The 56,065-nt window shown below is 72.9% G+C and carries 52 protein-coding genes (1 of these 52 cut by a window edge); 25 read left to right on the forward strand and 27 right to left on the reverse strand.

Annotation, left to right across the window (positions count from 1 at the left end; genetic code table 11):
- The 4 genes from ABD340_RS37800 to rimP form a co-directional block, all read right to left on the reverse strand.
- A partial coding sequence (locus ABD340_RS37800; protein ID WP_344595745.1) for a translation initiation factor IF-2 N-terminal domain-containing protein occupies positions 1-986 on the reverse strand: 986 nt, incomplete at its 3' end.
- Between the two features lie 108 nt (positions 987-1,094).
- Entirely contained in the window at positions 1,095-1,436 is a 342-nt protein-coding gene (locus tag ABD340_RS37805; RefSeq protein WP_344595853.1) for a YlxR family protein, read from the reverse strand.
- 164 nt (positions 1,437-1,600) lie between these two features.
- Positions 1,601-2,749 (reverse strand): transcription termination factor NusA, encoded by a 1,149-nt coding sequence (gene nusA, locus ABD340_RS37810; protein ID WP_344595855.1) that lies wholly within the window; start codon positions 2,747-2,749, stop codon positions 1,601-1,603.
- A gap of 25 nt (positions 2,750-2,774) precedes the next feature.
- Complete coding sequence (rimP, locus tag ABD340_RS37815) at positions 2,775-3,398, reverse strand: ribosome maturation factor RimP (protein ID WP_344595747.1); 624 nt, start codon at positions 3,396-3,398, stop codon at positions 2,775-2,777.
- 263 nt (positions 3,399-3,661) lie between these two features.
- On the opposite strand from rimP, the gene ABD340_RS37820 reads away from it, so the two are divergent.
- The gene (locus ABD340_RS37820) at positions 3,662-4,195 is read left to right on the forward strand and encodes a hypothetical protein (RefSeq protein ID WP_344595749.1); all 534 of its coding nucleotides are present in this window, start codon (positions 3,662-3,664) and stop codon (positions 4,193-4,195) included.
- A complete protein-coding gene (locus tag ABD340_RS37825) occupies positions 4,195-4,680 on the forward strand; it encodes a ferritin-like domain-containing protein (RefSeq protein ID WP_344595750.1) in 486 nt (161 codons plus the stop codon). Before ABD340_RS37820 ends, ABD340_RS37825 begins: the two co-directional genes overlap by 1 nt.
- A 27-nt stretch (positions 4,681-4,707) precedes the next feature.
- On the opposite strand, the gene ABD340_RS37830 is transcribed toward ABD340_RS37825, so the two are convergent.
- A complete protein-coding gene (locus ABD340_RS37830) occupies positions 4,708-5,394 on the reverse strand; it encodes an HAD family hydrolase (protein WP_344595752.1) in 687 nt (228 codons plus the stop codon).
- 170 nt (positions 5,395-5,564) lie between these two features.
- Here ABD340_RS37830 and ABD340_RS37835 point away from each other — a divergent pair, with 170 nt between their 5' ends.
- From ABD340_RS37835 to ABD340_RS37850, 4 genes are all read left to right on the forward strand, one after another.
- Positions 5,565-6,737, forward strand: a complete 1,173-nt coding sequence (locus tag ABD340_RS37835; RefSeq protein ID WP_344595753.1) for a lysylphosphatidylglycerol synthase transmembrane domain-containing protein — start codon at positions 5,565-5,567, stop codon at positions 6,735-6,737.
- A gap of 138 nt (positions 6,738-6,875) precedes the next feature.
- On the forward strand, positions 6,876-7,958 hold the full coding sequence (locus tag ABD340_RS37840; RefSeq protein ID WP_344595755.1) for an LLM class flavin-dependent oxidoreductase: 1,083 nt from the start codon (positions 6,876-6,878) through the stop codon (positions 7,956-7,958).
- Complete coding sequence (locus ABD340_RS37845; RefSeq protein WP_344595756.1) at positions 7,955-9,034, forward strand: hypothetical protein; 1,080 nt, start codon at positions 7,955-7,957, stop codon at positions 9,032-9,034. Before ABD340_RS37840 ends, ABD340_RS37845 begins: the two co-directional genes overlap by 4 nt.
- Before the next feature lie 22 nt (positions 9,035-9,056).
- Entirely contained in the window at positions 9,057-10,682 is a 1,626-nt protein-coding gene (locus ABD340_RS37850) for an AMP-binding protein (protein ID WP_344595758.1), read from the forward strand.
- Here ABD340_RS37850 and ABD340_RS37855 read toward each other — a convergent pair.
- Together ABD340_RS37855 and ABD340_RS37860 are read right to left on the reverse strand one after the other, a co-directional pair.
- Positions 10,633-11,040, reverse strand: coding sequence for a Zn-ribbon domain-containing OB-fold protein (locus ABD340_RS37855; protein ID WP_344595857.1), 408 nt, complete (start codon positions 11,038-11,040; stop codon positions 10,633-10,635). The genes ABD340_RS37850 and ABD340_RS37855 overlap by 50 nt on opposite strands.
- 5 nt (positions 11,041-11,045) lie before the next feature.
- Positions 11,046-12,221 carry a thiolase C-terminal domain-containing protein gene (locus ABD340_RS37860; protein WP_344595760.1) on the reverse strand — a complete coding sequence of 392 codons (1,176 nt, stop codon included), beginning with the start codon at positions 12,219-12,221 and terminating at the stop codon, positions 11,046-11,048.
- A 212-nt stretch (positions 12,222-12,433) separates the two neighbouring features.
- Here ABD340_RS37860 and ABD340_RS37865 point away from each other — a divergent pair, with 212 nt between their 5' ends.
- On the forward strand, positions 12,434-12,958 hold the full coding sequence (locus tag ABD340_RS37865; protein ID WP_344595762.1) for a flavin reductase family protein: 525 nt from the start codon (positions 12,434-12,436) through the stop codon (positions 12,956-12,958).
- Between the two features lie 24 nt (positions 12,959-12,982).
- On the opposite strand, the gene ABD340_RS37870 is transcribed toward ABD340_RS37865, so the two are convergent.
- The 5 genes from ABD340_RS37870 to ABD340_RS37890 form a co-directional block, all read right to left on the reverse strand.
- Positions 12,983-14,251 carry an ROK family protein gene (locus tag ABD340_RS37870; RefSeq protein ID WP_344595860.1) on the reverse strand — a complete coding sequence of 423 codons (1,269 nt, stop codon included), beginning with the start codon at positions 14,249-14,251 and terminating at the stop codon, positions 12,983-12,985.
- Positions 14,251-15,063 (reverse strand): ATP-binding cassette domain-containing protein, encoded by an 813-nt coding sequence (locus tag ABD340_RS37875; RefSeq protein WP_344595763.1) that lies wholly within the window; start codon positions 15,061-15,063, stop codon positions 14,251-14,253. The genes ABD340_RS37870 and ABD340_RS37875 overlap by 1 nt, the downstream gene beginning before the upstream one ends.
- A gap of 173 nt (positions 15,064-15,236) precedes the next feature.
- Complete coding sequence (locus ABD340_RS37880; RefSeq protein WP_344595765.1) at positions 15,237-16,508, reverse strand: sugar ABC transporter permease; 1,272 nt, start codon at positions 16,506-16,508, stop codon at positions 15,237-15,239.
- A 10-nt stretch (positions 16,509-16,518) separates the two neighbouring features.
- Positions 16,519-17,274 carry an ATP-binding cassette domain-containing protein gene (locus ABD340_RS37885; RefSeq protein WP_344595861.1) on the reverse strand — a complete coding sequence of 252 codons (756 nt, stop codon included), beginning with the start codon at positions 17,272-17,274 and terminating at the stop codon, positions 16,519-16,521.
- A gap of 177 nt (positions 17,275-17,451) precedes the next feature.
- A complete protein-coding gene (locus tag ABD340_RS37890) occupies positions 17,452-18,522 on the reverse strand; it encodes a sugar ABC transporter substrate-binding protein (protein WP_344595767.1) in 1,071 nt (356 codons plus the stop codon).
- 389 nt (positions 18,523-18,911) lie between these two features.
- On the opposite strand from ABD340_RS37890, the gene ABD340_RS37895 reads away from it, so the two are divergent.
- Positions 18,912-20,207 carry a hypothetical protein gene (locus tag ABD340_RS37895; protein WP_344595768.1) on the forward strand — a complete coding sequence of 432 codons (1,296 nt, stop codon included), beginning with the start codon at positions 18,912-18,914 and terminating at the stop codon, positions 20,205-20,207.
- On the opposite strand, the gene ABD340_RS37900 is transcribed toward ABD340_RS37895, so the two are convergent.
- Entirely contained in the window at positions 20,204-21,283 is a 1,080-nt protein-coding gene (locus tag ABD340_RS37900; protein WP_344595770.1) for a zinc-binding dehydrogenase, read from the reverse strand. The two genes, ABD340_RS37895 and ABD340_RS37900, sit on opposite strands and share 4 nt — an antisense overlap.
- Before the next feature lie 191 nt (positions 21,284-21,474).
- Here ABD340_RS37900 and ABD340_RS37905 point away from each other — a divergent pair, with 191 nt between their 5' ends.
- A complete protein-coding gene (locus tag ABD340_RS37905) occupies positions 21,475-24,021 on the forward strand; it encodes a M14 family zinc carboxypeptidase (RefSeq protein WP_344595772.1) in 2,547 nt (848 codons plus the stop codon).
- A 64-nt stretch (positions 24,022-24,085) separates the two neighbouring features.
- Here ABD340_RS37905 and ABD340_RS37910 read toward each other — a convergent pair whose 3' ends face one another.
- The gene (locus ABD340_RS37910; RefSeq protein WP_344595774.1) at positions 24,086-24,760 is read right to left on the reverse strand and encodes a hypothetical protein; all 675 of its coding nucleotides are present in this window, start codon (positions 24,758-24,760) and stop codon (positions 24,086-24,088) included.
- A gap of 193 nt (positions 24,761-24,953) precedes the next feature.
- Here ABD340_RS37910 and ABD340_RS37915 point away from each other — a divergent pair, with 193 nt between their 5' ends.
- The 3 genes from ABD340_RS37915 (at position 24,954) to ABD340_RS37925 (ending at position 27,475) form a co-directional block, all read left to right on the forward strand.
- A complete protein-coding gene (locus ABD340_RS37915; protein ID WP_344595776.1) occupies positions 24,954-26,075 on the forward strand; it encodes an Rv1352/Rv1906c domain-containing protein in 1,122 nt (373 codons plus the stop codon).
- Positions 26,076-26,189: 114 nt separating this feature from the next.
- Complete coding sequence (locus ABD340_RS37920; RefSeq protein WP_344595778.1) at positions 26,190-26,858, forward strand: TetR/AcrR family transcriptional regulator; 669 nt, start codon at positions 26,190-26,192, stop codon at positions 26,856-26,858.
- Positions 26,859-27,244: 386 nt separating this feature from the next.
- Positions 27,245-27,475: a hypothetical protein gene (locus ABD340_RS37925; RefSeq protein WP_344595780.1), complete on the forward strand. Its 231-nt coding sequence runs from the start codon at positions 27,245-27,247 to the stop codon at positions 27,473-27,475.
- Positions 27,476-27,505: 30 nt separating this feature from the next.
- Here the strand turns inward: ABD340_RS37925 and ABD340_RS37930 are convergent, their stop codons facing one another.
- The 3 genes from ABD340_RS37930 to ABD340_RS37940 form a co-directional block, all read right to left on the reverse strand.
- Positions 27,506-28,609, reverse strand: coding sequence for a thiolase C-terminal domain-containing protein (locus tag ABD340_RS37930; RefSeq protein ID WP_344595862.1), 1,104 nt, complete (start codon positions 28,607-28,609; stop codon positions 27,506-27,508).
- A gap of 329 nt (positions 28,610-28,938) precedes the next feature.
- Positions 28,939-29,238 carry a Dabb family protein gene (locus ABD340_RS37935; RefSeq protein WP_344595782.1) on the reverse strand — a complete coding sequence of 100 codons (300 nt, stop codon included), beginning with the start codon at positions 29,236-29,238 and terminating at the stop codon, positions 28,939-28,941.
- Positions 29,239-29,259: 21 nt separating this feature from the next.
- Entirely contained in the window at positions 29,260-29,715 is a 456-nt protein-coding gene (locus ABD340_RS37940) for a flavodoxin family protein (RefSeq protein ID WP_344595783.1), read from the reverse strand.
- 207 nt (positions 29,716-29,922) lie between these two features.
- Here ABD340_RS37940 and ABD340_RS37945 point away from each other — a divergent pair, with 207 nt between their 5' ends.
- On the forward strand, positions 29,923-30,981 hold the full coding sequence (locus ABD340_RS37945) for an LLM class flavin-dependent oxidoreductase (RefSeq protein ID WP_344595863.1): 1,059 nt from the start codon (positions 29,923-29,925) through the stop codon (positions 30,979-30,981).
- 58 nt (positions 30,982-31,039) lie between these two features.
- Positions 31,040-32,599, forward strand: a complete 1,560-nt coding sequence (locus tag ABD340_RS37950; protein ID WP_344595785.1) for an AMP-binding protein — start codon at positions 31,040-31,042, stop codon at positions 32,597-32,599.
- A gap of 18 nt (positions 32,600-32,617) precedes the next feature.
- On the opposite strand, the gene ABD340_RS37955 is transcribed toward ABD340_RS37950, so the two are convergent.
- Complete coding sequence (locus tag ABD340_RS37955) at positions 32,618-33,544, reverse strand: cyclase family protein (RefSeq protein ID WP_344595865.1); 927 nt, start codon at positions 33,542-33,544, stop codon at positions 32,618-32,620.
- Positions 33,545-33,712: 168 nt separating this feature from the next.
- Between ABD340_RS37955 and ABD340_RS37960 the strand changes: the two genes are divergently transcribed.
- A complete protein-coding gene (locus ABD340_RS37960) occupies positions 33,713-34,930 on the forward strand; it encodes an RNA-guided endonuclease InsQ/TnpB family protein (protein ID WP_344595786.1) in 1,218 nt (405 codons plus the stop codon).
- An 86-nt stretch (positions 34,931-35,016) separates the two neighbouring features.
- Positions 35,017-36,219, forward strand: a complete 1,203-nt coding sequence (locus ABD340_RS37965; RefSeq protein WP_344595787.1) for a serine hydrolase domain-containing protein — start codon at positions 35,017-35,019, stop codon at positions 36,217-36,219.
- A gap of 23 nt (positions 36,220-36,242) precedes the next feature.
- On the opposite strand, the gene ABD340_RS37970 is transcribed toward ABD340_RS37965, so the two are convergent.
- A complete protein-coding gene (locus tag ABD340_RS37970) occupies positions 36,243-36,995 on the reverse strand; it encodes an SDR family NAD(P)-dependent oxidoreductase (RefSeq protein ID WP_344595788.1) in 753 nt (250 codons plus the stop codon).
- A complete protein-coding gene (locus ABD340_RS37975; RefSeq protein ID WP_344595790.1) occupies positions 36,995-37,618 on the reverse strand; it encodes an isochorismatase family protein in 624 nt (207 codons plus the stop codon). The genes ABD340_RS37970 and ABD340_RS37975 overlap by 1 nt, the downstream gene beginning before the upstream one ends.
- Positions 37,619-37,692: 74 nt before the next feature.
- Here ABD340_RS37975 and ABD340_RS37980 point away from each other — a divergent pair, with 74 nt between their 5' ends.
- The 6 genes from ABD340_RS37980 to ABD340_RS38005 all read left to right on the forward strand — a co-directional run bounded on the left by ABD340_RS37980 (position 37,693) and on the right by ABD340_RS38005 (position 43,656).
- On the forward strand, positions 37,693-38,391 hold the full coding sequence (locus ABD340_RS37980; protein WP_344595792.1) for an endonuclease V: 699 nt from the start codon (positions 37,693-37,695) through the stop codon (positions 38,389-38,391).
- A 65-nt stretch (positions 38,392-38,456) separates the two neighbouring features.
- A complete protein-coding gene (locus tag ABD340_RS37985; RefSeq protein ID WP_344595793.1) occupies positions 38,457-38,858 on the forward strand; it encodes a Zn-ribbon domain-containing OB-fold protein in 402 nt (133 codons plus the stop codon).
- Positions 38,855-39,208 (forward strand): VOC family protein, encoded by a 354-nt coding sequence (locus ABD340_RS37990; protein ID WP_344595795.1) that lies wholly within the window; start codon positions 38,855-38,857, stop codon positions 39,206-39,208. Before ABD340_RS37985 ends, ABD340_RS37990 begins: the two co-directional genes overlap by 4 nt.
- Positions 39,209-39,230: 22 nt before the next feature.
- Positions 39,231-40,805, forward strand: coding sequence for a class I adenylate-forming enzyme family protein (locus ABD340_RS37995; RefSeq protein WP_344595797.1), 1,575 nt, complete (start codon positions 39,231-39,233; stop codon positions 40,803-40,805).
- A 12-nt stretch (positions 40,806-40,817) separates the two neighbouring features.
- Positions 40,818-42,917, forward strand: coding sequence for an acetate--CoA ligase family protein (locus ABD340_RS38000; RefSeq protein WP_344595798.1), 2,100 nt, complete (start codon positions 40,818-40,820; stop codon positions 42,915-42,917).
- Entirely contained in the window at positions 42,904-43,656 is a 753-nt protein-coding gene (locus tag ABD340_RS38005) for a glucose 1-dehydrogenase (protein WP_344595799.1), read from the forward strand. The genes ABD340_RS38000 and ABD340_RS38005 overlap by 14 nt, the downstream gene beginning before the upstream one ends.
- Here the strand turns inward: ABD340_RS38005 and ABD340_RS38010 are convergent.
- The gene (locus tag ABD340_RS38010) at positions 43,640-45,118 is read right to left on the reverse strand and encodes an amidase (protein ID WP_344595801.1); all 1,479 of its coding nucleotides are present in this window, start codon (positions 45,116-45,118) and stop codon (positions 43,640-43,642) included. The genes ABD340_RS38005 and ABD340_RS38010 overlap by 17 nt on opposite strands.
- On the opposite strand from ABD340_RS38010, the gene ABD340_RS38015 reads away from it, so the two are divergent.
- The 3 genes from ABD340_RS38015 to ABD340_RS38025 all read left to right on the forward strand — a co-directional run bounded on the left by ABD340_RS38015 (position 45,072) and on the right by ABD340_RS38025 (position 48,313).
- A complete protein-coding gene (locus ABD340_RS38015) occupies positions 45,072-45,635 on the forward strand; it encodes a TetR/AcrR family transcriptional regulator (RefSeq protein WP_344595802.1) in 564 nt (187 codons plus the stop codon). The two genes, ABD340_RS38010 and ABD340_RS38015, sit on opposite strands and share 47 nt — an antisense overlap.
- Before the next feature lie 444 nt (positions 45,636-46,079).
- Positions 46,080-47,795, forward strand: a complete 1,716-nt coding sequence (locus ABD340_RS38020) for a tannase/feruloyl esterase family alpha/beta hydrolase (RefSeq protein WP_344595804.1) — start codon at positions 46,080-46,082, stop codon at positions 47,793-47,795.
- A 119-nt stretch (positions 47,796-47,914) separates the two neighbouring features.
- Entirely contained in the window at positions 47,915-48,313 is a 399-nt protein-coding gene (locus tag ABD340_RS38025; protein WP_344595805.1) for a nuclear transport factor 2 family protein, read from the forward strand.
- A 304-nt stretch (positions 48,314-48,617) separates the two neighbouring features.
- On the opposite strand, the gene ABD340_RS38030 is transcribed toward ABD340_RS38025, so the two are convergent.
- The 6 genes from ABD340_RS38030 to ABD340_RS38055 all read right to left on the reverse strand — a co-directional run.
- Positions 48,618-49,961, reverse strand: a complete 1,344-nt coding sequence (locus ABD340_RS38030) for a sensor histidine kinase (protein WP_344595807.1) — start codon at positions 49,959-49,961, stop codon at positions 48,618-48,620.
- Positions 49,958-50,641, reverse strand: a complete 684-nt coding sequence (locus ABD340_RS38035; protein ID WP_344595808.1) for a response regulator transcription factor — start codon at positions 50,639-50,641, stop codon at positions 49,958-49,960. Before ABD340_RS38035 ends, ABD340_RS38030 begins: the two co-directional genes overlap by 4 nt.
- Before the next feature lie 131 nt (positions 50,642-50,772).
- Complete coding sequence (locus ABD340_RS38040) at positions 50,773-51,624, reverse strand: TIGR03619 family F420-dependent LLM class oxidoreductase (RefSeq protein WP_344595809.1); 852 nt, start codon at positions 51,622-51,624, stop codon at positions 50,773-50,775.
- Complete coding sequence (locus tag ABD340_RS38045) at positions 51,621-53,246, reverse strand: hydantoinase B/oxoprolinase family protein (RefSeq protein ID WP_344595810.1); 1,626 nt, start codon at positions 53,244-53,246, stop codon at positions 51,621-51,623. The genes ABD340_RS38040 and ABD340_RS38045 overlap by 4 nt, the downstream gene beginning before the upstream one ends.
- Complete coding sequence (locus ABD340_RS38050; protein WP_344595812.1) at positions 53,243-55,330, reverse strand: hydantoinase/oxoprolinase family protein; 2,088 nt, start codon at positions 55,328-55,330, stop codon at positions 53,243-53,245. The genes ABD340_RS38045 and ABD340_RS38050 overlap by 4 nt, the downstream gene beginning before the upstream one ends.
- A gap of 28 nt (positions 55,331-55,358) precedes the next feature.
- Positions 55,359-56,065, reverse strand: partial view of an acyl-CoA dehydrogenase family protein gene (locus ABD340_RS38055; RefSeq protein ID WP_344595813.1) — the 3' portion only. 310 nt of this gene lie beyond the right edge of the window; the window shows 707 of its 1,017 coding nt (coding positions 311-1,017); the start codon falls outside the window, past its right edge; its stop codon occupies positions 55,359-55,361.

Raw genomic sequence — 56,065 nt, forward strand, 5'->3', positions numbered from 1 at the left:
CCGGGGCCGCCGCCCCGGCCGGGAGCGGAGGGCCGCGAGGACGGCATGTTCATCGGGCTCGGCCGCGGGCCGCCCCCGCCCGACGGGCGCGGCGGCATGCTGCCGGGGCTGCGCCGGGGACCGCCGGCCCGCGGGGGCCTCGTACGCGGGCCGCCGGACGGGCGCGGGCCGCCGGGACGGTCACCGCCGCCCGGACGGTCGCCGCCCGGGCGCGGGCCGGGACGCGGCCCCGGCTTGGGCGCCTGGCCCATGCCGGTGTTGGTCGAGCTGAACGGGTTGTTGCCCGGACGCGGCCCACCGGGGCCACGGCCGCGGCCGCCGTCGCGTCCACCGTCACGTCCGCCGTCGCGCGGGCCCGGACGCGGGCCCGGCTTGGGCGCGCGGGGACCCGGACGCGGACCTCCGTCACGGGCACCGTCACGGGCACCGTCGCGGGCGCCGTCACGTCCACCGCCGCGACCGCCGCCGTCGCCGCGCGGGCCACCGCCGCCGGAGGGGCCGCCGGGGGCCCGGGGCACGGGCGGGGCGGGAGACGCCGAGGCCGCGGCCGCCGGGGTCACCGGCGTGCTGGGCGCGGGCGGGACCGGTCCCGGACGCGGGCCGGGCCTGGGCGCGCCGCCGCCCTGGCCGCCCTGGCCGCCTTGGCCGCCCGGACCGGGCTTGGGCGCGGGCGGACGCGGCGCCTGGGGCTTGGGCGGCGCCGGACGGGCGCCCTGCGGGGCGCCGGAAGGCGCCGGACCGGACGGGCCGGGCCCGGGCCGCGGCGCCGACGGGCGCGGGCCGGGGCGCTTCGACGCGACCTTGTTGTCCGCCGACTTGGCGGACGAAGAATTTGAGAACTCCTGTGTGAGCCTGCGAACGACCGGCGCCTCAATCGTGGAGGACGCCGACCGTACGAACTCGCCCATTTCCCTGAGCTTGGCCATGACGACCTTGCTCTCTACACCGAACTCCTTGGCGAGTTCGTAAACCCGGACCTTCGCCACTGCACTCCCTACTCGGTCCGGGGGTGCGGCCTCCGGACCGTCGCTAACTTGCCGTACTCATCGCGGCGTGCTCATCGAGCGCTCATAGCAATCTCGACCTGCTTCCGACTAGACGTCGCTTACCGTTCGGCCATCCTGCTGCTGCGGCGCGTGCGCCGCAAGCCCGTCTCGCAGCACACTTGCATCGAGCGGCCCCGCCAGGCGAAAGGCCCGGGGGAACGCCCGACGTCGCTCAGCGAGCTCGAGACATCCCAGGTCGGGGTGCAGATGCGCGCCCCGGCCCGGCATTGCCTTGTTCAGGTCGGGGACGATGACGCCCTCGACCGCAACCAGGCGCAGCAGGTCGGACTTGGCCGTGCGAACCCGGCAGCCCACACAAGTGCGCAGCGGGGCCGCCCGGCCACGTGATGAAAGTCTACCGCGCCGAGGCGTCGGCGGGACCTGTCGCATGCTGTCCTGACGTAGTTGATCCAGATTCGCCGGATCCGGCCGCTTTGCTGCCGCCACCGGGGCGATGCCCTCCTTGTCGCGGTCCGGGCCACCCCGCCGCTCGCTCGCGGCGGCGGCGACCCGCGCCCCGCACTGTTACCAGGCTGTTACGAGAACCCCCGCCATCACGACGCGGTGCCCTCCGAAGCCGGAGCCGCACCGCCACCCGCAGCGCCCCGCCCCGCGTCACCGGGCTGCTCCACTCCGCCAGGCTGCCCTGTGGTGCCGGGGCGGTCCGCGGTGTCGGGCTGCGGTGGCTCGCCGGGGCGGGGGACCTGGCTCGGGCGCGGGGGCCCGCTCGCTTCCCGGGACTGCTCGGGCCGTTCGGTGTCGGATCGGATGTCGATCCGCCAGCCGGTCAGCCGGGCGGCCAGGCGGGCGTTCTGCCCCTCCTTGCCGATCGCCAGCGACAGCTGGTAGTCGGGCACGATCACCCGGGCCACCCGGGCCTCGGGGTCCACCACCTCGACGGCGGAGACCCGCGCCGGGGACAGCGCGTTGCCCACGAACTCGGCCGGATCCTCCGACCAGTCCACGATGTCGATCTTCTCTCCGTGCAGCTCGTGCATCACGTTGCGGACCCGGCTGCCGAGCGGGCCGATGCAGGCCCCCTTGGCGTTCACGCCCGGCTTCCGGGACCGGACCGCGATCTTGGTGCGGTGCCCGGCCTCCCGGGCGATGGCCGCGATCTCCACCGTGCCGTCGGCGATCTCCGGGACCTCCAGCGCGAACAGCTTGCGGACCAGGTTGGGATGGGTCCGCGACAGCTGCACCGAGGGGCCGCGGTGGCCCTTGCGCACCTGGACGACGTAGGCCCGCAGCCGCTCGCCGTGGTCGTAGGACTCGCCGGGCACCTGCTCCTGCGGGGGCAGCACCGCCTCGATCTTGCCGAGGTCGACCAGCACGTTCCGCGGGTCCTTGCCCTGCTGGATGATGCCGGAGACGATGTCGCCCTCGCGGCCGGCGTACTCGCCGAAGGTCAGCTCGTCCTCGGCGTCCCGCAGCCGCTGCAGGATGACCTGCTTGGCCGTGGTCGCCGCGATACGTCCGAAACCCGTGGGGGTGTCGTCGTATTCCCGGACGGCCTGCCCCTCCTCGTCGGTCTCGGTCGCCCACACGGTGACGTGGCCGGTGCCGCGGTCGAGCTCGACGCGCGCCTTCGGGGCCGCGCCCTCGGTGCGGTTGTAGGCGATCAGCAAGGCGTCTTCGATGGCCTTGACGGCCACGTCGAGCGAGATGTCCTTCTCGCTCTCCAGGCTGCGCAAGGCGGTCATGTCGATGTCCACGAGGCTCCCCCCTCTAGTCCGGCTCAGCCGGAGAACGCGATTCCGCGGCCGTGCCGCCGGGCGGGCGGAACTCCACCTGGACCCGTCCGCGCCCCAGCTCGCCGAGGCCGAAGCGGCGCCGGGTCGGCTCGGGACCGCCCTTGCCGCCCTTCGAACCGGCCCCGCCGCCCTTGGGGCCCTTGCCGTTGACGTCGATGACCACGGACTCCTCGTCCGCCGAGACGACCCGGCCCTCGATCTGGCCGCCCTCGGCCAGCGGGGCGACGACCAGCCGGCCGGCGGCACGGCGCCAGTGCCGCGGCTCGGTGAGGGGACGGTCGACGCCGGGCGAGGTCACCTCCAGCACGTACGGTCCGGCGCCCATGACGTCGGATCCGTCGAGGAGCTCGGAGGCGGTCTGGCTGAGCAGCGCCATGTCGTCGAGGCTCACCCCGCCGTCGGCGTCCACCACGATCCGCACCAGCCTGCGCCGGCCCGCGGGCCGCACGTCGACCTCCTCGAGGTCGAAGCCCGCCGCGGTGACCGCGGGCGCCAGCAGCTCGGTCAGCTCCGCCACGGCCGCCGTGCGGCCGCCGCCCGCGGCCGGTACGGCGTCGCGGCCCCGCTGAGCGCGTCCACCATCGGACTCCACGCTCATGGGACCCTCCTCTGTGTTACCCATATTGCTCTGTGTAATCTGTATTGCTTCACGTACTGGCCGGACTGCTCTGTCGTCGCGGGCCGCTTGCAGGTCATGCCGGACCCGGGCGCGGCCCGTCTTCAAGACTATCGACAGACGGGCACCTCAGCGGCCTTTCGGACGGCTCTCCGGCGCGCCGGATATGGAATGCTTGAGCTGGCCTGATGGGCGGATCGCTCGCGGCGGGCCGATATCGCCGCACCACTCGGTGAGGAGACGCGTTGCCAGAGGTCGGTGGGGGCGTCCCGGTGGTCGGGCACGGTGGCGTGTCACGGCGCTCGGCGATGCTGGGCGGGGGCGCGCTGCTGGGCGTGCCGGTTCTCGGCGGCTGCGGCGGGGAGGGCGAAGGCGCAGGGGCGGCGGCACGCGCGGAGGCGCCGATCCTGGTCGACGCGATCGCCGCGGAGCAGGATCTGATCGCCCTGTACGAGGCGTCCCGCCGCGCGCACGCGGCCCTGTCCCGGCACATCGACCCCATGCTGGCGCACCACCGCGAGCACCTGGCGGTGCTGCGGCGCCACTACGTGCCGGGGTCGGGCGACCGGGCCGGCGAGGGCGGCACCGTACCGCAGCCGAAGCGGCCGGAGGCCCCCGGCGGGGAGGCGCAGGCGCTCGCGGCCCTGCGCCGGGCGGAGAGCCGGGCCGCCGCGGCGCGGGCGGCGGAGGTCATCCGTGCCGGTCCCGGCCTGGCGCAGCTCCTGGCGAGCATCGGCGCCTGCGAGGCGGGACACGCCGCGGCACTCGCGGAAGTGTGATGGGCAGGAAAGCGTCCGTTGACGCGCTGCAGGCGGCTCTCCGGGCCGAGCACGCGGCCGTCTACGGGTACGGGGTCGTGGGCGCGCGCCTGCGGGGGTCCCTCCGCGACTCCGCCAGGACGATGTGGCACACCCACCGCACCCAGCGCGACGACCTCACGGCCCGCCTCACCGGCCTCGCCGCCGAGCCCGCCGCGGCGGCGGCCGCGTACAGGCTGCCCCTCCAGGTCACCTCCGCCCGCACCGCCGCTCAGGTCGCCGCCGCCCTGGAAGACGATCTCGTCACCGCCTACACGGGCCTGGCGGGCTCTCCCGACGTGGCGCTCCGAGTCCTGGCGGCCCGTGCCATGCAGGAGGCCATGACCCGGGCGGTGCGCTGGCACTCCCTCGCCGGCCGGCCGGAGATGCCCGGCTCGCCGCGCTCCGCCGCGTTTCCGGGGCTGCCGCCCGGGGCCCTCGTCCCCAAGCCGCGGCCGGGCGACTGAGGCGGGCGCGGCCGCCTCGGTCGCGCGTCAGGACCAGCGGTCGATGTGCGTGATCAGGTCGCCGAGGGAGTCGATGGTGGCGTCGGGGGTGACCGAGTCCCAGGCCGGGACGAGGCTGTTGGGCACGAGCACCCCGCGCAGCCCTGCCGACTTGGCGCCGTGGATGTCGTCGTACGGACGGTCGCCGACGAAGACGCAGCCGGCCGGGTCGTCGGCGCCGATCGCGTCCATCGCGGCGCGGAACGCCTCGGCGTGCGGCTTGGTCCAGGCGATCTCGCTGGAGTAGACCGCGCCGTCGAGGAGGTCGAGCACGCCGTCGCGAGCGAAGATCCGCTCGTGCCACTCGCGCGACCACATGGTGTTGGACAGCACGCCGACCTTGATGCCGCGCTCGCGCAGCGAGCGCAGCAGGCCGGGTGCGGCCGGGTCGATGAAGGTGTGCGGCGTCCAGATTTCGAACTGGGTGGCCAGGATCGCCTCGCTGGGCTCCACGCCGGCGAGCTCGAACAGCTCCTCCAGCGTCGCGCTGCGGTGCTCGTCGCGGGCGCGCCGCCACAGCTCCAGTTCGGCGTCGAGGAGGGTGGTGGCCACCTCCTCCACCTGGTCGGGGTCCAGGTGGGCGGCGCACACGCGCCGCCACATCTCGCCCAGCTCGATGTCGTGCCAGGGGGTCAGCGTGCCGCCCCAGTCGAAGATCACAGCAGATACCGCCATGCCGGGATGGTAACCCGGGCGGCGGCGGCGAGTGATCATGCCCACAGCGGTCGCCGCCACCGTTCGCGAGGGAATGTTCGAACGCGGTCTAAAGTTGCGCCAAAACGGGGGGCCGACGTGCGAGGTGACCGGACATGAGCGAATCAGTTACGGCATCGTCGCACTCTGTCTTGGTTCCCTCTTCCGGGCCACCGGACGACGACGCGCCGTTCGACTTCACCGGCGAGCGCCGGACCCGGCGCTCGAAGAAGCGCGTGCTCGCCCAGTGGGTCCTGATCGCGGCCACGGTGGTCCTGCTGGTGGTCTTCCGCGACCGTCTGCCCGACGTCGGCGCGATGCTGAGCGCGGCGGCCGGCGCGGAACGGGAATGGCTGCTGCTGGTCCTGCTGGCGGTGGCGGTCTCGATGGGGTCGTTCGCCCGGCTGCAACGGCGGCTGCTGCGGGCCGGCGGCGTCCGCATGACGCTGCGCCGCGCGTTCGCCGTGACATACGCGGGCAACGCGCTGTCCACCACGCTCCCGGCCGGGCCCGCGGTCAGCGTCGTCTACACCTTCCGGCAGTTCCGGAACAGCGGGGCGACGGCGCAGCTGGCGACCGCGGTGATCCTGGTCGGCGGAGTGATCACCACCACCGCGTACACGGTCATCGGGCTGCTGGCGCTGCTCGCCGCGCCGCAGGCCCGCGGGCCCGCCGCCGCCGCGCTGCTCGCGCCCGTGCCCGTCGCGCTGGTGCTGGTGCGGCGCGGCACGCGGGCGCGGCTGGTCGCGTTCACGTGCCGGGTCGTCCGGGCCGTGCTGGAGCATCGCCGGGTCGCGCCGTACGCGCGGGCGCTGCGGGACGGCGGCGCGGCGCTGCGGCCGTCCCGGCGCGACTGGGCGGCACTGGTGCTGCTGGCGGTGATGAACTGGGTGTTCGACATCCTGGCGCTGTTCGCGGCGGCGCAGGCGGTGGGCATCGACGTCGCGCCGCCGGGGGTGGCGCTGGCGTACTTCGCGGCGCAGGCGGCGGGCAGCCTGATCCCGGTGCTGCCGGGTGGTCTCGGCGCGGTCGACGGCAGCATGGCGGCCTCGCTGGTCGCGCTCGGCGCGGCGCTGGCGCCCGCGGGGGCGGCGGTGGGGCTGTACCGGCTCGTGTCGTACGTCGTCGTGGTCGTGGTGGGCTGGCTGGCGTGGGCGGTGCTGCACGAGGGGTTGCCCGCCCGCACGAGGCGGGTTTCGGCGCGTGCGGGCCGGGAGATCCTGGACGGTCTCGCGGCGGTCGCGATCATGACCATGACGATGACCGCGATGAGGCCGCACACGGCCGCGCGCGACGCCTCTCCCGCCGGTCCCCGCCGCCCCTGAGTCCCCCGGTTCCCCTTCCGGCGGACGGGTCCCTCCGGCCTTGACCTGACTTGTTGCGGTGGTCCGCTGCTGCTAATGTCCCAAGCGAGCGCTTGGTCACACGCATGTCCTGACAGCTGGAGCATCACCGGAGGCTCGATGACGTCCCTACGGGTCAGCCTTGGCTACGAACTTGAGGTGCGCGGGCGGTCCCGCGAGGTCGAACGGCGGGCGTTCGAGAACGTCATGGACCAGGTCGTGCTGGCCGACGGGCTCGGTTTCGACACCGCCTGGTTCGTCGAGCACCACTTCACCCGCGGGTTCTCGCACTCCTCGGCGCCCGATCTCGTCCTGGCCGGCATCTCGCAGCGGACCGAGCGGATCCGGCTGGGCCTGGGCGTGGTGCTGCTGCCCTTCCAGTCCCCCATCCGCACCGCCGAACGGGTGGCCACGCTCGACGTCATCTCCGGCGGCCGGGTCGAGTTCGGCACCGGCCGCGGCGCGTCCCCGCTGGAGTACCAGGCGTTCCAGCGGCCCTTCGAGCAGTCCCGCAAGCTGTGGGAGGAGTCTCTGGAGGCCGTGCTGGCGATCTGGAACGCCGACGGGCGACCGGTCACGCGGTCCGGCGAGTACTTCGAGGTCCCCGACGTCTCGGTCTACCCGCGTCCCGTACAGGAACCGCACCCGCCGGTGTGGGTGGCCTCCACCTCCCTGGACGGCTACCTGGCCGCCGCCAAGCAGGGCTACAACCTGCTCGGCATGACCATGCTCAAGGGCCTGGACGAGGTCGCCGACGACATCGCCAAGTACAAGCGGTGCCTGGCCGACAACGGGTTCGACCCCGAAACCCGCCGGATCGCCCTGATGATCCCCTGGCATGTCGCACCCACCCAGGAAGAAGCGGTCGAAACGGCCGCCGACCCCGTCCTGTGGTACCTGCGCCGCCAGATCAACCTGGTCGCCCCGCCCGGCTACACCGACGCCCGCCACGCCACCCACCGCGTCCTGGGGCAGCAGGCCGTCGGCATGCCCCCCGACGAGGCGATGGGCATCCTGCGCGACGAGACCATGGTCGTCATCGACGACGTCGAGGGCTCCCGCAAGGCACTCGAACGGATCCAGGCCGCCGGGGCCACCGACCTGATCCTCCAGGTCCAGGTCGGCGGCCTCGCCCACGAGAACGCCTGCAACTCCATGAAGCTCTTCATGCGCGAGGTCGTTGGGGAGGCGGAGGCGAAGTGAGCTGGCCGACCCGTGACACTTTCCCCGCCGGTGGAGCCGCCCGGGGCCTGCTGCTGGTGTCGCCCGAGGGCGGCCCGGTCGTCCCGCTGGACGCGGCCGACCGCGCGGCGGCGCTGGAACTGGCGTCCGCGACCCTCGGCGCGGCCGGGCTCGGGCAGAACGACCGGGTCGCCGTCGCGCTCAACAACGACGGCGAGCTGACCGGCGCCCTGCTCGCCGAGGCCGCCGCCGGCGTCGCGCAGGCGGCCGCCTCGGTCGGCCCGCGCGGCCGCCTGCGCCTGCACACCGCGCTCGAGAACATGCGGGCGACGACGCTCATCACCACACCGACCGGCGCGATGGACTTCCTCGCACGGCTGCACCTGGAGTTCCTGCTCGACCCGCTCGACCTGGAACTGCGGCACATCCTCCTGGTGGGCGAGGTGCCCTCCCCCAACACCTACCGGCAGCTCGCAGCCGAGTTCGAAGCGTCGGTACGGGAACTGTACGCCGACCCCTACTTCGGCGTGCCCATCGCACAGCGCGACCCCGCCGCGGAGACGACCTTCACCCCGGTACGGGACGGCATGCTCGCCCTGTCCCCCCTGGACAAGGACGTGCCTCTGGACGCCCCGTACGGCGACGGGCTCGCCGAACTCGTCATCACCCCGTCATGGCACTCCTCTCTCGCGGACGCGACGTTGCGCACGGGCCAGGTCGTGCGGCTCGCGGGCGGCGAGGAGGGCGTGCCCGCACCCGCGCACACCGTGGGCGAGCACGTCCTCGTCCGCGGACGCTGGCTGTCGATCCCCAAAGTGGCCGCCGCTCTCACCCGCATCGACGGGGTCGGCCACTGGGACCTGCGCATCAGCCGGGAGGGGACGCTCGACGCCGCCGCGCTGCACGTCACCTTCAACCGGGACACCCTCGTGAAGAACCCGATGTGGAAGTCGCGGATCGCACAGGCCCTCTACGCCCTCACCCCCGTCTCCCTCGAGGTCGTCGTCGAGGAGCGGGTGTCGGAGGAGCGGCGTCCCGGCACGGTCACCGATCTGCGCGGCCACCATCTCGGCCGGGACCGTTCACAACCGTCATAGGCCGCGGCATCGAGGAGAGGCGATGGAACTGCAGCCAGTACCCGACTGGGGAACGATCCCGCGCATGCTCCGCGACCAGGCGGCCCGGCACGGGGACGCCGAGGTCGTCGCCTCGGGCGGCACGACGCTGACCCTGGCATCGCTCGCCCGGCAGGCGGGCGAGGTGGCGCGCGCGCTGATGGCCCTGGGCGTCGAGAAGGGGGACCGCGTCGCCGTGTGGGCGCCCAACACCCCCGACTGGGTCGTCGCCGCGTACGGCATCTGGGACGCGGGCGCGATCGTCACGCCGCTGTCCACGCGCTTCAAGGGCATCGAGGCGGCCGAGCTGCTGCGGAAGGCCGGCGCCAAGGCGCTGCTGCTCGCCGAAGGGTTCATGGGCACGTCCTACCTCGACATCCTCGCCGAGGAGCGCCACTCCCTGCTCGAACTCGACCACGTCGTCGTCCTCGGCGGGCCCGCCCCCGCGGCCGACGCGATCGGCTGGGACGAGTTCCGCGCGAACGGCTCCCGGGTGTCCGCCGCGGCGGCGGAGGAACGCGCGCTCGCCGTCGCCCCCGGCGACCTCGCCGAGATCATGGCGACCTCGGGCACCACCGGCGCGCCCAAGGGCGTGATGCTCCACCACGAGCAGCTCCTGCGCGGCTACTGGGACTGGGCCGAGCTGGTCACGCTGCGGGCCGGCGACCGCTATCCGATCATCGCGCCGTTCTCGCACGGCTTCGGCATCAACGCCGGGCTGCTGGCGTGCGTGCTGCGCCGCGCGACCATGATGCCGATCCCGGTGTTCGCCCCGGACGAGCTAATGGGCCTGATCGAGGAGCACCGGATCAGCGTGCTGGCCGGCGCGCCGCCGATGTTCTTCCGGCTCCTGGACGAGCTGGAGGGCCCCGCGCCCCGCGACCTGTCCTCGCTGCGGGTGGCGATCTGCGGCGCCGCCGCCGTGCCGCCCGAGCTGATCCGCCGGCTGGTCGACCGGGTCGGCCTGGAACGCATGATCAACGCGTACGGGCTGATGGAGGGCACCGTGGTGTCGATGACCCGGCCGGACGACCCGGTCGAGGTGGTCGCCGGCTCCACCGGCCGCGCCGTGCCGGGCGTGACCCTGCGGATCGTCGGCGACGACGGCAAGGACCTCCCGCCCGGCGAGCGCGGCGAGATCCTCGTCGGCGGGTACGGCGTGATGCGCGGCTACTGGCGCGACCCCGAGCGCACCGCCGAGGCGGTCGACGCGGACGGCTGGCTGCACACGGGCGACATCGGCACCCTCGACGGCGCGGGCAACCTGGCCATCGTGGACCGCAAGAAGGAGATGTTCATCGTCTCCGGCTTCAACGCCTACCCGGCGGAGATCGAGGGGCTGCTGCTGCGCTGCCCGCTGGTCGCGCAGGTCGCGGTGATCGGCGTCCCGCACCCGCGGCAGGGCGAGGTCGGCCAGGCCTACGTGGTGCCCGCCCCCGGCGCCGACCCGGACGCCGTCATCGCGTGGGCGAAGGGCAACATGTCCAACTACAAGGTGCCGCGCCGGGTGATCCTTGTGGACGCGCTGCCGCTCAACCCCAACGGCAAGGTCGACAAACCCGCGCTGCACGCCCGCGCCGCTAGCGAGGACGCCAGTTCACCAGCGTCGTCGTCTCGTCCACGTCCGTGAAGACGGCCTCGACGGGGAGGCCCGGCTCCAGGTCGTCCCGGTCAAGCGGGGCCTCCCCGTCGAAGCCGCCGTACATCAGCAGGTCCTCGCCGTCGTCCAGGCGCACGAGCAGCACCGGGAACGGCACCCGGTCGGCCATCGCCGGCATGAACACCTGATGGTTGACGATCCAGCTGTAGACGCGGCCCGTGCCGCTGACCGGCACCCACTCCGACGCCAGGCCGCGGCAGCGGTTGCAGACGGCGCGCGGGGGGAAGCGCAACGTGCCGCACTCCGCGCAGCGCTGCACCGTGAGCTCGTGCCGCCGCACGGCCTCCCACCACGGCGCCGAGTCACGGTCGGCCTCCGGCCTGGGCATGGCGCTCAAGTGTCGCTCCTCAGGATCAAGGCCGAGGTTCCGGCCAGGACGTAGCCCGGCTGGGACGTCGACAGCGCCACCTCGGCGCCGGGCACCTGGCGGTCGCCCGCCGTACCGCGCAACTGGGACACCGCCTCGGCGACATGGTTGATGCCGTGCACGTAGCCCTCGGACAGGAAACCGCCGTGGGTGTTGACGGGCAGCTCGCCGTCCAGGGCCAGCGCGCCCGAGGCCGCGTACGGGCCGCCCTCGCCCTTGGCGCAGAACCCGTAGTCCTCCAGCTGGACGACGACCGAGTAGGTGAAGCAGTCGTACAGTTCGGCGACGTCGATGTCACCGGGGCCGACCCCCGCCATCGCGTACAGGCGCGGCGCTAGCCTGGCCGCCTCCGTCACGGTGAGATCCGTCCCGGACGGCCCGCTGCCCGCTCCGGAGAAGAAGCTGTCGCCGCCCGCCCACGCGGCCCCGGAGATCAGCACCGGCGGCCGCCGCAGGTCGCGGGCCCGCTCCCGCGAGGTGACCACGACCGCGCAGGCGCCGTCGGTCTCCAGGCAGCAGTCCAGCAGCCGCAGCGGCTCGGCGATCCAGCGCGACGCCAGATAGTCGTCCAGGGTGATCGGATCGCGTTTCAGCGCCCGCGCGTTCTTCACCGCGTTGGCCCGCTGCCCGACCGCGATGTGGCCGAGCTGCTCGTGCGTGGTCCCGTAGGCGTTCATGTGCGCCCGCGTGTACATCGCGAACTGCTGCGGCGGCGCGAAGTACCCGTACGGCGCCTGGTACTGGACGTCGAACATGGGGGCGGGGGCCCGTCCCGTGCCGCCCATCCGGAACTCCGAGCGGGCGTTGACCGCCCGGTAGCACACGACCGTCTCGGCGGCACCGGACGCGACCGCCATCGCCGCCTGGCCGATCACCGAGTGCGAGACGCTGCCGCCGCCGAACTGGTCCAGGTACCAGGTGACCTCGGGCACGCCGAGCGCCGGGGCCACCACCCACGGCGGCGTGGAGTCGCCCACCCGGTGCGTGGCCAGCGCGTCCACGTCGTCGACGCCCAGGCCGGCGTCGTCCAGCGCGGCCAGCACGGCCTCGACCGCGAGGGTGAGCGTGGAGACCCCGGAGTTCTTGCTGAACGGCGTGTAGCCGACGCCGGCGATCGCGGCGCCGTCCCGAAAACCGCCCAAGACCCCTCCAACCGAGCAAACGCTTGGCCGCAACGCTAGGCAGCGCGGGACCCCGCTGTCAACGCGCCCGGCTTGACACTGCGAACGGCACGCCCCTATCGTCCAAGCAAGCGCTTGGCTAAGAGAAGGGAAAGGGTCCAATGGCCGAAGCAGCGACCGCACATACCGCGGCCGCGGCCGGACGGCCCCCCGGCCAGGGAACGGAACGCCGCATGCACGGATCCCCGAACGGGTCGGCCGGGGCACAGGTGACCGACATCGACGCCGCCCGCTTCCGGTCGGTGCTGGGCAGGTTCGCGACCGGTGTGGTCGCCATCACCGCCATCGAGCCGGCGACCGGACGCCCCACCGGCCTGGCCGCCAACTCCTTCACCTCGGTCTCGCTGGATCCGCCCCTGGTGGCCTTCTGCGTGGCGCACACCAGCACCACCTGGCCCCGCCTCCGCGAGGCCGAACGGCTCTGCATCAACATCCTCAGCGAACCCCAGCTCGAGGTGTGCAAGCAGCTCGCTCTCAAGGGCGGTGACAAGTTCGCCGACATCCGGTGGACCGGCTCCCCCGGCGGCAGCCCCGTCATCGAAGGCGCCCTGGCCTGGATCGAGTGCGAGGTGGAGGACCAGCACATGGCCGGCGACCATGTCATCGTCGTCGCCCGCGTCCACCACCTGGACAAACACCAGGAAGGCGACCCGCTCCTCTTCTACAAGGGCGGGTACGGAAGTTTCAGCGTGGAGTGACAGGTGCTCCGAAGGTCGTCAGGGTCACCCGCCCCGCCCGGGGGGTGTGGGGGGTCGTCCCCCCACAATGACGCCTTCTTCCGGCGCTCTCAGGCGGGCTAGGACCTGGACCGGGTCTGCGAGGACTTCGGCGAAGGCGAACTCCGCCGCGCCCACCAGTGTGGTGTCGTCGCCCAGGGCAGCGGTGCGGAGGCGGACCTTCTCCCTTGGGGCCGCCATGGCGCCCGTTGCGAGAACGCTGCGGACCTGCGCGGCGGCTCCCAGGTAGATGTCGCGCAGGGTCCCGCCGAAGACGATCAGGCCCGGGTTGAAGATGTTGACGAGGTTGGCGACGCCCCAGCCCAGCCAGGTGCCGACGCGGTGGAGGGCGTCGCGGGCCACGATGTCGCCCCGGTCGGCGGCGTCGACGACGGCGCGGACCGCGTCGCGCCCGACGAGGTCGGGCGATTCCTCGCGGCCGGCGTGGTCGAGGAGGGTGCGCTCGCCGACCTCGGCCTCCAGGCAGCCGCGGGAACCGCAGCCGCACGGCCGGCCGCCGGGGTTGACCATCATGTGGCCGATCTCGCCGCCGTAGCCCTCGTCGCCGCCGAGCAGCCGGCCGCCGACGATGATCCCGCCGCCGACGCCCACGTCGCCGTGCAGGTAGATGAGGTTGTCGCAGCCGACGCCGGCGCCGCGTTCGTGTTCGGCCAGCGCGCCGAGGTTGGCGTCGTTGCAGACCGAGACGCGCAGGCCGAGGCCGAGCCGGCGGGACAGGGCGTCGCCCAGGGCGAGGTCGCCGACGTCGAGGTTCGGACCGGACATGATCTGGTCGTCGGCGCGGCGGACGGTGCCGGGGAAGGCGAGCGCGGCGCCGACGCAGACCGCGTCGCGGCCCGCCTTGCGGGTGAGCGAGCGGGCGGCGGCGGCCAGCGCGCCGACCAGCTCGCCGGGGTCGAGCGGGCCGCGGGTGCGGGACGCCTCGCGGCGTTCGAGGATGGTGCCGCCGAGGCCGACCCGGGCCACCCCGAGCCGGTCGACGCCGACGTCGAACGCCAGCACGTACACCCGGGTGGACTCGGGCCGGACGACCAGGGAGGGGCGGCCGGCGCGGCGGCCGGGGCGGCGCGGCAGCTCCTCGCGGACCAGCCCGGCGGCGGTGAGGTCGGCGGTCAGCGCCATGATGGTGCTGCGGTTGAGGCCGAGCGACTCGGCCAGCGTCGCCCGGGAGGCCGGCCCGCGCAGGTGGACGTAGCGCAGCAGCGTCCCCAGGTTGTGGCGGCGGATCTCCTCTTGCGACGGTCCTGCCTTCATCATGCCGCCGGGCCCCTGGCCGGCTCGGCGCCGGCGCCGGGCGGGGTGTCGGCGTCCCGGGGCAGTCCCAGGTCCCCGCTGCGCCCCGAGGTGATCAGCTCCACCACCTGCGTGTGCGTCACCTCCGAGGTGCTCACCTGGGCGGCCATGCGGCCCAGGTAGAGCGCGGCGATCCGGTCCGACACCGCGAACACGTCGTTCATGTTGTGCGAGATGAGCACGACGGCCAGGCCCTTGTCGGCCAGCCGCCGCACCAGTTCCAGCACCTGCTGGGTCTGCGCGACGCCGAGCGCGGCGGCGGGCTCGTCCAGCACGACCAGGCGGCTGTCCCACAGCACGGCGCGGGCGATCGCGACGGTCTGCCGCTGCCCGCCCGACAGCGCCGACACCCGCTGCCGCACCGACTTCATGGTGCGGACCGACAGCGCGGACAGCGTGGTGACGGCCAGCTCCTCCATCGCCGTCTCGTCCAGGACGGGGCCGCGGCGGCGCTCGCGGCCGAGGAACATGTTCTGGACGATGTCGAGGTTCTCGCAGAGCGCCAGGTCCTGGTGGACGACCTCGATGCCGAGGGCCGCGGCGGCGCGCGGGCTGTCGACGCGCACCGGGACGCCGTCCCACAGGTACCGGCCGGAGTCGAACGGGTGAATGCCGCCGATGCACTTCACCAGCGTGGTCTTGCCCGCGCCGTTGTCGCCGACCAGCGCGGTGACCTCGCCGGGACGGGCGGTGAAGTCGACGTCGTGCAGGACCTTGACGGGACCGAAGCTCTTGTCGATTCCGCGCAGGTCCAGAACGGGTGTCACTGACATGCCGTTGGGCTCCCACTGTGCCGCACCGCGGCCGCGCGGAACGCGGTCCTGGCTGGTGAGCCTAGCAGCAGCGTTCGGAAGCCGGGAAGCGCCTGGCCACGGGGCGCCGGGGCCGTACGCGGGCGGCGGGCCGGCGGCCCCCGCCGCCGGCCCGCCGTGCCCCGCCGCCGCTGTCATCTCCCCGCGGCCGCCCGGCGGCGCCGCGCCAGCGCGTCGATGCTGGCGGCCAGCAGCAGCACCCCGCCGGTGATCAGGAGGTTGGCGTACGCCTTGGCGCCCAGCAGGCCCAGGCCGTTCTCGATGGTGGCCACGACCAGGCCGCCCAGCACCGCGTCCCGGGCCCGGCCGCGCCCGCCGAACAGGCTGGTCCCGCCGATGACGGCGGCGCCGACCGCGTACAGCAGGGTGTTGCCGGCGCCCGCGTCCGGGGTGATGGAGTTGAGCCGGGACGCGGCCACGATGCCCGCGACCGCCGCCATCCCCGAGCAGATCATGAAGACCGACATCCGCAGCCGGGTCACGTTGATCCCGGCCCGGCGGGCGGCCTCGGCGTTCCCGCCGATCGCGTACAGGTGGCGGCCGTAGGCGGTGCGGCCCAGCACGAACGTGGCGACGATCAGCAGCACGCCGACCAGCGGCACGCCCCACGGCACCCCGGCCAGGGTGATCAGCGGGCTGGGCGCGCGGTCCAGGCTGAGCAGGTAGGTGCCGAACAGCAGCGCACCCGCGACCACGGCGATCTGGCCGATCACCAGCTGGATCGGCTTGGCCGCCAGCCCGCGCTCGTGCTGCCGCCGCCACCGCCACATCTGCAGGACGCCGTAGCCGGCGGCGCACACCGCGGCGAGCGTCCAGCCGAGCCAGACCGGCATGTTCCGGTTGGCCAGCGCGACGATCACGTCGTCCCGCACGGGGACGGTGCCGCCCTCGCCGATCAGCCGCAGCGTGATGCCCTGGAGCCCGAGGAACAGCGCCAGCGTCACCACGAACGAGGGGATCCGCACGACCGAGACCAGCCAGCCGATCGCGGTCCCGATGACGATGCCGGTGGCGACCGCCGACAGCACCGCCACGTACCAGGGCTGGCCGGAGTCGACCATCAGCTTGGCCATGACGGCGCCGCAGACGCCGCTGGCCACCCCGGCGGACAGGTCGATCTCGCCGAGCAGCAGCACGAACACCAGGCCCATCGCCAGGATCGTCACCGGCAGGGCCTGGGTGAACAGGTTGGCGATGTTGCGTTCGCTGAGGAAGGTCTCCGGGCGCAGCGCGGTGAACAGCACGAACAGGCCGCCCAGGCCAAGGATGGCCGGGAGCGCGCCCAGGTCGCCCGACCGCACCCGCTGCCAGTAGTCCCGCAGCGCCGACGGCACGTCCTGCACGCGCCGGTCGGCGGCGAAGTCGGAGTCCGCCAGCTTGACGGCGGCTCCCTTGTCGATGGACATCGAGGCCCCTTCAGATGCTCTCGGCGGCGGTCGCCGGCGCGAGGCCGAGATCGCCGGAACGGCCGGCGGTGATGAGCTCCACGACCTGCCCGGTGGTCACGTCGGCACGGCGCACGTCCGCCGCGACCCGGCCCAGGTAGAGCGCGGTGATGCGGTCGGCGACCTCGAACACGTCGTTCATGTTGTGCGAGATCAGTACCACCGCGTGACCGGTGTCGGCCAGCCTGCGGACCAGATCCAGCACCTGCCTGGTCTGCGCGACGCCGAGCGCGGCGGTGGGCTCGTCCAGGATGACCACCTTGGAGTCCCACAGCGCGGCCTTGGCGATCGCGACGGTCTGCCGCTGCCCGCCCGACAGGCTGGCGACCTGCTGGCGCACCGACTTCACGGTGCGCACCGACAGCCTCGCCAGCGTCTCCCGGGCGGCCTGCTCCATCGCGTCCTCGTCCAGGACGATGCCGCGGCGGCGCTCGCGGCCGAGGAACATGTTCTGCACGATGTCCAGATTGTCGGCCAGCGCGAGGTCCTGGTAGACCACCTCGACGCCCAGCGCGGCGGCGTCGCGGGGGCCTCCGATCTCCACCGGCCGGCTTTCGAACTCGATCGTCCCGGAGTCGATCGGATGGATTCCGGCGATGCACTTGATGAGGGTGGACTTGCCCGCGCCGTTGTCCCCGACGAGGGCCATCACCTCCCCCTGCCGTACGGCGAAGTCCACGTCGTGCAGCACGTGGACGGCGCCGAAGCTCTTGTTGAGCCCGGCCAGGCGGAGGACGGGCGGCCGCCCGCCGTTCGCGGGGTCGCCGCGCCCGGGGCCGTCGTCGACGGGTTCTCCGTTGTCTGCCACGTGTCTCCCTTTCCGGGGCCGCAGCGGCCCCAGGGGTTCGCCCGTGGCGGGTCCCGGGCGCGTGAGCGCCCCAGCGGCGGGACCCGCCACGAGGGCTCACTTGATGCCGGCGTCCTCGCACTTGGCGGCGTAGGCGCCCTTGCACAGCTCTTCCTTCTTCACGAAGCCGTCGTCGACGACGCGCTTGATGTTGTCCTTGAAGACCGGGACGGGGTCGAGCAGCACGGAGGGGACGTCGCGCTTGCCCTGCGGGTCGTTCACGGTGCCGTTGGTCTCGCCCTTCTGGCCGTTGAGGACGGCCAGGGCGAGCTTGGCGGCGGCGTCGGCCTCCTGCTTGACCGGCTTGTAGACCGTCATGCACTGGCTGCCGTCCAGGATGTTCTGCAGGCCCTGGAGGGTGGCGTCCTGGCCGGTGACCGGGACCTTGCCGGCCTCGTTGTTCTTCTTCAGGATCGAGATCGCCGAGTTGCCGACGCCGTCGTTGGCGGCCAGCACGCCGTCGATCTTGCCGCCCTGCTGGGTCCACATCTGCTCGAAGATGGTGGCGGCCCGCTGGTTGTCCCACTCGGGCACGGCCTGCTCGGCGACCTTCTTGTACTTGGTCACCTTGTCGAGCACGCTGTGCGCGCCCTGGGCGAAGAGCGTGGCGTTGTTGTCGGTGGGCGCGCCGTTGAGGTAGGCGATGTTGGCGTTCTTGTCGCCCAGGCACTTCTGCAGCCCGTTGCCGAGCTCCTGGCCGACCTTCACGTTGTCGAAGGAGACGTAGTAGTCGCCCACGCCGCCGAGGGTGAGGCGGTCGTAGTCGATGGTCTTGACGCCCTGCTGCTGGGCCTTGCGCTGCACGGCGGCGGCGGAGTTGGAGTCCAGCCCGTCCACGACCAGGACCGTGACGCCGCTGGTGATCATCTGGTCGGCGATGGTCTGGAACCGCTGGGTCGAGCCCTCGGCGTTCTGGATGTCGTACTGGACGCCCGCGGCCTTGAACGCCTGCGCCAGGTACGGCCGGTCGAAGCTCTCGTAGCGGACCGAGGACTTGGTGTCGGGCAGGATCACGCCGATCTTGCCCGCCTTGCCGCCTTCGGCGTCGCCGGAGTCGTCCCCGCAGGCCGCGAGGGTGAGCACCGCGGCCGCCGACAGGGCGGTGAGGCTGAGGAACCCCTTGCGCATGGGCCCGGGTCCTTTCTGGGGGTGGGAGGAACAGGCCATCGGTGAGCGAGCTCACATCGATGAATGTTGTGCCCCGCAACTTATGTCGCGAAGGCCCGATTCGTCGAGAGTGGATTTGTTGTGGGCGGTAACAATCCAGTAACACGCCGGTCCAACTGGGCGTTCTCGGGAACCTCGCGGGAAACCTGGAGAACGTGGGCGCGGGGCGAGTATGTTCGCGGCCTCAACATTTCTTGATCAGAAGGCTCCCGGACGGGCCCGGCCCGGCCGCGCCGAGGCGGACCCGCCCGCCTGAGGCCGTCCGAGAAGGGAAGGTGTGTACGTGAATGCCGGGACGGCATCCGGGATATGTTGCGCGTAACAGACGACGGGTCGAGATGGGGGCAGGAATGACGGCGTACGCGGGATCGAGCCCGGAGCGGCATCGGGACCTGACCCGGCCCGACCTGCCGCTCCCCCACCCCAGACAGGGGGACGCGGCGGCACCGCCCGCGCTGCAGCCGCCCGCCCCGCCGTCGTCCGCCGTGCGGGCGCCCTCCCCCGCGCGCGGCGCGAACTGGCACCGCATGCACTACCCGATCGGCGTCTTCCTGGTCGCCTACGGGGTGACCGGGTTCGTGACCGGGCTGATCGGCTGGGACGACCGGCGCGAGGAGCTGACCGGATACCTCGGCTCCGGTCCGGCCACGCCCGCGCTGGCCCTGGTCAAGCTGGTCGAGCTGCTGCTGGTCGTGCTGGCCGTGGCGGGACTCACGCGGCGCCGGGACGTGTGGTTCCTGCCCGTGCTCGCCGGCTGGCTCGCGGGCTTCGCCGTGTTCGCCGGCCTGGACCTCTTCAAGGGCAAGTGGGGCCCCCTCCTGGAGCACCTGGTCTTCCTGGGCGGATTCGCGCTGCTGCTGTTCCTCTCGTACGGGCTGAGCGTGAAGGCCCGCGTGGGGAGAGGCGCGGCCGCCCCCTCGGCCCCGTCGCCCGCTCCCGCCGGCCCCGGCCTCGCGGGCGCGACGGCGGCTCCCGCCGATCTCGCGGGCGCGACGGCCGCTCCGGCTCCGGACTCCGAGGGCGACACGGCTCCGGAGCAGCCGGCCAAGCTGACGCGCACGCAGGAGTTCGCCCTGGCCGCGCTCAACCGCTGGCAGCAGCGCGGCGCCGCGCTGTCCACGCCCTCCAGGCCGTCGGCGCCTCCCGCTCCGTCCGCACCTCCCGAGCCGCCGGCACAGGCCGCGCCGCCGGCGGACGAGACCTTGCTGGACGCCGAAACGCCCGAGCCCGAGGCCCCGAAGACGGAGCCGAGGGCGGAGGCGAAGACAGAGGCGCTGCCGGTCCAGGCCGGAGACACGGTCTTGGACGCCGAGCTGCCCGAACCGGAACGGGCGCCCGAGCCCGCCCCCGAACCGGCGCCCGAACCGGCCCCGGAAGCGGCGGCCGAGCCGGTGCCTAAGCAGCGCAAGCCCGCGCCCGCGTCGTCCGTGGAGCCCACCCGTCCCCAGCGGATCCCTGAGTCCGACCCCAAGCCGAAGGCGGACAAGAAGGACCCGAAGAAGGACAAGGCGCCGGAGAAGCCGAAGGACTCGAAGGACGACCCGGACAAGACCGTGCAGACGCCGCTCCCGCCGAGGAACTCGGGCCGCCAGGCGACCGCGCCCCTGCCGATGCCCAAGCCCTCGGACCTCGAGGACGACGACTAGGACACGCCCTGGGGAACGACGACGATCTTCGCGTGCCGTTCCGGGGCGGCCAGCTCCTCGAACGCCCCGGCGACTCCGTCCAGGCCGACGGTCCCGGTGATGATCGCGCCCGCGTCGATCCGCCCCGCGGCGATGTCGTCCAGCGTCGCGCGGTACTCGGCGGGGACGGCGCCGAAGCTGCCGCGCACGGTGAGCTCCTTGCTCACCGCGATGCCGGGCTCGACCCGGTCGCTCTGCATGCACACCCCGACCAGCATGATCGTCGAACCGGCGGGCGCGCCCTCGATGACCTGCCCGAGCACGCCGGGCACCCCCACGCACTCGAAGACGACGGCCGCGCGCACCGGGGTGCCGAGCATCTCGGCGGCCATGCGGTCGGTGGTGCCGGTCGGCACGCCGAGGTCGGACCAGCGGTCGTAGGGGGACGACACGGCCGGGTCGATCAGCTCGTCGGCGCCCAGCCGCTCGGCCAGGGCGCGCCGCCGGGGTGAGAAGTCGACGGCCAGGACCGGCCCGTGCCCGCGCGCCTTGAGCGTCGCCACCACGCCGAGCCCGATCGGGCCGAGGCCGAGGACGACCGAGACGTCCCCCGCGCCGATCCCGCTGCGGCCCACCGCCCGGGCGGCCACCGAGAACGGCTCGGTGAGCGCGGCCACCTCGGGGGCGAGGCCGTCCGGCACCGCGAACGCCAGCCCCTCATTGAGGATCATGTACTCGCCGTAGCCGCCCGGGTACATGGGCGCGTACCCGATGATGCCGGCGCCCTGCGGCCCGAGCCCGATGGGCGGCCCGCAGACGGCGGTGCCGACCGGCAGGGTGCGTTCCGTTCCGGGGCCGTGGCCGACGATCTCGCCGGCGAACTCGTGGCCGAACACCAGCCCGTCGCGGGGGTCGTAGGGGGTGCCGCCCGAGCGCCGGGTGGTGTCCATGAAGGCGTCGGGGTGCCGCAGGGCGTGCAGGTCCGATCCGCAGATGCCGCAGGCGAGCGTCCGCACCAGGAGCTGGCCCTCCTGCGGCACCGGGTCGGGCACCTCGGTGACGACCAGGGTGTTGTCCTTGGTGAGCGCGGCGCGCATGGGAGCCTCCGGGCGGGACGGCGAACGGCGTCTTCCCCCGCACCGAATCATGCCGGCGCCTCCGGCGATACCCCCTCACCACCGAATGGTGGCACGGTTCTTGTCAACGCCGCGCACACCCGACCACGCCGGACGATCTTGGCAATACTTGCCCTAGGTGAACGATTCGGACACTGTCAGCTTTATCGCACATGAGAGCCCGAAAACTCGCGTGGTCGATCGTGCTGACCGCGTCGCTGGCGGCACCGGCGGCGTTCGCGGCGACGGCGGCGGCACAGCCTCCGGGCGCCCCGGCCGGGGCGCCCGGCGCCTGCGACCCCACCGGGACCGAGCCCGTCTACCGCGGCAAGGTCCCCTCCCCCAAGCAGGTCCTCGGCATCGACCTCGGCGAGCGGCAGGTCACCGCCGCCGAGTCCGACCGGTACCTGGAGACGGTCGCGGCCAAGAGCGATCGCGTCATCTCCGGCACCCTGGCCGCCAGCGGCCAGGGCCGCCCCCTCAAGTACGCCATCGCCGGACGGCCCGACCTGCTGTCCAAAGCCGGCCTCGCCAAGGTGCGCGCCGAGGCGTCGCTGCTGCGGAACCCGCGCACGCCCGAGGCCCTGGCCAAGAGGATCGCCGAACGCGGCGTGCCGATCCTCTGGATCGCCGGCAACGTGCACGGCGACGAGCCCAGCGGCACCGACGCGGCGCTGGGCGTGCTGCGCGACCTCGGAGACCGCGCCGACTGCGCCGCGGCCAACGTGCTGGACAACGCCCTGGTGATCGTCCTGCCCACGCAGAACCCGGACGGGCGCGAGGCCCGGACGCGGCAGAACGCCTACGGGTTCGATATGAACCGCGACTGGTTCGCCCGCAGCCAGCCCGAGACCGAGGGCAAGCTGGCGATGCTCAACCAGTACCCGCCGGTCATGTACATCGACGCGCACGAGATGAGCCGCGATTCCTACTTCTTCCCGCCCAACGCCGACCCGATCTACCACGAGACGCCCGAGCAGGCGATCGGCTGGATCAACGACATCTACGGCGCGTCGATGGCCGCCGAGTTCAAGCGCCAGGGCATCGACTTCTTCAACCGCGACGTCTACGACCTCTTCTACCAGGGGTACGGCGACACCGTCCCGACGACCGCGTTCCACGCCGCCGGGATGACCTACGAGAAGGGCGGCGACAGCCCCTACCCGGACAAGTACCGGGAGCAGTACCTCACGCAGTGGGTGTCGCTGTCGGCCGCCGCCGGCAACCGCAAGACCATCCTCACCCAGTGGCACAAGATGGCCGTGGACGCCTACGAGCAGGGCAAGGCGGGCGACCTGGAGCCCAACCAGATCTACAACCCGCCGAACCAGGTCGACCGGCCCGTCCCGGACCGGAAGATCCGGAACTACTTCCTGCGCGCCGACGACAAGGCCAAGGCCGACGAGGCGCGCACCATCGTGCGGCGCCTGCAGCGGATGGGCGTCCAGGTCGAAAGGCTGTCCAGGCCGCTGACCGTCCCGGACTTCAAGCCGTACGGGCGCCCGGAGGCGAAGACCACGCTCCCGGCGGGCACGTACCGGATCTCCATGGCGCAGGTCCAGAAGCACTGGATCCAGGCCATGCTGAACGAGGACTCCTACACGCCGTTCCCGTACTTCTACGACGTGACGGCGTGGAGCCTGCCGCTGCTGGGCAACGTGTCGGGCGGCTCGTCCGGCGCGGAGCTGCGGCCGCGCGCGTCCACCGTGCCGCCGCTGCCCGCCGAGAAGGCGGCACGTCCCGGCAAGGCGCCGAAGATCGGCGTCCTGTCGCTGTCGGCCGACTCGTCCGCCGCGCGGCAGTCGGTCGGCTGGCTGCGGCACAAGCTCGACCGCGAGTGGAAGCTGCCGTTCCGGCTGCTGAGCCCCGCCGACGTGGCGGCGGGCAGGCTCGGCGGCGTCGAGGTGCTGCTGGTGCCGAACGGCCCGGCCGGGACGGCCTACGACCAGCTCGGCGACGGCGGCCGCGCCGCGCTCCAGCAGTGGACGCGGCGGGGCGGCCGGTACGTCGGCTGGCAGGGCGGCACCGAACTGGCCGCGCGGCTCGGCCTCACCAGCACCCGGCTCAGCGAGCCGGCCTCCGACGTGCCGGGCACGCTGTTCCGCGTCAAGGTGAAGGGCGGCGGCCCGCTGGCGCGGAACGTCGGCGCCACGGCCTGGCAGTTCTACTCCTACGACCTGGTCATGAAGCAGCCGGACCCGGCCAAGGTCGCGGTCGCCTACCCCGCGGCCGACTCGCCCGACTGGTTCGTCTCCGGGTTCGAGCGGGGCTCGGCCGAGCTGGGCGGCACCGCCGCGGTCGTCGACGAGCGCTTCGGCACGGGCCGCACGGTCCTGTTCGGCGGCGAGCCGAACTTCCGGGCGTTCACCGACGGGACGGCGCAGCTGCTGGTGAACGCGATCGTCGGCCCGGACCCGTCGGACCGCGCGGCCGGGGCCGTGCTGGCCGGACCGTCCGGAACGGTCGCCGAGCAGGCGGCCGGGCTGCCGCGCACCGAGTCGCCGATCCGCGTTTCGGTCAAGGCCGCCGACGCCGCCCGCACCGTCGCGCTGCTCCGCGCCGCCGGCGCCAAGTGGACCGAGCGCCGCAGGGGCGACGCGGTGCACTACGTCATCGACAACCCCCGGGGGCTGTCGGTGGACCACCACCCGTTCGCGGGACAACTGGCGTCCCAGATCCGTAAGGCCGGTATCGCCCCCATCGCGGTGACCCTGCCCTGATCCAGGGCACCGCGACGCCGAGCCGCTGAGCCGCGGCGGGACGAGGACGCCGTCCCGCCGCGGCTCAGCCCGTCACGATCCAGCCGATGGCGGTCATCGTCCCCGGCGGGACCTCGGTGAACCCGGCGTCGCGCACGTGGACCGCCGCGCGCTCGACGCAGCGCCGCCACGGGATGTCGCGGTGGACGTGCACACGCGGCCCGCCCGCGATCCACTCGGCGAGCCCCGGCGCGTCCGCCTCCCTCAGCAGCAGATGGGCGGCGTGGCCGGACTGGGCCGCCGCCTTGCCCGTCGTCATCGGCACGTCCGGGTTGAGCGCGATCGCGGCGTACGGCGGCTCCGGCGGCGGCTTGGGCTCCTCGTCCTCGGCCAGGTCCAGCCCGGCGACCTGGAGCCGGGCCAGCTCGGGCGGCACCTCGTCCACCGGGCCGGGCACGAACGCCCGCACCTCGGCGCCCTCCTCGGCCACCGTCACGCCGGGCAGCGCCTGCACCTCGGGCCAGCGCACGCCGCGTGCCCGCCGCGCCACCTTCCGGATCCGGCCCGACTCCCAGCGGTGGACGCGCGCGTGCCACTCCCCCTCCGGGTCTGCGGCGCGCGGGTCTGTCAGCAATCTCACGACCGCCGCCGCGGCGGCCGCGCACACCGCCGAATGCGCGGGCGGAGCGGCCTTCTCGGCCCGTACCACCAGCTGCATCGCCCACGGAGGGGCGTCGAAGGAATCCTCGGTAACGCGCACGGGAGGAGTATTCCACCGCCGATCGGACGCGCTCCCGGTGACTTCCCGGTGTCGGATGTGGGTACGGCAACTCCTGACGTTCGCCGCTCGTTCAACGTGGTACGTGGTGCGCAACGTACAGAGGAGGCGAGCGGGAACGACGGGACGGGACGCGGCGGGAGAGGCCGGGTGCCCGCCGGATCGGAGGTCGCCGGTGACCAGTGGTGCCTGGAGCAATTCCATCCCGGGCATCGGGACGTACTTCGTGGGGATCGACGTGGCGCCCGGGCGCTACCGCTGCGAGGACGGCAAGGGCGGCTGGTGGGTGCGCTTCACCGGGCCGGGCGGGGGCGAGCCGGTCGGCTCCTGGCCGCTGCCGGCCGGGCCCACCGAGATCGAGATCGCGCCCTCCGACTTCGCGTTCGAGACCCATGTCGGCACGTACTGGCATCGCATCGCGCCGGCGCAGGCCGAGGAGGGCGCCGTGCACGAGCTGCGTCCGGTGGCCGACCCGGGGCTGCGCGCCGAGCTGGACACGATCGTGGCGCGGCGCCGCCCGCTGGTGTGGCTGGCGCCGCTGACCGTGCTCGGCATCGGCGTGCTGGGCGCGCCGGTGCTGGGCTGGCTGTGGCTGCTCGGCCTGACGATGATGGCGGTGCTGGTCGCGCTCGGCTCCCCGAGCGTCTCGCTCGACCTGCAGCGCTCCCGCGAGCTGGCGCGGCGCCGCGACCGCTACCTGACGCCGCAGGACTTCGACGACGACGGCCGCGCGCTGCTGGCCCGCGTCCAGACGGCGGTCGACACGGTGCGCGACTCGCTGGTCAACCGGGAGGGACTGCTCGACTCGGTCGACAACGCCGTCACCCTGCCCCGGCAGGAGTGGGAGATCGCCCAGGTCCTGGCCCGCCAGTCGGCGCTGCGCACCGAGCAGCTCGAGGCCGCCTCGCCCGCGGTCCCGGAGGTGGAGGCGGTGCTGCGGCCGTTCCGGGAGAAGCTCGACCTTTCGGTTCGGGCGGTCACCCGGCGGATCGACGCGCTGGAGCGGTACGCCGAGCGTGTCCGCGCGGCGGACGAGGCCCTGCGCGCCCATCGCAGGCTGGAGGCGCTCGCGGCGCGCGCGGACGAGTACGACGACCTGCTCGCCGACACCGTCCGGGACGAGCTGGCGCTCCCCGCGATCGAGCGGCTCACCGAGCAGAGCGACGAGCTCGTCCGCACCCTGCGGCACCGCCTGGCCGAGGCGACCGAGGCGGGCGGAGAGGCGGGCGGCGGGCCGGACGGGGAGGCGGGCGGCGAGCTCCCGCCGAGCCGCCCGCCCACCGCCCCCGACGCCTGATGCCCGCCGCGAAGCGCCTGCCGACGTTCTTAGCCAAGCGCTTGCTACGCGACGTAACCTGGTGTTGACGCGCAACGTGAACAAGCGGTTGGGCACGCACGGCATAATGAGAGGGTGACGACCACGAGCACTAATTCCGGACGACCTAAAGCCCGTACCGGCGGTGAAGGGGGCGCTCGCCGCCGCGGCAAGGGCTCGACCGCCCTGGCCTCGGAACGCCGGGAGCACCTGGTCAGGCTCGCGGCCGAACTCTTCGCCGAGAAGGGGTTCCAGGCCACCACGGTACGCAACATCGCCGACGAGGCGGGCATCCTCTCCGGCAGCCTCTACCACCACTTCGACTCCAAGGAGTCGATCGTCGACGAGATCCTCTCCGGCTTCTTCGAGCAGATCATGTCGGCCTACCGCGCGGTCATCGACGAGGGCAAGGACCCCCGGGAGACCATCGCGGGCCTGGTCCGCATCGCCTTCGGCACGCTGGAGCCGCACCGCGCCGCGATCACGGTGATGCAGAACGACTGGAACTACCTCAGGGGCATGGACCGCTTCACCTACCTCACCAAGGCCGAGGACGAGGTGGAGAAGATGTGGGTCAGCACCATCAAGGCCGGTCAGGAGCAGGGGCTGTTCCGCTCCGACATCGATCCCAAGCTCACCTACCGGATGATCCGCGACACCGTCTGGGTGGCGGTGCGCTGGTTCAAGCCGGGCGGCCGGCTCAACTCGCAGGGCCTGGCCGAGCACTATCTCAAGGTGATGTTCGACGGGATCAACACGCACTGACCGGCACCGTCGCGCCGGTCGCGCCGGGGCGGGCCGGGCACGATCCCGGCCGCCCGCACGGCGGCGGCCGGGCGGGCGTTCCCGATCCTGGACGAGCGCTCCACCTGCGCCGAGTGTCCGCCGTTCATCGCGGGGTCACCGCGCGTCCATGGCACACCGGCCGAACCGCCACCGGATCGTGCCCGCCCACGGGAGCGCCGACGTGCCCGCGCGCGAGAGGATCGGGTTCGAGCGCCCGACGTTCAGGCGTCCGGACATGGAGCGTCGGCGACTCGCCAAGATCCACAAAGGGGGCGCCGGTGTCTTTCGTCACAATTTGACAAATCCCGGTGTCGTTCCGGGCGGGACGGGTGCTGTTACGGGTGAGATGAAAGAGGGGAGGCGACATGACGGGGCAACCGGGTACCGCCGGTCACGGAGAACCGACACCGGCGGAACTGCGCGCGGCCACCGTCCGCAGCCTCCAGGGCCAGTTCCCCGGCGTCCGAGTCTGGTACGGCGAGGCGACCGGGTCATGGTGGGCGATGGTCCCGCTGCGCGACGGACCGCGGCTGATCGAGGCGCCGACGCCTCAGGAGATCCGCGACCTGATCCTGAGGGCGCGGTCGCTGGGGTGATCGTCACGCCGAGCGCGTTCCAAGAGGGTCTCAGGAGGCGGTGAGCAGCGCGGCGCTGCCGTAGCCGCCGCCGAATCCCGTGCACAGGGCCACGGAAGCGCCCTCGACCTGGTTGGTGCCCGTGCCGCGGAGCTGCCGGACGGCCTCGGCCACGTTGTTGAGCCCGTGCACGTACCCCTCGGAGAGCAATCCCCCATGGGGGTTCACCGGGACGCGGCCCTTCCAGGCGATCTCCTCACCGGCCAGTACGGCGCCCAGGTCGGCACGGTCGACGAGGCCGAAGTCCTCGAGCTGGCGCGGGACGAGCCAGCTGTAGGCGTCATAGAGAAGCGCCACGTCGACCTGTTCCGGTTTCAATGCGGCGGCCGCGTACAGGGACGCGGCGACGTACGCGGAGAACACGCGGGTGACGTCGTCGGCCTTGTCCATGCCCGAGGCACCGGGGCCGCCGCCCCGTACGACCGCCTGGATCCGGGGAGCGGCCGGAGCGCGTTCGGCGGAGGTGACGACGAGGGCGCAGGCGCCGTCCGTCTCCTGGCAGCAGTCGATGCGGCGCAGGGGCGAGGCGACCATGGGGTCGTCCAGGTACGTGGCGAGGTCGATCCGTTCGCGTCGCAGGGCGCGAGGGTTGTCGGCCGCATGCGCTCTGGACTGGGCCACGACGGCATAGGTGTGGCGCTCGGTCAAGCCCGTGTCGTAGAGGTAGCGCTGCCCCGCCAAGGCGAACTGGTGCACGGGGCCCGCCATGCCGTACGGATGCGTGAACTGTTCCTCGGTCCCCTCTCCGAGCTTGAGCCCCAGCGCGTTCATGCGTTTGCCGGAGCGGCCGTTCAGGGCCCGGTAGACCAGCACGGTCTCGGCCAGGCCCGCGTCTATGAGCATGGCCGCGTCGGCGAGGATCGAGGCGCTCTGCGTACCGCCGCCATAGATCTCGTTGTGCCATCCGATCTCGTGGAGGCGGAGGGCGCGGGCCAGGTACAGGACGGGCGCCGAGTCGTTGAGGTGGTAGCTCAGGATGGCGTCGGGACGCACGGCGCCGCCCATGGCCTCCGCGGCGTCGGCGAGGGCGGCCTCGGACGCCTCGGTGGCGAGCCGCAGCTCCGTACGGCCCGATGAGCGGGAAAGGGCGGTCATCCCGACACCCGCGATCGCCGCCTTGCCCGCGAAGCCCTGCCGCTTCGAACTGCCCTGCCGCTTCGAACTGCCCTGCCGCTTCGAACTGCCCAGCCGCTTCGAAGGGCCATGGCCTCCGGTCACGCGTTCCCGTCCCTTCGCCCCGACCGCCCAGGGTCTCCGGCGGGCGAGTCCGCTCGCCGGAGACGGGGCGCGATCCGTCCCCGGCGAGCGGTGCCCTGGAAAGGCAGGGACCCGCGGGACGAGGGGGGGTGTCCCGCCGGCGGTGCCGTCGCACGCGAACCTAACCCGACGACCGGGGTTAACACAAGCGCTTGCTCGGTTTTGCCCTACGGCTCGTACTGGACGGCGGCGCGGCGGTCGAGGATCGGCGTGATGTAGCCGTCGATGACGGCGCGGTGGGCGGGGTGGTCGCGGTAGACGAGGTAGGCGTCGCGGTCGGCGAAGTCGCCGACCACCACGAAGTCGAAGTTGCCCGGGTTGACGCCGGCGTCGGCACCCAGGCTGAGCGAGCCGATCTCGGGGATCACGGCGGGCAGCTCGGCCAGCCTGGTCCGGACCTCCTCCTGCTGGGACGTCGTAGTGCCCTCGGCCCACGTGAACATGACCACATGCCGGAATCCGCTCATGGGATCACCGTAGCGACCTGCTCAGACGGTGCCGAGCTCGGCCGCCACGGTCGCGCCCAGTTCCCAGCAGTCCTCCAGATCGTCCTTGCCCACCCGGCCGGCGACGACCACGGGCGGGCGGACGGCGCGCCACTTCAGCCCGGTCGTGATCGACTCCAGCGCGCGCAGGGCGCCGGTGGCGTCGTTGTCGCCGTGCAGGTACGCGCCGAACGGGCGCCGGGCCGTCGCCTCCAGGCACGGGTAGTAGACCAGGTCGAAGAAGTGCTTGAGCGCGCCGGACAGGTAGCCGAGGTTCACCGGGGTGCCGAGCAGGTAGCCGTCGGCCTCCAGGACGTCCACGGCCGAGGCGGTCAGCGCCGGGCGCGTCACCACCTCGACGCCCTCGATCTCGTCGGTGGTGGCGCCGTCGCGCACGGCCTCGTACATGGCCTGCAGCGTCGGCGACGGCGTGTGGTGGACGATCAGCAGCCTCTTCATCACCTCCGACCTTAACCGGGCGACCCCTGACCGGGCTCGGACCGGCGAGTGCCCGCGGGCGGGGCCGCTGAGCTGTTAGGCTACCCAAGCGAGCGCTTGGTACGTAATGATGGGTCCAGGCGACCGGCGCGGCGGCGGCGCCCCGTCCCGCCCGCGCCGCCCGCCGGGCCCGGCGAAGAAGGAGCCGTTCACGTGGCTGACCGCCCGATGAAGTTCTCGACCTTCCACCTCTTCCACCAGTTCGCGGGCCAGACCGCGCGGGAGGTGTACGACTACCAGATCGAGATCGTCGAGCTGCTCGAGGAACTCGGCTTCGACGGGGTGTGGGTCGCCGAGCACCACTTCCGGGACTACGGCCTGGTGCCGAACATCTTCAACCTGCTGTCGAACCTGGCGGCCCGCACCGAGCGGCTGCGGCTGGGCACCGGGATCGTGGTGCTGCCGCTGCACAACCCCGTCCACGTGGCCGAGGAGGCCGCGATGGTGGACCTGCTGTCGGACGGACGCCTGGAGATGGGCATCGGCCGCGGCTACCAGAGCGTCGAGTTCGAGAACTTCGGCCTGGACCTGGCCGAGGCCCGCGACCGGTTCAACGAGTCGCTGGAGATGCTGCTCGGCCTGTGGACCAAGGACGACTTCGAGTACAAGGGCCGCTTCTACGAGACCCACCGACCGCTCACGCTGATGCCCAAGCCGGTGCAGCGCCCGCACCCGCCGCTGCACGTGGCCGCGGTGAGCCCGGAGACCGTGGAGATGTACGCGGCGCGCGGCCTGCCGATCCTGGCCGACCCGGCCGCCCCGTTCAAGAAGATCGCCAAGGCGGCGGAGACCTGGCACGCCACCGCCGCGGCGAACGGGGTCGAAACGGCGGACGTGGAGCTGGTGGCCAGCCGCTCGGTCTACGTGGCGCCGACGCTGGAGCAGGCGCGCGCGGACCAGGAGCGGTTCGAGGCCGACTTCGACCGCTCCCGGATCTTCAACGTGAGCAGCGCCCCCATCGACCCCGCCACCGGCCAGGCCGCCAAGGGCTTCGAGTTCTACCAGGACCGGTACCTCAAGGGCGGGTCGGTGGACAACGAGTTCCGCTGGAACCAGCTGGAGGTCATCGGCGACCCGGAACGGGTCATCGGCCAGATCAGGACCATCCAGGAGATGGGGTTCGGCAACCTCATGTGCGACTTCGGCAGCACCCGCGCGCTCCCCCTCGAGGACATGAAGAAGGTCCTGAGGTTCTTCGCCGCCGAGGTCATGCCCGCCTTCCGCTGAACCCGCCCGACGAGCACCCTGTTCGACCCTTGTTCGACAAGTTCGACCTGGAGGCGCGATGTCCGTCGTACACCGGCTCACACTCGGGGACGTGCTGGACGAGCACCGGCGCGGCCGCCCGCTCGGCACCGCCGTCGTCGACGGCCCGGTCCGGCTGACCTATCCCGAGCTCGACGACCGGGTGGACCGGCTGGCCGGCGCGCTGGCGGCGGACGGCGTCCGGGCCGGCGAGCGCGTGCTGTGGCTCGGCCAGAACTCCTTCCGCGTGCTGGAGCTGCTGCTGGCCTGCGCCCGGCTCGGCGCGATCTTCTGCCCGGCCAACTGGCGGCAGAGCGCGGACGAGCTCGCCCACGTCCTGGACGACCTCGCGCCCGCCGTCGTCGTGTGGGAGGAGGGTTCGGGCGGCGGAGTGAGCCGGGAGGAGGTCGAGAAGGCGCGCGGCGCCGGGCCCGGTGGGCAGGTCTCGCCGGACGCCCGCTGGGTGCGGTCGGGCGAGGAGTACGAGGCGTACGTCGCGGCCGCCGCGCCGTTGACCGCGTCCGTGCCCGCATCCGAGGCCGGGACCGACGCCGGCGCGCCCGTGCTGGCCCTCTACACCGCCGCGTTCGACGGGCGTCCCAACGCGGCGCTGCTGAGCCACTCCGCGCTGATCGCGCACAGCATGGCGCTGCTGCACATCCGGCAGATGGAGGACGGCTTCACCTTCCTGGCCTGCGGCCCGCTGTTCCACGTCGGCACGATGATGTTCACGCTGGCCGCCTTCCAGATCGGCGGGAAGCTGGTCTTCACGCCCGCCTACGAGCCGGCCGAGGTCTGCCGGCTGATCGAGACCGAGCGGTGCACCCAGGCGTTCCTGTTCGGCCCGATGATCGACGGGCTGGTGGAGGCGAACAAGGACCGCGCCTACGACCTGTCGTCGCTGCGCTTCGTCTCGCACTCCGCCGAGTGGGACGAGATGATCAGCGTGGACGACAGCCCGTGGTGCGCGTCCAAGATGGGCGGCTACGGCCAGACCGAGGTCGGCGGCATGCTGACCTTCCTGGGGCTGGGCATGGGCGGCGCCGGGTTCGCCGGGCGGACCTCGCCGCTGGCCCACGTCCGGCTGCTGGACGCCGAGGGGAACGAGGTCCCGCCGGGCGAGGTCGGCGAGATCTGCGCGCGCGGCCAGAACGTCTTCTCCGGCTACTGGAACCGCCCCGAGCTGAACGAGGCCAAGACGGCGGGCGGCTGGCACCACACCGGCGACCTGGGCCGCCGCGAGCCCGACGGCACGCTCACCTTCATCGGTCCGCGGCTGCGCATGATCAAGTCGGCGAACGAGAACATCTACCCGGCCGAGGTCGAGCGCGCCCTGAAGTCGCATCCGGCGATCGCCGACGCCGCCGTGATCGGCGTTCCCGACGAGCGTTTCGGCCAGTCGCCCAAGGCCGTCGTCGTCCTGGCGGAGGGCGCCGCGGCCACCGCGGAAGAGGTCATCGAGCATGTGCGCGGGGAGATCGCCTCGTACAAGAAGCCGCGGCACGTGGAGTTCGCCGACGCGATCCCCAAGAAGGGCTACACGCCCGACTACGACGCGCTGGACGAGCGGTACGGCGGCGGCGGGTACCCCGGCTCCTGAGGCGGGACGGCCGCAGGGTCAGAGGACGGCGATCGGGTTGATGGGGCTGGCGGTGCCGCCCTCGATGTCGAGGGGGGCCGCGATGAACAGGAAGTCGGCGCGGCCCTCCCCCGTCAGCTCCTCCAGCCAGAGCATCTCGGCCAGGTAGACGCCGTGCCGCCACAGGAAGATCATGTGCAGGTCGTCGGTCAGGGTCTCGTCGGCGAGCTGGTGCTCGTTGAGGCCGCCGATCGCCGCGTTGTCGCAGGCGACCATGCACACGTCCCGGGCGGCCAGCCACCGGCCGCCGTCCGCTGAGAGCCCGGGTTGGCCCGCCCAGTAGGCGTCGGGGCCGTCGTTCTTCCACACCAGCGGCCATCCTGTACGGAGCACGGCCACGTCCCCCGGGCGCAGTTCGATGCCCGCCTCGTCGAGGCACGCCCGCAGGTCGTCCGGGCCGATCCGGTCGTCCACGCCCAGGTGTGGGACGCCCTTGAGTCTCGCTACGTCGAACAGCACCCCCCTTGCGACGACGGGCCCGGCCTTGTCGATGCCACAGCGTCCTGCCCCGTACGAGCGGACCCTGTCGGCGGAGTGCCCGTTGTAGAGGCGGTCCCCCGACCACATATGGCACAGCGCGTCCATGTGCGTCGTGGTGCCGTGCGGTGTCACGACCAATGCGTCGTCGGCCATCTTCAGGCCCGCCCCTATGGCCCTCGTGCCGGCTGCGTAGTCGCCTCCGTCCACCGACATGAAGTGCTGCGGCAGCGGCCGGCCCCGCAGGTGCGGGACGGTCGTGGGGGCGGGCGAGGAGGTGGCGCCGCGGATAGGCAGCGAGAGGCTCAGCACGCGGCCCTCCCGCACGCACCCGGCGGCCGCCATGACAACCTCGGGAGTCAGCAGGTTGAGGGCCCCGCGCTCGTCGTCCTGACCCCAGCGTCCCCAGTTGCTGGACTTATCGAGCATCATCGAAGAACCTCCGAGGAAATCCCGACCTTGAGGCCGGGGAGGAATCAGACCCTGAGGAGCAGGGCAGGGAAAGGACATTCGCCCCTCGGGGCGAATGCCGGTTGGCCAGGCGTTATCCGGCACGTTTTCGCCCCTGTGTTCGAGCGTGCACGCTACGATCGGCCCGTGCCGCGTTACCGCCTGGACCCCACGCCCGAGCAGGAGCAAGCCCTGCTCTGGCATTGCGCGCACGCCCGGTACGTGTGGAACCTGGCCGTGGAGCAGCACGGTTTCTGGTCCCGGCACCTGCGCGGGAGGGCACCTGGCTACACCGAGCAGTGCCGGCAGCTCACCGCGGCCCGCGCCGCATTCGAGTGGTTGCGGGCCGGGTCCCAGACCGTGCAGCAGCAGGCGCTGCGTGACTTCGCGCAGGCGATGGCGAACTTCTTCGCCGGTACCCACCGGCGTCCCAACTGGCGCAAGCAGGGGGTGCACGAGGGGTTCCGGCAGGTCGGCGTCAAACCCCACCAGGTCAGGCGGTTGTCGCGCAAGTGGGGTGCGGTGCTGGTGCCCAAGTGCGGATGGGTGCGGTTCCGCTTGTCGCGGCCGGTGCCGGAGGGTGTGAAGTCCTACCGGGTCACCCGTGATCGGGCCGGGCGCTGGCACGTGGCGTTCGCGCACGTCCCGCCCCCGGTGCCCGGCCCCGGCGATGGGACCGTGGTCGGGGTGGACCGGGGCGTTGCCGTCAGTGCCGCCCTGTCGACCGGGGATCTGCTGAAGGTCCCCGGCCTCACCCCTGGAGAGAGGCGGCTCCTGGAGTTGCTGGCCCGCAAGTTGGGGCGTGCCCGGCGCGGTTCTGGCCGCCGCGCCAGGCTCAGGGCCGCGCTCGCCCGGCTCAAGGCCCGCGAGCGCGACCGGCGTAAGAACTGGGTGGAGCAGACCTCCACGATGCTGGCCCGCGAGTTCGACGTGATCGGTGTCGAGGACCTGCGCATCTCGGGCATGACCCGTTCGGCGAAGGGCACCAACCAGCGGCCGGGACGCAACGTCGCCGCCAAGGCGGGGCTGAACCGGGGCATCCTGGCCGGCGGTTGGGGTGCCCTGGTGGAGCGGCTGGAGCACAAGGCCCCCGGCCGCGTCCACAGGATCGATCCCGCGTACACCTCGCAGCGTTGTTCGGCGTGCGGGATCAGGGATCGGGAGGCGCGTGAGAGCCAAGCGCGTTTCCGGTGCCGGTCCTGCGGCCACGCGGGCAACGCCGATGTGAACGCGGCACGCAACATCGCCCACGAGACCAGACTCATATTCGTGTGCGCGGCGGCCGGACCGGCCGTTGCTGCGCGGGGACGCCCCGGGTTGCCGGGGCGGACGAACCGCGAACCTCAACCTGTCCTCCTTTCCTGAGGCCACGGGTTGGAATCCCCCTCGTTCACGAGGGGGAGGAGGTCAATCGGTTCAGACCTTCCAATGTGTGTGAGAGAGGACCGCACATGACGACAGTCGAAGGCACGTGCGACCCGGCGTTCTCCGGCGTGCGGGACGTCTTCCAGCGGAACTTCGCCGAGGGGCGGGAGGTCGGGGCTGCGGTGGCGGTGTACGCGGGCGGCCGCAAGGTGGTCGACCTGTGGGGCGGGGTCGCCGACCACCGCACCGGGCGCGGCTGGACCGCGGACACCCCGTGTTTCGGGTTCTCCTGTACCAAGGCGCTGACGGCGACGGCCGCGCTGCTGCTGGCCGAGCGGGGCGCCTACGACGTGGACGGGCCCGTCACCGCCTGGTGGCCGGAGTTCGGGGCCGAGGGCAAGGAGGGCACGACCGCCGCCCATCTGCTGTCGCATCAGGCGGGGCTGCCCGCGTTCGCCCGGCCCGTGTCCGCCGAGGAGGCCGCCGACGCCCCGGCGCGCGCCGCTGACCTGGCCGCGCAGAAGCCGGAGTGGGCGCCGGGCGAGGGGCACGGATACCACGCGCTGACCTACGGGTGGCTGGCCGGTGAGATCGTGCGACGGCTGTCGCCGGGCAACCGCACGGTGGGCGAGTTCGTCCGCGATGAGTTCACCGGCGACCTCGACCTGTGGATCGGAGCCCCGGACGAGGTCATCGAGCGGTCCGCCAAGCTGACCGCCAGGCGTCCCGGCAAGAACGCCACCGAGGCCCCCGCGAGCGGTGGCACGACCCCTCCGGTCCCCAGCGAGGACGGCGAAGTCCTCTCTCGTCTGGCGAGTGCCTACACCGACCCGGACAGCCGTCTCAACCGTGCTCTCAACAACCCCCACCCTGGGAAGGGCGGTTACAACAACCCCGTCGTGCTGCGCGCCGGTTGGCCGTCTGCCGGAATGCTCACCACCGCCCGCGCGCTGGCGGCCTTCTATGTCGACCTCGTGGCGGGACGGGTTCTCAAGCCCGAAACGCTCCGCGAGGCCGTCAAGCCAAGGGTCAGCGGCCCCGACCGCACGATGCTGGTGGACAGCGCCTTCGGCCTTGGCTACATGCGCCCGGCGACGACCTTCGCCATCCCGGCCGCTGGACGGAAGTCGGCGTTCGGCCACACGGGGGCGGGCGGCTCGATCGGCATGGGCGACCCCGAGGCGGACCTGACCGTGGCCTACCTTCCCAATCTGATGGGCGACCAGTTGTCCGGCGACCTGCGCGCCTTCAGGCTGGTAGGCGCCGCCTACGCAGCTCTGGAGTCCTGACCCGCTCGCCTTGTTCCGCCGGTTCACTGCATCGTGATGCCGCCGCTGACCGAGATGGTCTGGCCGGTGATGTACTCGGCGCGGTCGGTGCAGAGGAAGGCGACGATTCCCGCGATGTCGTCCGGGCGGCCTATGCGGCGCAAGGGGATCTGCTTGGCGAGCTTGTCGAGGAGCCCTGGGTGCTGGTCGGACACCGCTCGGACCATCGGTGTGTCGGTGGGGCCTGGGCAGACGATGTTGCTTGTGACCCCGCCGCGGGCCGCTTCGCGTGCGATGGTCTTGGCGAGCCCGAACAGGCCCGATTTGGTCGCAGCGTAGGCGCCCTCGCCGCCTGACCCGGCGCGCGCGCCGTCGGAGGAGATGAAGACCAGGCGCCCCCAGCCCCGCTCGGTCATACCGGGGAGGAGCGCGCGGGTCAGCTGCATGGGGGCGCGCAGGTTGATCCGCCACATGAGGTCCCAGTGCGCGGGGTCGCTCTCGACGAACGGCTCGACGATGCTGACCCCCGCGTTGTGCACCAGGATGTCGGTCGTCCCCATCTCCGCTGCGAAACGGTCGATGTCGGCGGGGTCTCCCAAGTCGACCCGTTGGGCGGTGCAGTCGTCGTTGAGGGACTTGGCCGTCTCCTGGGCGGCGGCCAGGTCGAGGTCCGCGACGACCACACGGGCGCCCAGCGCGGACAGGTCGGCGCAGATGGCTCGTCCTATGCCCCCGGCCCCGCCCGTGACCACGGCGGTACGGCCGGCGAGGCCGCCCATGGGGCTCGTCCCGTCCATCAGGTCCTCCATGCGGCGATGAGGTCGTCGGTCGTCACGCGCGCGGCCAGCAGGCTGATGGTGTTGGCCATGACGGCGTCGCCGTACTCGGCGGGCATGCCGGCCACCGCGTCCGTCAGCACCACGACCCGGTAGCCGAGGTTGACCGCCTCCAGGCACAGGCCCGGTATGCCGAGGTTGAGCGAGACGCCCACGGCCACGACCGTGCGGACGCTCATCGAGCGCAGGGTCTGGTCGAGGGACGTCCCGGTGAACGGGGAGAAGCCGTGGTAGCGGCGGGCCTCCAGGTCGGCCGGGTCGTCCAGTTCCGGTACGACCTCCACGGCCCCGGTGCCCTCCAGCATGTGCCCGGGGTCGCGGAGCAGGCCCTTGATGAACGGGGCGTTGTCGGTATGGGTGCCCGCCCGGTCGGCGCGGAAGGCGGCCGTGCACTGCACGACCCGTGCACCCGCCGCGCGGGCGGCCGCCGCGGCGCGGGCCGCGTTGCCGGTCACGCCGCGTTCCGTGCAGGACTTCACCAGCTCGGGGAACTTGGCGAGGTCGCCCACGACGCCGCGCTGCATCTCCATGACCAGCAGCGCGGTGTGCCGGGGGCCGGCCAGTTCGGCAAGGTCGATCGCCACGCGATCAATCTAGCATTTGCTTGGGAAGAAAAGCCGCTCGGGGCCGGGCGGCGTTCCCCGGTAGCGTTCCGGGCATGGAGGTACGCGATCTGCACCCGTGGCCGGACACGCCCGAGGAGGCCAGGGCGATCCAGGACCGGCTCCGCTCTCTGCTCGACCTCGACGACCCGGGCCCGGCCGACCCCCGCACGATCGCGGGCCTGGACGTCTCGTACGCGGGCGACGGCGACGACGGGGCCGCCCGCCTGGCCGCGGCCGTCGTGGTGCTGGACGCCGCGTCGCTGGAGGTCGTCGCGGAGTCGGTCGTCACCGGCACCGCGGCGTTCCCCTACGTGCCGGGGCTCTTCGCGTTCCGCGAGTTGCCCGCGCTCATCGAGGCGCTGCGGCGGCTGGCGGTGGAGCCGGACCTGCTGGTGTGCGACGGCTACGGGCTGGCCCATCCGCGCCGTTTCGGCCTGGCCTGCCATCTCGGCGTGCTGACCGGCCTGCCGTCGTTCGGGATCGCCAAGACGCCGTTCGTGGGCGCCTACGACCAGCCCGGCAAGGCCCGCGGTTCGACCGGCCCGCTGCGCGACGGCGAGGAGGTGGTGGGGCGGGCGCTGCGCACACGCGAGGGCGTCAAGCCGGTGTTCGTGTCGGTGGGGCACCGGATCGGCCTGGACGCCGCGTGCCGGATCGCGCTCGCGCTGACCCCGGAGTTCAGGCTCCCGGAGACGACCCGCCGCGCGGACCGCCTCTCCCGCGACGCCCTGGCCGGCGCGCTCCCGTCCTGAGGCGGCCGACCGGCACCGGAACCGGGTATTGTTCGCCAACCAAGCGTGCGCTAGGTTGGCTCGCGATGGACCAGCCGCGCCCCGTACCAGCGCCGAACCCGCGCACCGAGCCCTACTGGGCCGCCTGCGGGCGTGGTGAACTGGCGCTCCAGCGCTGCGCCGGATGCGCGCGGTACGTGCACTTCCCCGAGCCCGCCTGCCCCTACTGCGGCGGCACCGACCTGCCGTACGAGACGGTGGGCGGGCGCGGGACCGTGCACACCTTCAGCGTCGTACACCGCTCGTTCCTGCCCGGCTTCGAGCCGCCCTACGTCGTCGCGTGGATCGACCTGCCCGAAGGCGCCCGCGTCTTCGGCGACGTCACCGGCTGCCCGCCCGAGACGGTCCGGATCGGGATGGCGGTCGAGGTGTGTTTCGACGACCTGGAGGACTTCGGCCCGATTCCCCACTGGAGGCCCGCGTCATGACCCGAATCGGCAATGTCCTCTACGGCGCCAAGGACGTCGAAGAAGCCGTCCGCTTCTACCGCGACGCCCTAGGGCTGGCCGTGAAGTTCCAGGACGGAAGCCGGTTCGCGGCACTGGACGGCGGCGGCACCACGTTCGCCATCGCGGGCCCCGAGGAGGACGTCACCGGGGGCGAACCGGCCGTGTCGTTCAAGGTGGACGACGTCACCGCCATGACGGACAAGCTCACCACGGCGGGGGCGCGGCTCGTCCGCGGGCCCGAGGAGGGCCCGCACGAGGTGCGCGCCGTACTGCGCGATCCCGCGGGCAACCAGTTCGTCCTCTACGCAGCACGCCCCGACCCCTTGTAACCCCCCAGCAAGGAGACGAGCCATGGCGCGAGTGAAATCCCCGTTCAGCAACTACGCCTACGCGATCCTCACCGCGAACGCGCTGCGCACGCCCGAGAAGGTGGCGCTGCGGTACTGCGGCGAGCAGAGCCTCACCTACGACCAGCTCAACCGGAAGGTCAACCGGGTCGCGCACGCGCTGCTGGCGGCGGGGGTCGGGCCCGGCACCCGCGTCGCCTCGCTGATGAACGAGACCCTGCACGTCGCCGAGGTCTACCTGGCCCAGATGAAGGTCGGGTCGATCGTGGCCGCGCTCAACCCGTACTGGCCCGCCGACACCCTCCGGCAGGTCGTCGAACATTCCGAATGCACCGCGTTCGTGTACGACGCCACGGTCGAGAAGCTGATCGAGGAGATCCGGCCGGACCTGCCCGGGGTGAAGCTGTGGCTTCGCGTCGGCGGCCCGGGCGAGGGCTCGGTCGACCTCGACGCGCTGGCCGGCGCCGCGACCGAGGACGAGCCGGCCCTGGGCGGGTCCGGCGACGACCTGCTCGCGCTCTTCTACACCTCCGGCACGACCGGCCTGCCCAAGGCCGTCATGCACACCCACTCCAGCTCGCTGGCCAGCGCGCAGATCTGGCTGGACGTCGACCGGGACCAGGACTCGGTCATGGGCACCGGCGCCATCATCTGGGGCATCGGCTTCCCCGCGCTCGTCGGCCCGGCGTTCTACGCGGGAATGACGCTGGTGCTAGAGCAGGACTGGGGGCCGTCCAACTTCCTCAAGGTCGTCCCGAGGGAGAAGGTGACCCACGTCAGCCTGATCCCCAGCTTCTTCTCCGCGCTGCTCGGCTCCGACGAGCACGAGGGCGTGGACCTGTCGTCGCTCACCTCGATCGTGCTGGGCGGCGAGCCGCTGCTGCCCGGCCTGCGCGAGCGCATCATGAAGCGGCTGCCCGGCGCGGCGATCTACAGCTACTACGGGCAGACCGAGGCGCCGTACACCTGCTTCGGGCGCCAGGACGACGGCAGCCAGGACATCTCCTCGGTCGGCCGGGCCCGCATGTCGTGCGCGGTGCGGGTCACCGGCCCGTCCGGCGCACGGGTCGTCGGCGAGGTCGGCGAGATCAACCTCAACGGGCCCAACGTCATGGCCGGGTACGACAAGCTGCCGGACAAGACCGCCGAGGCGCTGCGCGGCGGCTGGTACGTGGGCGGCGACCTGGGCCGGATGGACGAGGACGGCTTCCTGTACGTGCTGGGCCGCCGCGAGGACTCCATCCTCAAGGGCGGCCAGTGGTCGCAGCCCGCCCAGATCGAGGAGGCGGCGATCGAGGTCGACGGCGTCGCGGAGGCGGGCGTGGTCGGCGTCCCCGCGCATCCGGAGGGCCGGGACGCGGTCGAGCAGAAGATCCTGCTCGCGGTCGTGCCGCGGGCGGGCGCCGCGCTGGACGCCGATTCGGTGCGGGCGGCGCTCGCCGGCCGGCTGCCCGCGCACCAGGCACCCGACACGGTCGTCGTCGCCGCCGAACTGCCGCACACCCAGGACGCGTCCGGCGGCCCTGGCAAGCTGCTGCGCCGCGGCATCCGCGACCAGTACGCCGACCGCGTCCAGTAGCAGAGGGAGTAGATGAGCACCCAGCCTGAACATGCCGTCAAGACGTGGATCTCCGGGTTCGGCGTGGCCGTGCCGCGCGGCGCGACCGCCCCGGACCCGGAGGCCCTCGAAACCGCCGCCGCCGACCTGACGCCCCCGCTGGTGGTGAAGGCGTACGGCCCTGGCCTCCTGCACAAGAGCGACGCGGGCGCCGTGCGTCTCGACCTGGAGTCGGCGCGGGCCGCCGCCGACGCCGCCGCCGAGATGGCCGGGGCCCTGGGCGCCCGGGAAATCACGCCGGACGGCTTCCTCGTGGAGGAGCAGGCGGCGGCGGGCGTCGAGGTCATCGTCGGCGCCGTGCGCGACCCGGCGTTCGGCCCGGTGCTGCTGGCCGGGCTCGGCGGGATCTGGACGGAGGTGCTGCGCGACACGGCGCTGCGCCTGTGCCCGATCACCGAGGCCGACGCCCGCGCGATGCTGGACGAGCTGCGCGGCCGGGCCCTCCTGGACGGCTTCCGCGGCGGCCCGCCCACAGACCTGGACGCCCTGGTCAAGGTGCTGCTGGCGGTCGGCGGTCCGGGCGGGATCGTGGAGTCGCTCGGGCCCCGGCTGACCGAGTTCGAGCTCAATCCGGTCATCTGCGGGCCCGCGGGCGCGATCGCCGTCGACGCCCGGCTCCTGACCTCGGACGAGCCCCCTGAACAGCTCGCGGAGGAGCCGGCGGCCCGTCCCGCCGAACCGCACACGGACTTCGACCGGCTCTTCGCTCCGCGCGGCGTCGCCGTCGTCGGCGCGTCCACCAAGAGGCCCGGCTTCGGCAATATGTTCCTGAACTTCTACAAGGCCGCCGGCTATCAGGGACGGCTCGTCGCCGTGCACCCCACCACGCCCGAGATCGACGGCGTGCCCTGCGTCCCGTCCCTGACCGGGGCGGACGTGGACTACGCGCTGGTCGCGGTACCCGCTGCGCGCTGCGCGGACGTCGTGCGCGAGGCCGCGGGCATCCCGTTCGTCCAGGTGATGAGCGGCGGATTCCGCGAGATGGGCGAACCGGCCCTGGAGGACGACCTGCTCGCCGCGGCCCGTGCCGCGGGCGTGCGGCTCCTGGGCCCCAACTGCATGGGCGTCTACTCCCCCGCGGGCGGCCAGACGTTCCTGGGCGGCCCCCAGGGGCGTCCCGGACGCATCGCCGTGATCTCGCAGAGCGGCGGGCTCGCGGGCGAGGTCATCAAGGTCGGTGAACGGCGCGGCCTGGCCTTCTCCAAGGTCGCCACGGTCGGCAACAGCGCCGACGTCACCCCCGCCGAACTGCTCCGCCACCTCGCCGCCGACGACGAGACCGCCGTGATCGGCCTCTACCTCGAGGACCCGCGCGACGGCCGCGGCCTCTTCGAGGCCCTCCAGCCGCTGGAGAAGCCGGTGGTGGCCCTGGTCGGCGGCCGAAGCGGGCAGGGCCGCAAGGCCGCCGCGTCGCACACCGGAGGAATGATCGGCGACGACCGGGTGTGGTCCGCGCTCGCCGCCCAGGCCGGCATCACCCTCGTCACCTCCCAGGACGACCTGATCGGCGCGCTGGACCTGCTCGACCTGCACGCCTCCCGCGCGGCGCCGGCGGGCCCGGGCGTCCTCGTCATCGGCCCGAGCGGCGGCGCCAGCGTCCTGGCCGCCGACGTGTTCGACACCGCCGGGATGGAGCTGAGCCCGCTGCCCGCCCCCGCGACGGCCGCGCTCCGCGGGCTCGGCCTCGGCGCAGGCAGTTCCCTGGCCAACCCCCTGGAGATACCGGTCGGCCCCAAGGCCGACCCGGAGCTGGTACGTCTCGCCGTGACGGAGATCCTGGCCCACCACCCGTACGCGGACGTCATCACCCACGTCAACGCGCAGAGCTTCTTCACCTTCGGCGACAGCGCCGAGCCGCTGCTGGCGTACACGCGCGCCGTCGGCGCTCTGCAGCGGCAGCTCACAGCCACCCGGATCACGCTGGTCGTCCGGAACTCCGAATGCGCCCCTCCCGGCGTGGAGGACGCCGTCCGCGACCTGGCACGCGAGTCGGGCGTACCGGTCTACCGCAACATGGAAGCCGCCGCGGTCGCGGTCACGGCGGGCAAGAGGAGCGCGCATGGGACAGCTTGACGGCAAGGTCGCCCTCATCACCGGGGGCGCGCGGGGCATGGGCAAGGCCCACGTCCGGCGCTTCGTGGACGAGGGCGCCGCGGTCGTCTTCGGCGACGTCCTGGACGAGGAGGGCGCCAAGCTCGCCGCCGACCTCGACGGCGCCTCCTACGTGCACCTGGACGTCACCCAGCCCGCCGGCTGGGAGGCCGCCGTGCGCGCCGTCCTCGACGCGCACGGCGCGCTGCACGTCCTGGTCAACAACGCCGGGATCATGCGGCACAAGAGCATCGAGGAGATGGACCTGGACGAATGCCGCCGGATCATCGAGGTCAACCTCATCGGCCAGTGGCTCGGCATCAAGACCGTGACCCCCGCAATGCGCGAGTCCGGCGGGGGCTCCATCGTCAACGTCTCGTCCACCGAGGGCTTCAACGGCGCCGCGGGCATGGCCGCCTACAGCGCCAGCAAGTTCGGCGTGCGCGGCCTGACCAAGTCCGCCGCCCGTGAGCTGGGCCCGGACGGCATCCGCGTCAACTCGATCCATCCCGGCGGCATCGTCACCGCGATGTCGATGCAGCAGGACATCGTCGAGGCCACCGCGGACCGCGCCCAGGCCCTCGTCGACGGCCTCCCGCTGCGCCGGCTCGGCGGCACCAAGGAGGTCTCCGGCCTGGTCGTCTACCTGGCCTCGGACGACTCCTCGTACTGCACCGGCAGCGAGGTCCTGGTCGACGGCGGCTTCACCACCGGCTTCTAGGGCCGGCCCGCGGCGGTGCCCACTCCTTCTCCAGCTGCGCGGCGAGCGAGATGAGCGTGGCCTCGTCCGCGTCGTGGCCCAGGAGTTGGGCCCCGATGGGCAGCCCCTCCTCGCTCAACCCGGCGGGCACGTTCACCGCGGGCCACCCCAGTACGTTCCAGGGCCACGCGTAGGGGCAGGCCGCGGCGACTCCGCCTTGCGTCCTGCGCCATCCGACGCCCTCATAGGCTCCGACCCGCAACGGCAACTGGGCGGTCGTGGGCGTCAGGACGACGTCCGCATACCGGAAGATGCGGCCCACCCTCCTGTGCAGCCTGGGCTCCAGCCACCGGGCCAACGGCAGGAGTCTGCGCCCCGCGATCCGGCCCAGGCGGGCCTCGGCCAGCGTCCGCGGTTCGAACTCCCCGCCCTCCATTGACTCCACCCAGTCCGCGACCCCCGACGTCCCCCGGGGCACGAGCCCCAAGGCCACCGGCCCGTAGTCGGGGTCGGCCGGGAAAACCTTGTGCCCCAACGCCGTCAGCCTCCGCGCCACCCGTTCGACGGCCGCCCGGATCTGCGGATCCAGCCTCCCGCCCGACCCGAATGCCATCCGGAACGACACCGCGACCCGCAACCGCCTCGGCTCGGCACCCGCCGCCTCCTCGAACGAGGACACGGGCGCGTCCAACCGGTGAACATCCTCCGGGTGGTTGCCGCTGAGCACGTCCAGGAGCAGCGCCGCGTCCCCGACGCTCCGCGCGAGCGGCCCGCAGACCGTCAATCCGTAGAAGGGCTCCCGGTGCGGATGGCCCGACACCCGTCCCCGCTGGGGCTTGATCCCCACCAGCCCGGTCCACGCGGCCGGGATCCGGATCGACCCGGCCCCGTCCGACCCCACGGCACCGGCGACCATTCCGGCGGCGACCGCCGCGGCACTCCCCCCGGAAGACCCGCCCGGGGTGTGATCCGGATTCCAGGGATTGCGGGCGCAGCCGGTCGACGACTCGCTGAACGGCCACAACCCGATCTCGCACGTTGTCGTCTTGCCCACGATCACCGCACCCGCCGCCCGCAGCCGCCGCACCACCTCGGCGTCCTCGACCGCGACGGGATGCCGTCCCCCGACCGCGAACGGCGTGGTCTCCCCCGCCAGATCCGTGTCGTCCTTGATGGCGACCGGCACGCCCAGCAGCGGCGGCCGCTCGCCCTCCCGCAGCCGCTTGTCGGCCTCCCGGGCCTCGTTCAGCGCGGCCTGTGCCCGCACGACCCGGAAGGCTCCCAGCGACCGGCCCTCCTCCGCGGCCCGCAGCGACTCCCCGACCAGTTCCTCGGCCGAGACCTCGCCGCGCCGCAGCGCCGCCGCCTGCTCCCGCAACCCGAGCACCGCCGGCCCCTCTCGTTCGTTCGAACGAACGATACGCCGGCCTCCCCGAATGCGAAAGACTGTGCACGTGACCCGCGACCGGATCCTGCAGGCCACCCTGCGCCTGATCGGCGAGCAGGGCGTGGGCGCGGTGACCAACCGCGCCGTGGCCCGCTCGGCCGGCGTCTCCCTCGGCTCCCTGACCTACCACTTCCCGAGCCAGTCCGACCTGCTCCGGGAGAGCCTGCGCACCTTCGTCGACAACGAGATCGCCCGCGTCACGGCCCGCGCCGCCCGTCTCCAGGGCGCCGATCCCGAACAGGCCGCCGACGAGGTCGAGAAGGCCATCGTCGACTTCGCGCAGGGCCCCGAACAGATCGCCAGCCTGGAACTCCACCTGCACTCCGCCCGCGACCCCGCCGTCCGGGAGGCCGCCACCCGCTGCGTGGAGGCCTACGACCGGCTCGCCGCGGCCATCCTGAGCGCCCTGGGCATCCCCGACCCCGAACGCCGCGCCCCCGCCGTGGTCGCCATGCTCTACGGCCTGGCGGTCCGCCGCCTCGCCACCGGCGACACCTCCGCCACCGGCACCGCCGAGGCACTGCGCCTCCTCCTCAACGGCACCCACCCCTGAAAAGGCTTCTGGCCCGTACGGCCCCAGAGCGGGGTACAAGGCCGTACGAGCCAGAAACCAGTCTCAATCAGGAACCTCAGTCGGAACCTCAGCCGACGTTCGCTCTGCTCTCCGCCTGTGCACCTCCGCCGTGTCTCCGATGTGACATCTAGAACGTTAGAGCGCCCCAACCCCCACCGGAACTCCCTTAAGCCTCACTTAGGGAACCGCTGAGCCCGGCTTATTCAGTCCGTCCTGCCGGCGCCGCTCACCTGCACGAACAGCGGAAGAGGACCGAGAACGCGGTCCGAAGCCTTGGGCTTCGTTGAACCAAGCTCGTCCGGCACCTGCCCCGCCGATCAAGGCGGGGTTCGGTCAGCGGACCGATGGCGTTGGACGCGCGGCAGGGGCACCCGATCATCGCGGTGGTCCACGTCACAGCCTGGAGGCCCGTTGACACTCTCCATGAAGGTTCCGATCCGGCGGCGCACCGTCGCCGTGGTGCTGAACGTGCTCGTGCTCGTAGCGGCGCTGTTCGTCGCCACCGGGGCGGAGGCCACGCCCCGTCCCCTCAAGTTCAGCGCGCCCAAGGGTGCGACGCTCCCGGCCATGTCCTGCGCGGAGGTCGCGCGGCTGGATCTGAGCGGTGTCCCGGACGCACCGGCGAACATCGCCTCGGCGACGGTCGTCGCGGCCGACGACAACCCGCTCGGCAAGTGGGAGGCCTGCAGGGTCAAGGGCGTCATCGCACCGCAGATCCAGTTCGAGCTGATGCTGCCCACCAAGACGTGGGAACGGCGTTATCTGCAGACCGGCTGTGGCGGCTTCTGCGGCAGCGTCAACGTGAACGCCCCGGCCAGCTACGGCTGTGCCCCGCTCACCAACGGAACGTTCGCGGTGGCCTCGGACAACGAGGGCCACTACGGAATCAACGGGACCGATGGGCTCTTCGGCGCCGACCCGCAACTGCGGGTCGACTTCGGCTACCGCTCCCAGCACCTCACCTCCATCCTGGCCAAGGACGTCATCAAGCGCTTCTACGGCCAGCCCGCCGCGCGCTCGTACTTCACCGGCTGCTCGGAGGGCGGCGACCAGGCCCTCACCGAGGCGCAGCGCTACCCGGAGGACTTCGACGGCATCGTCTCCGGCGCGCCCGCGGCGAACATGACCGCGCTCGCCATCTGGGACCAGGGCTGGAACGGGAAGGCCATGCTGGACGGCAACGGCAAGCCGACCCTCAGCGTGGACGATCTAAAGCCGCTGCACGAGGCCGTGCTCAAGGCGTGCGACGCCCGTGACGGCACCCGCGACGGCCTGGTCAGCGACTCGATGGACTGCGAGTTCGATCCGAAGAGCATCGCCTGCCCGGCTCGTGGCAACGCGTCCGGCTTCTGCCTCACCCCGGCGCAACTCGAGTCGCTGAGCAAGATCTACTCCGGGGCGCGGGATCGCAAGGGCCGGCTGATGTACCCGGGCTGGCAGCCGCACGGTTCGGAAAGCGAGTGGGCGAACTGGCTCGTCCCCACCACCCCGGGCACGCCGTCACGCCAGGCCGCCTTCGCCGTGAACACGCTGCGCTGGCTCGCCTACCCGGGGGTGCGGCCATCGCTGACGCTCGACGACGTCCAGTTCACCGAGGCGAACTTCAAGGAGATCATGGGCCGCGTCTCGGGCATCTACGACTCCACCGACCCGGATCTGAGCGCGTTCCGCCGGAAGGGCGGCAAGCTGATCATGTGGCACGGTGAGGCCGACCCGGCGGTGCCCCCGTCCAGCACGATCGCGTACTACAACGCGGTCACCGACCGCATGGGCGGGCTCGACCGGACCCAGGAGTTCGCCCGGCTGTTCATGCTGCCCGGTGTGGCCCACTGCAGCGGCGGCCCGGGCCCCGACCGTTTCGACGCGCTCACCGCGGTGGTCGACTGGGTCGAGCAGGGGAAGGCACCGGACAGCATGCTCACGAGCAAGGCGGACGGTTCGACCCGCCCGGCCTTCCCGTACCCGCTCATGGCCGTGAACACCACGGGCGGGCCCGTCGATAAGGCGTCGAGCTACACCGCACAGCCGCGCCGTTCGGCGGACCAGCGGATCAGCTGGCTGGGCAGCTTCCGCTCGGGTTACCAGAAAACCTGCGGCTGGGTCGACGGCAAGTGGGTCTGCCAGAAGGGCAAGGCCTAGCACGGAGGGACAGTCCCGCCCGGTGGGGCGGGACTGCCCCGCAGCGATGTTTCGGCGTGCGTCGAAAGGGTTCGCTCCCAGACTGGGCTCAGTTCCGAACGAGTGAGGAGGCCCAGCTCATGACGGCAGAGATCGAGCGGATCTATCAGGCGTGGGACGAGGCGCTGGGAGCGAAGGACGTCGACGCGGCGCTCGCCCTTTACGCACCCGACGCGGTGCTCGAGAGCCCGCTCATCCGCCACCATCTGGGTGTCGACGAGGGCGTCCGGCGGGGACACGGGCAACTGCGCGAGTTCCTCCAGGTCGTGTTCGACCGGCAGCCGCCGCAGCGCAAGCGGTTCCGCACCGGCTACTTCACCGACGGCCGGACGCTGATCTGGGAGTATCCGCGATCCGCGCCGGACGGGGACCAGATGGACTTCGCCGAGGTGATGGAGATCGCCGACGGGCTCATCCAGCGTCACCGCGTCTACTGGGGCTGGTACGGCCTGCGGCTGCTCGAAGCCGGTCGCCGCTAGAATTCCGGGGGACCGAAGGAAATGATCACGCGCGCGTGGCGGGCGAGGGTGCGGGTGTCCGGCGACGAGGGCTGGACACGCGTCCTAGGGTCTGTCTCGGAGTGACCTCAGGTACGGCGCGAGCGCGCTACCTGGCCGCTGGGGCGATGCCGGAGGCGAGCGTCACCGGGCAGATCGCGAAGCGATGTCGCGCTCGCACCAAGCACGGTCAGGGTGCGAGCCGCCAGGCGAGCAGCCTGGGCCGGGCTTGCAAAAAACACAGCCCGCTAGGCGAGCGCCGTAGGCCGGGACTGGGAAACACAGCTCAGATACGGGAGTGGCGGCGCCGGACCAGGCGGCGGGAGCGGCGCTGGGGCGGTAGCCACTTGGTGCGGAACCACATCTGGATCTGCGCGCCGCCCAGCACCGAGCGGTGGATGCGCAGATGCCCGCCGGTGGCCTCGGCCGCGCGGCGGGCGATGTCGAGGCCGAGGCCGGTGGAGCCGCCGCCGCTGCTGCCGCGCCGCAGCGCGGCCGTCGGGTCGGCGATGCCGGGGCCCGCGTCGGCGACCAGGATGCCGGTGAGGCCCTTGCCGACGTGCAGGGTGACGGCGAAGTCGGTGCCCTCGGTGGTGTGCCGGAAGACGTTGCCCAGCAGCGCGTCCACGGCGGCGGCCAGCTCGGTCGCGGGGATGGGCAGCGCGGCCGGGCGGTCGGCGCCGATCAGCTCGCAGGAGCGGCCCTCGTCCTCGGCCAGCACCGACCAGAACGCGACCCGTTCCTTCAGCACCTTGGAGGCGTCGCAGCTGCCGCGCGCGGTCGGCTTGCGGACGGTGCGGATGATCTGGTCGACCTCGTGCTCGATCCGGCCGACGGCCTCGCGGGTCTGGTCGGCGACCGGGCCGTTGCCCAGCGCCTCGGCGTTCAGCCGCAGCGCGGCCAGCGGGGTGCGGAGCCGGTGCGAGAGGTCGGCGGCCATCTCCCGCTCGGCGGCCAGCAGCTGGACGACGTGGTCGGCCATCGCGTTGAACGCCAGCCCGGCCTCCACCAGCTCGGGCGGGCCGTCGGGCTCGATCCGCACCCGCAGGTCGCCGTCGCCGAACGCGCCCGCGGCCTCGGCCAGCCGCCGGGTGGAGCGGATCATCCGGGCGCCCAGCCGGTCGGCCACCGCGACCGACCCGGCCACCAGCGCGGCGGCGACGGCGGTCATGACCAGCCAGGCGTTCCACACGCCGCGCGACAGGTCCTCGTCGGGGATGAAGACCTCGACGACGGCGGTGCGGCCCGCGTCCAGCGAGACCGGCTGGAGCAGCGCGTGCCCGCTGTCGACGCGGGTGGTGTACGAGCGGCCGCGCCGGGCCGCCTCGGTGATCTGGTCGAGGCCGGCGCGGGAGCCTCCGCGGGGCCCCTGCGGGACGATGGTGTTGTCGGGCATGTGCACGGCCATCCGGCGGGCGGCGCCGGCCTGGGTGCTGACGACGGCCCGTTCCAGCGAGGCCGGGTCCTCGGTGACGACCAGCACCGGGCCGAGCGCGCTGGCCTGCCGCTCGGCGGTGGTGAGGGCGCGGTCGCGGGCGATCTCCCGGACCGTCAGCGCCAGCGGGATGAGGAACGCCAGCGCGACCATCGACGTCACCGCCAGTGACACCAGGACCAGCGTCCGCCTCATGACTTGCGGGGGTCGGCCAGGCGCACGCCGACGCCGCGCACGGTATGCAGGTAGCGGGGTTTGGCGGCGGTCTCGCCGAGCTTGCGGCGCAGCCACGACAGGTGCACGTCGATGGTCTGGTCGTCGCCGTAGGCCTGCCGCCACACCTCGGCGAGCAGCTCGCGGCGGGCCACCACCCGGCCGGGCCGGGCGGCGAGGTAGGCCAAGAGGTCGAACTCGCGGCGGGTGAGTTCCAGCGCGGCGCCGTCCAGCGCGGCCTCGCGCTTGTCCAGGTCGATGTGCAGCCCGCCCACGCGCAGTTCGGCGGTGGGACCGGAGCGGGACGCGCGACGCAGTACCGCGGCCAGCCGGGCGCTGAGATGCTCGGCCGAGAACGGTTTGATGAGGTAGTCGTCGGCGCCCGCGTTCAGTAACCGGACGATCTCGGGTTCGTCGTCCCGGGCCGTCGCGATGATGACCGGGACGTCGGAGACTCCGCGCAGCATCTTCAGCACCTCGGCACCGTCGAGATCGGGCAGCCCCAGATCGAGGATCACCACGTCGGGAGGCGACTGGGTCACCTCGCGCAGCGCGTCCATCGCCGTCCCGACGCTGCGCACAACGTGCGACCGCGCGCTCAGTTCACGGATGAGGGCCGTCCGGACGTTCGGGTCGTCCTCCACCACGAGCACACTCGCCATGCCGGAACCGTATGCCACCATGTGCCAATGCGTCGCGCAATGTCGTACGTTGCCCTTCGAGGTGTCGTAACGGCGCTGGCCGGGGGCCTGCCGCGGTTGGAAGTACGGAATGTCGTGTGCGCGCCATCGCGCTACGGGGTCGGCCGCAGGCCGTGGTCGGCGGCGAAGGCGGCCAGCCGGCCGGCGGCCTCGCCGGTGCGCCGCCAGGGCCGGACGATCAGCCGGTCGACGCCGAGCGCCTCCCAGTCGGCGACCTCCGCGGGCCCTGAAAGCCCGTAGGCGTGCACGGTGATCTCGAACGGCTCCCCGGTCCGCCCCGCCTCTCTCCGGTACGCACGGAGTCGCTGAAGCCGCAGGGCGACGCCTTCCAGGGTCTGCGGCATGCTGATCCACCCGTCGCAGAGGAAGGCGGCGCGGCGGAGCGCGGCGTCGGACTCGCCTCCCGCGACCACCGGGAGCCGCTTCTGGACGGGCTTGGGCTCGAACGCGACCTCGGGGAAGCCGAAGAACTCGCCGCGGTGCTCGACGGCCGGCTCGCTCCACAGCCGCCGGGACACCGCGATCGCCTCGTCCAGCCGCCGGCCCCGGGTGGCGAAGTCGACCCCGGCGGCGATCCACTCGCCCTCGTACCAGCCGGCGCCGACCCCGACGATGGCGCGCCCGCCGGAGATCCGGTCGAGGGTGGCGAACGCGCGCGCGGCGACGAACGGGTGGCGCAGGCCGTACAGGTAGACGGCCGTGCCGAGGCGGACGCGGGAGGTGACGGCGGCGAGCGCGCACAGGTAGGCGGGCGCGTCGAACAGCGGGGTCTCGGGCCTGATGCCGGGCCGTTCCGTGCCGGGGTAGGCGGCGGTGGACAGGTCGGTGGCGAAGACGAGGTGCTCGGGCAGCCAGACGGACTCGAACCCGAGCCGGTCGGCCTCGACGGCCAGGTCCTGCCAGACGGCCGGGTGGACGAGTCCCAGCGGCACGCCGAACCTCATCGCGGGTCCTCCCGGGTGACGCGGCCGTCGGCGAGGTCGCGGCGGACGGCGTCGGGGTCGCGTTCGGCGGGGTCGCCGTAGCCGCCCCCGCCGGAGGTCTCCACGACCAGGGCCTCGCCCTCGTCGAGCGGTTGGCGGGTCGCCTTGGTGCCGAGCGGTTCGCGGGTGCCGTCGGCGCGTTCGCGGTAGTAGCCGCCGGCCCGGCCGGGCCCGCCGCCCGCCGCTCCGGGCGGTGGCCGGAGCAGCCGGTCGCCGCGGGTGTCGACGCGCGCGCCGTCCAGCATCCGGATGACGGTGCGGGTGCCGAGCCCGCCGCGGTGGCGCCCGGCTCCGCCCGAGTCCGGGATGAGCGAGACCTCCTCCACCCGCACGGGCAGCCGCGCCTCGATCGGCTCGGCCTGCGGGACGATGTTGCGCCCGCCGCCGAACAGCGCCCCGGTCGCGTCCGGCCCGTCGTGGCCGTCGCGCGCGCCCATGCCGCCGAGGTCGAACGACATGTGCAGCCACGGCCGCCGCGCCCCGCTGATGCTGAAGGCCTGCAGGATCCCGGACGCGGCCACTCCCCCGCCGCCGGGGAAAGCCGTGGTGAGGGCGGCGAACACGGCCTCCTCGGCCGCCGCGACGGTGCCGAACCGGCCGCCGCCGGGGAACGGGGGCGTGCAGTGCACCAGCGTCCCGGCGGGCATGCGGACCTCGACGGGCGCGAAGCAGCCCTCGTTCATCGGCAGCGCCGGGTCGACGAAGCAGCGCACCGCGTACAGCACGCCGCCGTGCGTCTGGGAGAAGCCGGAGTTGATCGGCAGCGGGACCTGCTCGTCGGTGCCGGCGAAGTCGACGACGATGCCGCCGCAGCCGTCGACGCCGACCGCGACGCGGATCGTGTGCCCGTCGTCCAGCCGGTACCCGCCGCGGTGGGTGCCCTGCGGGAGGCCGGCGAGGCCGATGCGCATGCGGCGCTCGGTGTGCGCGAGGTATCCGGCGATGCCCCGCGCGAGACCCTCGGGGGTGTGCGCCTCGGCGATCTCCTCCAGCCGGCGGGCCGCGACGTTGGCGCCGGCGATGAGCGCGCGCAGGTCGCCGACGAGCTTGCCGGGCGTGCGGCTGTTGGCGGCCAGCACCCGCACCATGTCGTCGACGAGGCCGCGCGCGGTGGCGATGCGGACGGGCGGGAGCTGGAGGCCCTCCAGGAACACGTCGGTGGCGTCGGAGGCCATCCCGCCCGCCGACAGCCCGGACAGGTCGGCGACGTGGATGAGCGTCCCGGTGAAGTAGGCGGGCACGCCCTCGATGAAGACGGGTTTGAAGACGAGCAGGTCGTTGGCGTGGATGCCGCCTTGGTAGACGTCGTTGAGCACGAACACGTCGCCCGGCTCCATCGTGTCCGGCGGGTGGCTCTTGAGGACGTACGGGAGCGCGCCGCGCAGGCTCGCGCACTGGATCAGGGCCGTGGAGAGGGAATGGGCGATGAGCCGCCCCTGCGCGTCCAGGATCGCGGCGGCGGCGTCCGCGCCCTCGACGATGAACGTCGAGTAAGCGGACCGCACCACGACGATGCCGGCCTCCTCCGCGGCCACGCACAGCGCGTTACGCAGGATCTCCGCGGTCAACTCGTCACCGCTCACGATGGCTCCTCGTGGTGGATGAGAAGGGCGCCGTGGTCGTCGACGGCGCCGTGCCAGCCGGGCGGCACCAGCAGCGAGCACTGCGGCTCGGTGACGACGCACGGGCCGGTCAGCTCGTCCCCGGGGGCGCAGGCGGCGCGCTCGCGGGTCGGGACGTCCTGGAACGCACCGTCCAGCCACACCCGGCGCGAACCGGTCCCGTCCGCGCCGCCCGGTGGCGCGGCGGCGAGGCGTTCCCGCGAACCCGACGGCAGGACGACGCGTACGCGCGCCGTGGTGAGCTCGGCGGGGTCGCGCAGCTCTATCCCGTACGACTCCTGGTAGCGCTTGTAGAACTCCTCGGCCGCGCGCTGCACGGTCTCCGGCGTGATGGGCCCGGACGGCAGCTCGACGGTGAAGGCGTGCGCCTGGCCGATGAAGCGGATCCCGACGGAGCGGACGCACACCGCTTCGGCGACCGCGAGGTCGGCCAGTGCGGCGCGCTCCAGATCGTCGAAGACGCGCGCCAGCCCGCCGAGCGCGTCACGGCTCCCCGAGCACGACACCAGACCCGCCACGGGCGCCAGGAACGTGCGGGCGCGCTCGATGGCGAGGTCGGCGTACAGCAGCCCGACCGCCGACCCGACGCCGGCCTGCGGCGGCACGAGCACGCGCGCGATGCCGAAGCGCTCGGCGAGGCGGGCCGCGTGCGTCGGCGCCGCGCCGCCGAGCGCGACCAGGGTGAAGCCGCGCGGGTCGATGCCGCGCCGCACGGTCACCACGTGCACGGCCGCGCCCATCTGCGCGTTCGCGATGTCGTGGACGGCCGCGGCCGCCTCGACCACGCCGACGTCCAGGGGACGGGCGAGATGCTCGGCGATGGCCGCGCGCGCCCGCTCCGCCGACAGCGTGAACCCGCCGAATCCGTCCGGGTCGAGGTAGCCGAGGACCAGATCGGCGTCGGTGACGGTCGGCAGCCCGCCGCCGCGCCCGTAGCAGGCGGGTCCGGGGTCGGCGCCGGCCGAGCGCGGCCCGACCCGCAGCGTGCCGGACTCCACCCACGCGATCGACCCGCCGCCCGACCCGACCTCGGCCAGATCGATCGCGGGCACCTTGATCGGCACGCCGGTGCCGGGCCGGCGCCCGCCGAAGCTGCCCTTGCCGCCGACCTGGAACTCGTGCGTGACGCCGGGCCGGCCGCCGCGGACGAGCCCGGCCTTGGCGGTCGTCCCGCCCATGTCGAAGGAGATGAGATCGGCCAGGCCGCGCCGCGCGCCCTCCCTGGCCGCGGCGATGACCCCGGCGGCCGGGCCGGACTCGATCGTGTAGACGGCGCGGGACGCGGCCAGCGCCGTCGGCAGCACTCCGCCGGCGGACTCCATCACGTGCACCGGCGCCGTGACGCCCAGGTCGCGCAAGCGCGCGCTGAGCCGTTCGAGGTAGGACGCCATGACGGGTCCCACGTATGCGGACATGAGGGTCGTGGTGGCGCGCTCGTACTCGCCCATCTCCGGCCACACCGACGAGGACGTGACGACCGGGGTCCCGTCCGGGAGCGCGTTGCGGACGATGTCGGCTAGGCGTTGCTCGTGGACGGGGTTGACGTAGGAGTGCAGCAGGCAGATCGCCACGGCGGCCACGCCGAGGGCCGCGATCTCGTCCGCGACGAGGGCGGCTGCTTCCTCCTCTAGCGGGACCAGCACCTCGCCGTTGGCGGCGATGCGTTCCGGTACGGCGAAGGTGTGCGACAGGGGGACGGGCGGCTCGGGCCGCTCGTACGCCAGGTCGTAGCGTTCCTCCTCCACGCGGGCCTGCCGTCCCAGCGCGAGCATTGACCGGAACCCCGCGGTGGTGACGAACGCTACGGGCACCCCTGTCCGTTCAAGGATCACGTTGGTCGCGAGGGTGGTGGCGTGGACGAACCGGTCGACGTGTCCCGGCTCCACTCCGGTCGCCGCGAGGACCTGCTCCACCCCTCGAAGCAACCCGATCGTGGGGTCGTCGGGCGTGGTGAGCGTCTTCGCCACCTGGACGCGCCCATCGGCCCCGGTGAGGACCACGTCGGTGAACGTGCCTCCGACATCGCTGGCAAGGGTGATGCCCATACGCTCCTCACTCCTACTCTTCGGGCACTTAGGGCAGGCGGGCGATACGAGACCTTTGGGGAGCGAGAAGGGCTTGGCGTAGCCGGGCGCGGTGCAGGCCGTCGTCGCCCCATGCGGAGCGCAGCGCCCATACGCGGTTGAGCCATAGCTGGAGGTCGAGTTCGTCGGTGTAGCCGATCGCGCCGTGGACCTGCAGGGCCGTGCGGGCGGCGCGGTGCGCGGCCTCGCTCGCGGCGTTCTTGGCGGCGGACACCTCGCGCGGCGCGGTCGCGGCGCCGTGGGCGAGCGCGTACGCGGCCTTGTAGACCAGCGGGGCGGCGAACTCCAGCCCGACCGCGACGTCGGCGAGCTGATGCTTGACGGCCTGGAACGTCCCGATGGCCTTCCCGAACTGGCGCCGCTGCCCGGCGTAGGCGACCGCGTCCCCGCACAGCCGCCGCCCCAGCCCGAGCAGCTGCGCGGCCGTCGCCAGGGCGGCCCGGTCGAACGCCTCCGCCGCGGCCTGATCGCGACCCGTTTCGGGCAGGTCGGCGGTGAAGAGGCGGCGGGTCTGGTCGACGGACGCGTGCGGTGTCAGGGACGTGCCGGCGTCCGGTTCTGCGATCGCCACCTCCCCGCCGGGCCCGGCGACGATGAGGAGGCCGGCTAGGTCGGCGTCGGGCAGGTAGGGCGAGTCCGCCGGGCGGGCCGACACGATCAGTGCGCCCGCCGCGATCGCCTCCGTCCGGCCGGTGT

Origin of the sequence: Actinomadura vinacea, from assembly GCF_039532545.1 — a bacterium.
In the GTDB taxonomy this organism is placed as follows: Bacteria; Actinomycetota; Actinomycetes; order Streptosporangiales; family Streptosporangiaceae; genus Spirillospora; species Spirillospora vinacea.

Coding starts and splice junctions, on each gene's coding strand:
- ABD340_RS37805 (WP_344595853.1), bottom strand. CDS start 1,436: ATGCGACAGGTCCCGCCGACGCCTCGGCGCGGTAGACTTTCATCACGT.
- nusA (WP_344595855.1), bottom strand. CDS start 2,749: ATGACCGCCTTGCGCAGCCTGGAGAGCGAGAAGGACATCTCGCTCGAC.
- rimP (WP_344595747.1), bottom strand. CDS start 3,398: ATGAGCGTGGAGTCCGATGGTGGACGCGCTCAGCGGGGCCGCGACGCC.
- ABD340_RS37825 (WP_344595750.1), top strand. CDS start 4,195: ATGGGCAGGAAAGCGTCCGTTGACGCGCTGCAGGCGGCTCTCCGGGCC.
- ABD340_RS37830 (WP_344595752.1), bottom strand. CDS start 5,394: ATGGCGGTATCTGCTGTGATCTTCGACTGGGGCGGCACGCTGACCCCC.
- ABD340_RS37840 (WP_344595755.1), top strand. CDS start 6,876: ATGACGTCCCTACGGGTCAGCCTTGGCTACGAACTTGAGGTGCGCGGG.
- ABD340_RS37850 (WP_344595758.1), top strand. CDS start 9,057: ATGGAACTGCAGCCAGTACCCGACTGGGGAACGATCCCGCGCATGCTC.
- ABD340_RS37855 (WP_344595857.1), bottom strand. CDS start 11,040: ATGCCCAGGCCGGAGGCCGACCGTGACTCGGCGCCGTGGTGGGAGGCC.
- ABD340_RS37865 (WP_344595762.1), top strand. CDS start 12,434: ATGCACGGATCCCCGAACGGGTCGGCCGGGGCACAGGTGACCGACATC.
- ABD340_RS37870 (WP_344595860.1), bottom strand. CDS start 14,251: ATGAAGGCAGGACCGTCGCAAGAGGAGATCCGCCGCCACAACCTGGGG.
- ABD340_RS37875 (WP_344595763.1), bottom strand. CDS start 15,063: ATGTCAGTGACACCCGTTCTGGACCTGCGCGGAATCGACAAGAGCTTC.
- ABD340_RS37880 (WP_344595765.1), bottom strand. CDS start 16,508: ATGTCCATCGACAAGGGAGCCGCCGTCAAGCTGGCGGACTCCGACTTC.
- ABD340_RS37890 (WP_344595767.1), bottom strand. CDS start 18,522: ATGCGCAAGGGGTTCCTCAGCCTCACCGCCCTGTCGGCGGCCGCGGTG.
- ABD340_RS37895 (WP_344595768.1), top strand. CDS start 18,912: ATGACGGCGTACGCGGGATCGAGCCCGGAGCGGCATCGGGACCTGACC.
- ABD340_RS37900 (WP_344595770.1), bottom strand. CDS start 21,283: ATGCGCGCCGCGCTCACCAAGGACAACACCCTGGTCGTCACCGAGGTG.
- ABD340_RS37905 (WP_344595772.1), top strand. CDS start 21,475: ATGAGAGCCCGAAAACTCGCGTGGTCGATCGTGCTGACCGCGTCGCTG.
- ABD340_RS37925 (WP_344595780.1), top strand. CDS start 27,245: ATGACGGGGCAACCGGGTACCGCCGGTCACGGAGAACCGACACCGGCG.
- ABD340_RS37930 (WP_344595862.1), bottom strand. CDS start 28,609: ATGACCGCCCTTTCCCGCTCATCGGGCCGTACGGAGCTGCGGCTCGCC.
- ABD340_RS37935 (WP_344595782.1), bottom strand. CDS start 29,238: ATGAGCGGATTCCGGCATGTGGTCATGTTCACGTGGGCCGAGGGCACT.
- ABD340_RS37940 (WP_344595783.1), bottom strand. CDS start 29,715: ATGAAGAGGCTGCTGATCGTCCACCACACGCCGTCGCCGACGCTGCAG.
- ABD340_RS37945 (WP_344595863.1), top strand. CDS start 29,923: ATGAAGTTCTCGACCTTCCACCTCTTCCACCAGTTCGCGGGCCAGACC.
- ABD340_RS37950 (WP_344595785.1), top strand. CDS start 31,040: ATGTCCGTCGTACACCGGCTCACACTCGGGGACGTGCTGGACGAGCAC.
- ABD340_RS37955 (WP_344595865.1), bottom strand. CDS start 33,544: ATGCTCGATAAGTCCAGCAACTGGGGACGCTGGGGTCAGGACGACGAG.
- ABD340_RS37965 (WP_344595787.1), top strand. CDS start 35,017: ATGACGACAGTCGAAGGCACGTGCGACCCGGCGTTCTCCGGCGTGCGG.
- ABD340_RS37970 (WP_344595788.1), bottom strand. CDS start 36,995: ATGGACGGGACGAGCCCCATGGGCGGCCTCGCCGGCCGTACCGCCGTG.
- ABD340_RS37980 (WP_344595792.1), top strand. CDS start 37,693: ATGGAGGTACGCGATCTGCACCCGTGGCCGGACACGCCCGAGGAGGCC.
- ABD340_RS37985 (WP_344595793.1), top strand. CDS start 38,457: ATGGACCAGCCGCGCCCCGTACCAGCGCCGAACCCGCGCACCGAGCCC.
- ABD340_RS37990 (WP_344595795.1), top strand. CDS start 38,855: ATGACCCGAATCGGCAATGTCCTCTACGGCGCCAAGGACGTCGAAGAA.
- ABD340_RS37995 (WP_344595797.1), top strand. CDS start 39,231: ATGGCGCGAGTGAAATCCCCGTTCAGCAACTACGCCTACGCGATCCTC.
- ABD340_RS38000 (WP_344595798.1), top strand. CDS start 40,818: ATGAGCACCCAGCCTGAACATGCCGTCAAGACGTGGATCTCCGGGTTC.
- ABD340_RS38005 (WP_344595799.1), top strand. CDS start 42,904: ATGGGACAGCTTGACGGCAAGGTCGCCCTCATCACCGGGGGCGCGCGG.
- ABD340_RS38015 (WP_344595802.1), top strand. CDS start 45,072: ATGCGAAAGACTGTGCACGTGACCCGCGACCGGATCCTGCAGGCCACC.
- ABD340_RS38020 (WP_344595804.1), top strand. CDS start 46,080: ATGAAGGTTCCGATCCGGCGGCGCACCGTCGCCGTGGTGCTGAACGTG.
- ABD340_RS38025 (WP_344595805.1), top strand. CDS start 47,915: ATGACGGCAGAGATCGAGCGGATCTATCAGGCGTGGGACGAGGCGCTG.
- ABD340_RS38030 (WP_344595807.1), bottom strand. CDS start 49,961: ATGAGGCGGACGCTGGTCCTGGTGTCACTGGCGGTGACGTCGATGGTC.
- ABD340_RS38035 (WP_344595808.1), bottom strand. CDS start 50,641: ATGGCGAGTGTGCTCGTGGTGGAGGACGACCCGAACGTCCGGACGGCC.
- ABD340_RS38040 (WP_344595809.1), bottom strand. CDS start 51,624: ATGAGGTTCGGCGTGCCGCTGGGACTCGTCCACCCGGCCGTCTGGCAG.
- ABD340_RS38050 (WP_344595812.1), bottom strand. CDS start 55,330: ATGGGCATCACCCTTGCCAGCGATGTCGGAGGCACGTTCACCGACGTG.